This is a genomic window from Mesorhizobium sp. CNPSo 4684 (assembly GCF_057784315.1).
In genome coordinates this window covers 54,924-111,239 of record NZ_JBWLUX010000021.1, presented here as the reverse complement: position 1 = coordinate 111,239, position 56,316 = coordinate 54,924, and the positions used below count along the sequence as shown (strand labels likewise).

The window sequence follows — 56,316 nt, the reverse complement described above, 5'->3', positions numbered from 1 at the left end:
GTTTGAGGAGATCGACCGCGCAAGCCTTGACGTCGTTGATCCCCTGTATCCTGTGATTACTGGGATCAGGGCCACCAAAGAATCCTGATCCGTCACCGAGCTCAGGGAACGGAGTGGAGGCGAGCCTTGTCGGGACGGGATCCGATCAACTGCCGGAAAATCTGACTGGTCATGATCGCCGACTGGCGGATGTCGAAGCATGCTTGCGCACGCCTCACGCTCGCACCAGCCATCGACTTCAGCCTGGCCGAGTTGGACAAAAGGGCGAGCGCCGCCAAGGCCACGCCCTCCCAGTCGCCGGGATATTCCGAAACAATACCGGGCCACTCGGTGGTGCCCACCAGAATTCCGGTCTCGCCTGTGGCGACAATTTCCGGAACGCCGCCGACGCCGATCGCCACGACCGGCACACCCGACGCCATGGCCTCCAGGATGGTGAGCGGCATCGCGTCGGCGCGCGATGTATGCAACAGCAAATCAAGTGCCGGATAAATCCGATGTGGTTCGCGCGCAAGCCCAATCATATGAATGCGCGACTCCAGCCCCGCGCGTCGTATGGTAGCGACGAGATCCTTCTCCATTAAGCCGGTGCCAACCATTGCGAAATGCACGTCGGGACGCCTTTGCAGAATGTACTCGGCTGCCTTGAGGAACTTGTCGGGGCCTTTTTCCCAGGCAAGCCTGCCAACGAAACCAACCAGCAGATCGGCAGGACCGACGTTGATCGTTCGGCGGAACTCCGCCGGCTCAGCGGACATCGGATGATACGTTGCGAGGTCGACGCCGTTGGGAACAAGGCTTACGCGTTCAGGCGCCAAGCCCACAGCAAGTGCCTGTGACCAAGCTTCACGGCACACCACAATGGTGTGGCTCCCGGTTGTGCGCGCCACACTGATTTCCTGCGGATGAAGGCTCATGCCATGCAACGTGGCTACGGTTGGCGTCCCGCAAAGGCGCCCGGCCATTGCCGCGACGGTATGTGCATTCATCAAGTGAGCGTGGAGCAGATCGACGCCAGTTTCGCGGACCAGTGTGCAAATCAGTTCGACTGTCCGCCAAGGCGGATCGTCACGCAGCGGGGCAATATAGACGTCTCTCCCTTCGGACCGTAACAACAAGGTATAAGGGCTCTCAAATGGACACAGGAGAGAGACCTTGAACTCGTTCGATGGCAGGTTTGCAGCCAGGTTGCGCACGTAATTTTCCATGCCGCCTACTATAGCGTTTCCCAAGACCTCTAGTATGTGCGTGCGCTCATCAGTCTGGCCGCCTGGCAACACACGCGGTGTCCGGGCCATCACTTTCCTCCTTGTGCTGGGCGTAGCCTCAGCCAGTCCATTGCAGTCCCCGCCATGATCTCATTTCGGTCCTCGATCGCGACGTCTAGCTGATCGAGCACTGTCGCAACCTCGTCTATTGCCGCGCGAATATGAGCACCAGTGCAAGGCAGGAAGCGATCGCTGCCGAATTGCAGGGAGCGCGGGCCGATCACGTCGATTGCCTTGCGAAATACCTCGTAGCGGTAGATCGGAGGTGGCCCGAATGAGAGGTCGAAGCGAAACTGGCTCGCGGCCGGGTCGACTCCATTTATCCGATCTATAACGCCAACTGCATTGGCTTCGTCACACCATGGCCAGCCCAGATGAGCCAAGGTCACTCGAAGGCCGGGATGATCACGAACTGCTTCGTAGAAAGAGGGGCGGCAAAACCGTCCGGATCGACCGTCAATGAAAATCCCACTGTGGAACAAGATGGGGAAATTGAGCTTTGCAGCGACCGCGTACACACGATGAGCGCACTCGTCATATGGGTACCAACCGGTCGGAACCATCTTCAACGCGCGAATACCAGGAAGTGCAGCTGCCTCCTCAAGATCGTCGACGGATTGTGGATGGAGTGGATTGACAACGGCGAACCCGACCAGCCGATCCGAGTGGCCTTCGATCAGGCCTGACAGGTAGCGGTTGCCAGCGCGCAACGATTCGCGGTCATCAAGGGAATAAGGCGCTGTCAGGAACGGCGCCAGCAAGAAGGCGGCATCGACCCCCGCCTCGTCAAGCGCTTTGAGCACGTCCGCTGTCGTTTCGCGGCCGGACGTATGAAGGTGTGCATCGACAATCATCTGCGTCTCCCCGGCGACAACTTGCGCAGGCGATGGCCGTTCCAGAGATAATAAGAAATCGTGGTTTCTTCGGCGTCCGGTCGGGAAAAACAAAATTATGTCGTCGGCGTGGAACCCGAGCTTCAGACGGAGCTTGATCCACCATAAGCCAACCCTAATACGGATCGTTGCAATGGATCAGAGCGTATCCAACCCCCTGCTTGTGCCATTCGAGCACCCGCTTCTGCTATGTTTCTCCCATTTGCGCTGGGATTTCGTTTTTCAACGCCCCCAGCATTTGATGACGCGCGCCGCAGCCCACTACAACGTTGTCTTCTTCGAAGAGCCTGTGTTCGAGCCCGTCCAGAGACCACTGTTGCGGCGCAGGTCTGTTGCCTGCGGCTTGGAAGTCGTGACGCCCGTCCTCCAGGACCGCCAGTCGCCAATTGATACCGACAAAACCCTCGCCATCTTGTTGGACAGACTGGTTTCCGAGATCGAGCATGACCAGTTGGTAACTTGGTATTACACGCCTATGGCCCTGAAGTTCACGGCCGCGCTGCACGAGGATGTCTGCGTCTACGACTGCATGGATGAACTCTCTGCTTTTAAGAACGCGCCGCCCGAACTCGAGCGGCTCGAGCAGCAACTGTTCATCAAGGCCGACGTCGTGTTCACTGGCGGAATGAGCCTTTATGAGGCCAAGCGCAGCCGGCATCCATCCGTCCATGCCTTTCCAAGCGGCATTGACACGGCACATTTCCATCAGGCGCGCCGCCCCCAGACAGACCCTGCCGACCAGCAATCCATTGCGCATCCGCGCGTGGGCTTCTTCGGTGTCATCGACGAGAGGTTTGATATCGACCTGATGGCTCGAACCGCCGCAGCGATGCCAAACGTCGAGTTCGTCACCATTGGTCCGGTGGTGAAGATCGACCCGGCCACGCTGCCGACCGGCCCAAACATTCATTGGCTGGGCGCCAAGCGGTACGCCGAACTGCCCGAATATATGGCCGGTTGGGATGTGGGATGGATGCCTTTCGCCTTGAACGACGCTACACGGTACATCAGTCCCACGAAGACCCCTGAGTTCCTTGCCGGGGGACTGCCCGTGGTTTCGACAGCCATCGCCGATGTCGTGCAAACCTATGGCCGTCGCGGACTGGTGAAGATCGCTGACGCAAGCTCGATGCCATCAGCCCTCCGGACCGCTCTGCGCAAAGGCCCGGTTGGAATGACGAAGGCGGACGCATTCCTCTCGGGGATGTCGTGGGACTCGACCTGGAAAGCCATGCATGACTTCCTGACACCCGCGAAGATTTCGCGACTTGCCACGTCTAGCCGGCTGGTCGACCATGTTTGACTGGCTCGTGGTCGGCGCAGGCTTCGCAGGAAGCGTTTTGGCAGAACGCCTCGCCAGTCAGCGTGGAGATACAGTGCTGGTCGTCGATCGTCGCGCTCACATCGGCGGCAACGCTTTTGATTGGTATGATGAAGCCGGCATTCTTGTCCATCGCTATGGGCCTCACATCTTCCACACAAATGCAGAAGCCATTGTGGCTTACCTGTCTCAGTTTACCGCGTGGCGTACTTATGAGCACCGCGTTCTGGCCCAGGTAGACGGTCAGCTTGTGCCAATCCCAATCAACCTCGACACAATCAATCGTCTCTATGGCCTAGACCTCACCTCTCAGCAAATGGAGCAGTTTCTGGCGGAACGCAGGGAGAGCGTTGAGGAGATCCGCACCGCCGAGGACGTGGTCGTGGGCACCGTGGGACGGGAACTTTATGAGAAGTTTTTCCAAGGGTACACGCGAAAGCAGTGGGGGGTCGACCCATCGCAGTTGAGCAAATCAGTAACGGCGCGCGTGCCGACACGAACCAATCGCGATGACCGCTATTTCTCCGACAAGTTCCAGAGCATGCCGGCGGGTGGATACGCCCGCATGTTCCAGAACATGCTGGCTCACCCGAATATCAAGGTGATGCTGCAGTCGGACTACCGCCAAGTCCGACACGTCATCCCCCATCGGCGCCTCATCTACACCGGTCCGATCGATGAATTTTTCGATTTCAGGCTGGGGAAATTGCCGTATCGATCTTTGCGCTTCGAGCACGTCACCCTGGACAGGCCACAGTTTCAACCGGTCGCCGTCGTCAACTATCCGCAGACCGAAGCCTTCACAAGGGTCACGGAATACAAGCACATGACGGGCCAGCGGCATCCTCAAACCAGCCTGACCTACGAATACCCGACGAATGAGGGCGATCCATACTATCCGGTTCCACGCCCGGAGAATGAAGTGCTCTACAAGCGATATGAGGCACTCGCTGCTCAGCAGACCGATGCGATTTTCGTCGGGCGGCTGGCAACATACCGGTACTACAATATGGACCAGGTGATTGGTCAGGCGCTGACTGCGTTCAATCGTATTCAGAAAACGGGGGCCTCGGCGCTATCTCTTGCCAAAGGGGCGGCGGGATAGCCGTGGTGGAGGTCTGGGGCGGCATCGAATGCAGCGTGGTTCGTGTAGGCGCCGTGATCCGCGATCAACTCCTCGAAACCGGGCATTCAAAACGCATCGAGGATTTGGATCTCGTTGCTTCTCTTGGTATCAAAACCGTTCGATACCCAGCGCTGTGGGAACACGTCGAGACAGTGGACGGTAAGGATGACTGGAGCTGGCTGGACCAACGGTTTCAACGCATGTGCGAACTCGGCATCAGTCCCCAGGCAGCCCTCATTCACCACGGAAGCGGGCCATCCTGGACGTCCATTCTAGCGTCGGATTTTGCCGAACGCCTCGCGGCGTTTGCTACTCGGCTCGCAGGGCGGTACCCGTGGATAACGACTTTCGCGCCGATCAACGAGCCGATGGCGACCGCTCGCCTCAGCGGCCTTTATGGATTCTGGCACCCGCACCGCGCGGACGAGGCAAGTTGCCTGCGACTCGTCGTTGCCCAATGCCGCGCGATCGCCAAGACAATGTCGGCCATCCGCAAGGTCATCCCCGATGCCAAGCTTATGCAGACAGAGGATTTCGGAAAGATATTTGCGACGAAAGAGCTTGCGTACCAGGCTGATTATGAAAATGACAGGCGATGGCTCTCGCTGGATCTGCTTTGTGGGCGTGTCGGTCCCTACCATCCTTTCCATGAACGCCTCCTAGGGGCTGGTGTCGATCCCGCCCACCTTGAAGAGCTGGAGGCCGCGCCCTGCCCTCCGGACCTTGTTGGAGTTGATTACTACCTCACCAGCGATCGGTTCCTTGATCATCGCGTCCAACGCCATCCTCGGGAACCGGTAGGAGGCAACGGCATCGAACCCTACGTCGATATTGCCGCTTTCCGCGCCGGCTTGCCAGCGAGCGAGCTCGGATTTGCCTCGCGTCTGCGTGAGGTGTGGCGGCGCTATACTCTGCCGGTGGTACTCGGTGAAGTCCACAATGGCTGTACCCGTGAGGAACAGCTGCGGTGGTTCTTGGAGGGATGGGAGGCAGCCTGCGAATGTGTGGCTGAGGGTGTTGATGTACGGGCCATCACGGCATGGTCGATGTTCGGTGCTGTTGACTGGAATTCCCTGATGATGTGCGAGGATGGATACTATGAATGCGGGGTGTTCGACACAAGGGCGGCTACCCCGCGTAGAACGATACTGGCTGATGCCATTTCGGCCCTGGTGAAAACCCGCTCATTCGACCATCCGGTGCTTGCACAGAGCGGCTGGTGGCGAGCGCCGCGAAGGTTGGGGATATCGCCTACGATCCAACTGCAAGGGTTTGACCGGCTGATCTCGATCCTGGGTGAGTGTTGCAGCCGCCGCCGACTTCCAGCCAGCGCGGCCCATCGGACAGCAGCATCGACAGACGCATGGGTTGAGCTCAGTGTGAAGGGCGGCGGACTCGGTTCACCACCTGTCTTGTTTGCGAGATATGGCGACGGCAAAACCTTCTCGCTATCGCTGCCTGATGGTGTAAATCGGGTCGCCGCCTGCAATGCATTCCTCGACCTTGTGGTCGATGGCCTTGCCGGCGATCACGAGCTTGTTGCCGCTGACCGCGACAATCAATATCAAGTCTCCGAAGCCCCGATCGGGCATGCCGCCGCGCTAGCACGCTAACGGTCTCACCCACGCCACTTACCCTCCGGGTCTGGTGAGTCTTACGGCAACTACCTCGAATCTCGCACCATATTGAGATAGGTCGGATCGAATTCAGCGATCTGCTGAAGGCGCCCCCAGTCGATGATCGTCAACGACTGATCCGCCCAAGTGACCGCGCCGAGCTTACGAAGGTCGCCCACGATGCGGTTCATATGAACAACCGATAGTCCCAACACGTCTGCGAGTTCGGCCTGCGTTAGCGGCAAACGGAAACTTAGACCGGTCGTTCGATTCACCACCTTCAACCGGACGTACAGTTCGCAAATCAGGTGGGCCAGATGGGAGATCTTCGACCGTCGGCCCATGGCGACGATCCATTCCCTGTGGATCGCCCCGTCGACAAGCGTGTCCAACCAGAGAAGCCGGGTGAGGTGAGGCGCTGTCTCCGTGATCTTTCGTAGCCGATTATGATCGGCAAAAAGCACACGGCAGGCCGACAAAGCGATAATTCCATGGTCCATGGTTTTGAGCAGGAAAGCATGGAGGTCGACAAAATCGCCCGGCACCTGGAGCGCCGTGAATTGTCGGCCCCCGTCCTCTAGCACTTTGTATCGAGCTGCCAGTCCCTCAACCAGAAGGGTGCTATAACTCGGACGGGATCCCGCAGACACCAGATCCTGGCCAACGGCGAAATCACGTCCGATTGAAATCGTTTCGGCAAGCAAAGCCCGTTCGGCGTCTGAGACAACATCGTGTTGCTCTAGCTGCATAAAAAGAGGTTCAAGCATCTCGTGGTCTTGAGGCTTATTGACGGAGGGCCCCACCGCCTTGGCAGCGTACGCCCTCCATTTCCGAATGAAGTCACGGTAACAGTTTGATGTATTTTCTCCCAAAGCGCCAGCAGCGAAGGAACCTCGATAAGTGGAGGAGATTTACAGGTGACGTTTGCAGCGAGCTCGCAATGAACCGGTATTTCTTCGATGTTTACAACACTGACGGGCAGGTTCTGGATGAGGAAGGCCAACTTTTCGAGACGCCCGATCGCGCGCGAGCGGAGGCCTTGCGCATCCTGCACGACGTCGCGCGCGATGAAATGCCTGACCGTGACCTGGTCAAACTTACCGTGAAGGTTAGGGGTGGCGACGGCGCCCAAATGTTTGAAGCATCGCTCATCTTAACCGCGGGTTGGAGTGCATCGTTATTCGTTCCGCCAAAGTAAGGGCACTGTGGGCGCGCGAATATGGTGTCGGCCGTAGGCGCACGAACAGGCGAGCGGTCATCCGTCAGTCTCGTCGCTTCGTTCACCCTTCTTCTTGTGCGATTCCCACGACACCTTTCACTATGCATTGTCCGACGACCGAGAGAGGCGCGGCTCTCTCATGCTTTTAGAAAACGATCGGCGTTCATGGTCTTCCGTCTTGGCGGAGAGCAAAGCCAATGCTCCAACCGACGTATCTTAGCGGAACTGGTCAAATGTGCATTGGCTGGGCGACTTGTCCGGTCGCCAGCGCAGCAGCTTTGTGCCATGCCGGAAGCGATCACCCGTTACATGATCGAAGCGCACCTCCACGACCAACTCCGGGCGCAGGGGCTCCCATTCGCCACTCCGTTCCGTGCTCCATCGGCTTGGCCCGCCCGGTGCCTTGCCAGTGAAGCCTGGCGGTTCGCGCAATGCTTCCAACCGATGGGTCAGTTCGGTGCGTTCGTCATTGGAGATCGTGGATGTAAAGCCCACATGATCGAGCCTGCCATCCTTGTCATAGAGGCCGAGCAGGAGGGATCCGGCCTCGCGCCTGTCGGCGAGATAGCGGAAGCCTCCTACGACACAGTCAGCCGTCCGCATCCGCTTGACCTTCACCATGGCGCGTTCGCCGGGAAGATACGGCCCATCCAGCCGCTTGGCGATTACGCCGTCGGTATTGCCGCCCGAGTCCTGCAGCCACTTTTTGGCCTGCATAAGATCCAAGGTCGCAGGCGAAAGTTGTATGTCCGCACTGCCTATTGACCGAACCAACCTCTCCAGCGCGGCACGTCTCCCGGAGAGCGGTCGATCGGTGAGAACTTGTCCGGTCGGATCGGCCAGCATATCGAACACCATCAGCTTGGCGGGCGTCTCGACCGCCAGTTTGCGAATCCGGCTTTCGGCCGGATGCAGACGCATCTGCAAGGCGTCAAAGGAATAGTTACCGGTGCGTTCGATTAGAATCTCACCGTCGATGACGAATTGCGCTGCCGGAAGGTTGCACAAGTGATCGACAAGCTCAGGAAAATAGCGGGCGAGCGGCTTTCCGGACTTGGCGCGAATATCTACCGCATTGCCGGCCTTGAACGACAGACACCGAAATCCATCCCACTTAGGCTCATATTGCCAGACACCCTGTTGTACGGGAATGGCGTCCGCACGTTTGGCTTCCATGGGAGCAGTGTCGATCGGCAGGAGAAATGGGGCGGAAGCGCTCATTTTGCTTCCCGCCCTTTGCGCGACTCCCTCCAGAGATGGGAAAGCGGACCGCTGCTACCGTAGACGGGATCCTGCCGCGGTTTCGCGACTTTGGGAATGGCCTTGACCGCCCGGGCATGGTCCTCCTTGCCTTTGCATTCGTCGTAGATCCCGTCCAGCGGATAGGCGCCGACCACCAGAAAGTCGTCTTCGGCATACAGACATTCGTGGCCAGTGCCTGCCGGCAGGACAGCGACGTCCCCCGCCTTCATCGTCAGCGAGCGGCCGCGCTTGCCGCCGAACTGCACCTTGGCCGATCCGCGAGCTACTCCGAGAACTTCGTGAATGCGGGAATGGTAGTGAACATAGTTGTAGATGCCATTCCGCCAGGACTTTTGCCAGCCGTTGCGTGCGAAGAGGTCCTCAAAGATTGCAGCTGGATCATACTTGGCAGGCAGTTTCGCAACGCCATGATACACGACCAAAGGCCAGTAGGGATGATTGGGGATGATGCCATCATCCTTGAAAAGGAACGTGTACGCCTTGCGTGATCGCAGCAGGCGCTCGAGATCGTCGCTTGAGGGCCGCTGCCAGCCTGTCACCTTCTCGACGAACTCTTTTCCGCTTTCGAGTATTGGCATCACGTCTGCCCAGCTGGCGAGTCCACTGGTTGGAGGGGCGCGACCGCAGGGCCGTTGAGTACGGTCCCGTCGGGAGCGAAATGCGAACCGTGACAAGAGCAGTCCCAGCACTGCTCGGTGGAATTCCAGGCCACTTCGCATCCGGAATGCGTGCAGACGGCGGAATGAAGATGCAGCTTTTCAGCCATGTCGCGGCAGGCGGCGATTTTGCGCACGCCGGCGCGAACAATCCCGCCCTGACCAGGCGCCAGCGCGTCCAGCGACTCCAAGTCGCCCGGCAGCAGATAGCCCGCGAGATTTCTGACCGCCGACAGGTTTTCCCGGACATAATTGATCACGCCTGAGGGCGTCTTGCGCGAAGGATCATAGACCCCGGCCCATGGGTTCTCCTTCCCCGAAATCAAATCCTTCAAGAGCATGCCGGAGAGGGCGCCATGCGTCATGCCCTGGCCGGAGTCTCCAGTGACCACATAGACCGAAGAGCTGCCCGGATTTAAACCGATGAAGGCGCAATAGTCGATCGTGTCCAAAACCTGCCCCGACCAGCGCGTGACCTCTTTGGCCAAGCTTGGCACGAGTTGGCGTATCCAGGCCTCGATCGCCTCGAAGCGGATCTCGCCGTCGTCGGCTTCGCCGGATTTGTGATCGACCCCTCCCGCGATCAGATAATCGACCGAACCGGGGCCAGGGTTCAAACGGACATAGTGATAGGGGTCGGCCGTATCCCAGAAAAGCGCGTCCGGCAGATCGCCGCGCGGCAGGGTGAAGGCCATCGCATAAGTGCGATAAGGCGACATCTTCGTGTGGAGCTTGAAGCGGTCGTTGATGGGGGAATTGGTTGCAACGACGGCAGTCGCCGCTTCAACAACGCCACCATTTTCGGTCGAGACGCGCACGCCACCATCAGGCAATTCCTCGACGGCAAGCACCGGGCTATTCGCAAAGATACGACCCCCCTGTTCACGGATGACTCCGGCCAAACCGCGAAGATATCGCAGCGGATGGAACGTCGCCTGATTCGGATAGCGTAGGACCGGTGCGGTCTCGAAACCCTTAAGCGGCACGCCTGTCACCAGCTCGGCCGCTGCCCCTACTCTACGGGCCGCATCCAGCTCCTCCCGTCGCTGATCCCGGGCATCATTGAAGTCGACGCCCATCGCCGGAAAAAGGAATGCGTCCAGCCTGCGGAAATTGCAATCGAGCCCTAACCCAGCGACGTTCTGCTCGATGCGCGCAACCGCTGCCTCTTGGCTTTCCTGGAATAGCTTTGCGGTCTCTTGGCCGCGCAGGTTGATCAGCGCGCTCAGACCGTCGTCGCAAATCGGCGCCAGATGTGCAGTCGTTCGTGATGTCATGCCGCCGGCGATCAATCCTCGATCGAGGACAATCACCTTTTGCCCGATGCTGGCAAGCTCGTAGGCGACTGACAGCCCCGCGACGCCCGATCCGATGATGACGGTGTCGCAGTTTTGCTTTCCGGTGAATCGCGGCGCTTCGGGATAGACGTCGACCTTCATCCATAGCGATCGGGTCTGTTCACCAAGCGCGTTCATGGCAGCCACCGCCGTCACCTGGATGCCTTCTGGTTGACCTTTCGCTCGGCGATTGTCGTCAGCTTCTTGTCGGCCGCCTTTTCCTCGTTGAGGGTGGTATTGAGAAGCCGTGCGACGGCCTCGTTGCCGCGGTCCTGCGCCCAGGCGATCAACGTTCCGTAACGGGTGATCTCGTAGTGTTCGACGGCTTGCGCCGCAGCTATCAAGGCCGCGTCGAGTACTTTTTTCTCGGCAACTTCGCCGGCTATCTCATTTGCTTCCTTGATGATGCCGTCGATCGCAGGGCAGGTCGTTGCCTTGGGCTTTTCGCCGATCAGCTCGAAAGCCTGCTCGAGGCGTTGAACGTGTTTTTCCGTTTCCGCAAGGTGCGTTTTGAAAGTAGCTGCCAGATCGCGATTCGTCGCTTTTTCCGCCATGTCAGGCAGTGCCGTCAAAATCCGCTTCTCCGCATAATAGATATCCTGCAAGACATGCAGGAACAGATCGTCGATGGTCTTGATGTCTTTCGTAAACAATCCCACGGCACGCTCCCGGTTTCCCATCCTTGAAGACACTGTTGACAACGCGCGGATTTGCCAGCTGTTCCGGTCGCTCTGGCTTCCTTGGCGGCGCTTCGGCACGGCGAAGAAGTACGGTCGCTCGCCAGCACCTCATGAATGCCGCCTTCTGGTTCGAATTGTTCCAGAACTTTCAGTCTCAGCTCATGTCAACTGCGCTGCTTGTCGCTTGTCCATTTCTCAAGCGTTTGGGAATAGACCTCGGCGACACAGCCTCGTAGCCGCAGCGTTTGCGGCTCGCGACAAACCACACTGAAAAGAATTCAGCACAGGGTCGTATTCGCTCTGATGTCGAAGGCATGTGCCAACCCTAGACGAGGGCCATCGGCATATAGCGAATGATCACCTTGTCCTGCCGAAAACGTCGTTCGAGTTCCGTGCGGCGCTCATGCCAATTCGCCAGGTCGATTTCCTCCACCATAACCTCGAAGATGACAATGTCGTCGTTATGGGATTCCGCGCCTTGCCGCCATAGACCCTCCGCGGGCGCCTGATAGTAGGCCGTAACTCCTTTGAATCGGCCTGCGAGTTCCTCCTTGACCTGATCGAAATCGTGTCGTGCGAAAGGTTGGCCGGCATTGTCGGCCCGCGGGAGAAGGATTTGGAAAAGGTGCATGTCCGCACTCGCTGAAAAAGCATTCAACGATTGATAAGCTCACGCGTTCCTTGTTGGGAGCGTGTCGCGTCTCGGCCGAGCCTACATCGGGGGTCCTTGTTTTTACCGCCCACTAGCGGTCGCCATGCTGAGTTTGAAACGGGAAGGCGAACCCATGGCGAGCAGCCTCTTGGCTCTAAACAGCCTCCCTCTGCCGTCTTCGGTCAATCGAGCTCTATCCAGGCCGGCGCGTGGTCGCTCGGCTTTTCCCATCCTCGAGTATCGATGTCTACGCCGGCACCTCTCAGCTGGCCGGCAAGCGATGGGCTCACCAGCAGATGATCCATGCGCAGGCCGGAGTTCCGATCGTACCCGCCCCGATAGGAGAAATTCCAATAAGTGTAGATGCCTTTCTCAGGGTGGATGCGCCTGACGGCATCGATCCAGCCCTGCTCGAGCATCGTGGCATAAGCTTCCCGGCTTTCCGGGAAATAGACGGCATCACCTAGCCATCGGCTCGGAACAACTGCGTCAATCGGGGTCGGCACCACGTTATAGTCGCCGCAAAGCACGACGGGCGCGCCTTTTTCGAGCAGCGGCTTGGCATAGCTGATGAGGCGTTCGAACCAGCGCAGCTTGAAGTCGAACTTTGGGCCGGGCGCCGGATTACCATTGGGCAGGTAAAGGCATCCAACGATCAACCCGTTTATCTCGGCCTCGATATAGCGGCTATGCGTATCATCGATGTCCCCGGGCAGGCCGCGCCTTCGTTCCATCGGTTCGGCACCCCGCGCAAGGATAGCCACGCCGTTATAGGATTTCTGACCATGCCAAATCGCGCTGTAACCCGCTGCGCGGATTGCTTCGGCCGGAAACTTTTCGTCGGAAGTTTTCAGTTCCTGCAGGCAGACGATGTCGCAGGGGGTCTCAGCCAACCATCTCAGAAGTACGGGCAACCGACCATTGACGCCGTTCACGTTGAAGGTGGCAATGCGAGTGGCCGGCATTGTTGGCGTGCCTCTATTTCTTGCCCAGCTTATCCTCGACCTTTTTGCGGGTGTTGCCTATCGACCTAACCGCCGACTTCACAGCATCCTTGCTGGCGTCGGTCTTGCCGGCTTCATAGCGCACCTCGTGATCCTGCCTACCGGCAACCTTGGCCCGATCCTGGTTGCGCCCGCGCGTCGTGCCACTGGTGGACATCTCTTCCTCCGAGTTTGCCGCTTCAATGATTCACAACGCGGCCGGACTCTTTAGGTTCATCCGGCAGCGACAAGATACGTGAACTTGGACAGAACGTTTCGGCGCCTTTTTGCGTCGGGAGGAGGCACACAAAAGACTGGCCAAAAGATTTTGGCCTCGTCGGTTTGTTCCAGCTTCCTGCGACATAAGCTTCCGCCGTCGGTGTGGTTCAGCGAGGCTCGGTATCTCGCTCGGCTCAAGGAACCACTTGTTAGTCCGAACCATTCTTCGAGAAGTGCAGTACGTCCGAGGAATAGATGGCGACCGACAAACTCTCAAAGTACAAATCGAAGCGTGATTTCGAACTCACGCAGGAACCGAGCGGAAAGGAAGCGATCAGGCCGTCTAACCGGCGGCGGTTCGTTATCCAGAAACACGACGCGACCCGGCTCCATTATGATCTCAGGCTTGAACTCGACGGCGTCTTCAAATCCTGGGCGGTGACCCGCGGACCTTCGCTTGATTCGCATGACAAGCGCCTTGCGGTGGAAGTCGAAGATCATCCGCTCGACTACGGGGACTTCGAAGGCACGATTCCGAAGGGGCAGTATGGCGGCGGCACGGTGATGCTCTGGGACCGGGGCTATTGGGAACCGGTGGGTAAGAAGAGCCCTGAACAGGCATTGGCGAAAGGCGACTTCAAGTTCACGTTGGAAGGAGAGCGGCTGCACGGCAGCTTCGTTCTGGTCCGGATGGCCAACGACCGGGAGCGAGGCAAGCGTCCGAACTGGCTGCTGATCAAGCATCGCGACGCGTTTTCGGTAGAGGAGGATGGCGGCGCTATTCTGGACAAAAATGCCACCTCGGTGGCTTCCGGCCGCACCATGGAGGAGGTTGCTTCAGGAAAAGGCCGCAAGCCCAAACCTTTCATGCTGCAGGGCGGAAAGGTGGGCGCCAATGCGGTGTGGGATAGCCGTGCCGGTCTGGCCGCTCAGGAGCGCAAGGAGAAAGCTCGCGGCAAGAAAAAGGCGGATGCGACCAGACCGGTCGATCTACCAGAATTCATCGCCCCGCAGCTCTGCGACACTCTGGCGAGGCCCCCATCGGGCGGCGGATGGCTGCACGAAATCAAGTTTGATGGATATCGCATCCAGATGCGCATACTCGACAGCGACGCGACACTGAAGACGCGCAAGGGACTAGACTGGACCGCCAAGTATCCCGCGATCGCACGGGCGGCCAGCGATCTCCCGGACGCAATCATCGATGGCGAGATATGTGCGCTGGATGAGAATGGCGCTCCGGATTTCGCCGCCCTTCAGGCCGCCCTGTCCGAAGGCAAGACTGATGCGCTGGTCTATTTTGCATTTGACCTGCTCTTCGACGGCTCCGAAGACCTGCGTGCGCTGCCGCTTTCGGAACGGAAGGCTCGCTTGCAGCACTTCCTGTCCGATGCGCGAGATGATGCCCGCATACGCTTTGTCGAGCACTTTGAAACCGGCGGCGATGCGGTGCTGCGCTCGGCCTGCCGATTGTCGCTTGAGGGAATCGTGTCGAAGCGTGCCGACGCGCCCTATGTTTCAGGTCGTACCGAGACCTGGGCAAAGTCCAAATGCCGCGCCGGCCACGAGGTTGTCATCGGCGCATATGCCACCACCAACGGGAAGTTCCGATCGCTTCTGGTTGGTGTCAACCGCGGCGATAGGTTCGTCTATGTCGGGCGCGTCGGTACCGGCTACGGCGCCGCGAAGGTGAAGGACCTATTGCCTAAGCTGAAGGCGCTCGAAACGACGAAATCCCCGTTCACGGGCATCGGCGCTCCGAAGAAAGACCTCGGTGTCGTCTGGCTCAAGCCGGAGCTCGTGGCGGAGATCGAATTCGCCGGCTGGACATCCGATGGTCTTGTTCGGCAGGCGGCATTCAAGGGGTTGCGGGCGGACAAGCCGGCCGAGGAGGTCGAGGCCGAGAAGCCGGCCTCGCCGACGACGACGGAGGTATCCCGGCCTGCGACACCGACATGGCCGAAACCTTCTCGGCGTGGCGGCAAGGTCGATGTCATGGGCGTACTGATCTCCAATCCCGAAAAGCCATTGTGGCCCCATGCCAACGACAGCACGCCGGTCACCAAGGAAGACCTCGCCCGCTACTACGAAGCAGTCGGCGCGTGGATGATCAAGCACATCCGCGGCCGGCCGTGCTCGATCATAAGGGCGCCGGATGGGGTCGGCGGCGAGCAGTTCTTCCAGCGCCACGCAATGCCTGGCACCTCCAATCTTCTGGAATTGGTAACGGTATTCGGTGACAGAAAGCCTTATCTGCAGATCGATCGTATCGAAGGGCTCGCTGCAGTGGCCCAGATCGGTGCGGTTGAACTGCATCCCTGGAATTGCGAGCCCCAGCAGCCGGAGGTGCCAGGCCGTCTGGTCTTCGACCTCGACCCTGGTCCAGACGTTCCCTTTTCCATGGTGGTGCAAGCGGCCAGGGAAATGCGCGAGCGGCTTGACGACCTCGGGCTCGTCAGCTTCTGCAAGACGACCGGCGGAAAGGGCCTGCATGTCGTGACGCCGCTCGCTGTCACCAGCCGCACAAAGCTCACCTGGCCGGTGGCCAAGGGTTTTGCGCACGACGTCTGCCTTGCCATGGCGCATAACAACCCTGAGCTCTATCTGACCAAGATGGCGAAGAACCTGCGCCACGGGCGCATCTTCCTCGACTATCTGCGCAATGACCGCATGGCCACGGCGGTTGCGCCGCTCTCGCCGCGCGCGCGGCCCGGAGCGACGGTATCGATGCCGCTGACCTGGACGCAGGTTAGGGCCGATCTCGACCCGAACCGCTACACGCTGCGCACCGTGCCCGGTTTGCTTGCGAAGAGTAAGGCCTGGCAGGATTACGACAAAGGTAATCGTCCTCTGGAGCCAGCCATCAGACGGCTGGGAAGGACGATGAAGCAGGCTGCCTGATGAGATCTGCCGCTCATGTCGAACAACGCGGCATCGGCCTTTACCTCGCGCAGCCTCTGATAGGACGCGTGCCGCAACTTTCCGTCGCCGCGGTTGCGTCGGCTCGCGTTTCCGCGAGCGGCGAGACTGAACTGTTCATTCACGGAGTGCTCGCATTGTGACTACCGGCCCACCGGTCTGGGTGATCGGCGCATCCTAGCGCTTGCCCGGACGGTTCTCCGCCTCGACGGATTTACGCAACGCGTCCATGATGCTGATGACGTTGTTGGGAGTGGCCTTCGACTCAGCGCCCTTGGCCTTTGTCGGACGCTTCGTCTTCTTACGCTTGGCCTCGATGATCTCCAGCAGCTTGCCCTGAACCGGATCTGACACCAGCGTGCTATCCCAATGGCGCGTCTGCTTCTTGATGAACTGTTGGATCAGCGGCATCATCTCTGGGTCGGACATTGTGCCGTCGATGCCCTCGAAGTAGGCCTGTTCGTCGCGAACCTCGTCACCATAGCGCAACGTCCACAAGACGATGCCTTTGCCGCGCGGCTCAAGCATGACGGCGCGTTCCCGACGCGAGATCACCAGTCGTGAGATGCCGACCATGTCCTCCGCTGCCATGGCATCCCGGATGACCGAGAATGCCTCCTCCCCGACTGGATCGTTTGGCGACAGGTAATATGGCGTGTCGAGCCAGATCCATTCGATGGAATCGCGCGGAGAGAAGACCTCGATATCGATGGTCCTGGTGCTGTCGAGGGCGACGTTTTCGAGCTCCTCGTCTTCGAGGATGATGTAGTCGTTCTCGCCGCGCTGATAGCCCTTAACCTCGTCTTCCTCTTTCACCTCCTTGCCGGTGACCGCATCGACGTAATGACTGACGACGCGGTTGTGCGTCTCGCGATTGAGCGTATGGAACCGGACCTTTTCGCTCTCTGAGGTCGCCGGCATCATCTGCACGGGGCAAGTTACCAATGAGAGCTTCAGATAGCCTTTCCAGTATGGGCGGACCGCCATGACAACCTCCGATCAGGCAGCGCGCTTCGTGCTTGCGGCGCGCCCGGGCTGCGGCTTCCGATCACTGGTGGTCTTCGCTGCAGTGCGTTTCGGCTTTTCACTGGCTCCCATTCCGGCGCTTTGTCGCAAGGCTTGCAGCAGGTCGTTCTTCTTCGCGGGCGGCGGCGCCTTCTTCTTGGGCAGAGCCTTGCCCTCGATCTTTGCCTTTACCAGTTCGGCGACCGCCGCTTCATAGCGATCGTCGAAGCTCTTCGCGTCGAAAGCGCCCTTCTTGGAGTTGATGATGTGCTTGGCGAGGTCCAGCATCTCCCCGTCGATCTCCATTTGGGCTATGTCGTCGAAAGCCTCCTTTGCGGAGCGGACCTCATAATCGAAATTCAGCGTCGTGCCGATCAGGCCTTTCCCATGGGGGCGGATCAGAACCGTACGCAGGCGCCGGAACAACACCGTGCGCGCAAGCGCCGCAACTTTCGCCTGTCGCATGCCGTCACGCAGCAGCCTGAAGGCATCGGCGCCCATTTTGTCGGGGATGAGGTAGTAGGGCTTATCGAAATAGACGTCATCGATCTCGTCGCACGGCACAAACGCCTCGATCTTGAGGGTCTTGTCGCTATCGGGAACTGCAGATGCAACCTCTTCGGGCTCAAGGACAACGTAATCGCCATTCTCGATCTCGTATCCCTTGACCTGGTCTTCCCGCTCGACCGGATCGCCTGTCTCGCTGTCGATGAACTCGCGTCGGACTCGGTTGCCGGTAGCGCGGTTGAGCGTGTTGAAGGCGATGCGCTCAGCGGATGAAACTGCCGTATAAAGCGCCACGGCGCAGGCAACTTCTCCGAACTTGACATAACCCTTCCAATTCGCACGCGCGGACACCATCGAACTCAAAACTCCGACACAACCCATACGAGTCATTAAGCGAATCTTGGCCGTGAAGGTTCCGAGTCAAAAACGAATCTAATTTCAATGGGTTGGCGATACGACCGGTGCGCAAATCTGCTTCAACGGCTTCGCTTGCGGTTCTGAAGCCGTTCGCGGGCGGCGTCGACGGGCTGCACATGAGAGCAGATTGTCACTCCTATCGTTACCCGAAGGCCAAAATATTACGTCGCAAGAACTTAGAGATCCTGCGACCAAGCTCTGTCCTCTCGATGGGCATCTCGAAGGTGGCAGTCTGGACAAGAAGAGCCTTTGCACGGTCGATTGCACCGAGAGCGCCATCAACGTCCTCGCCTCGTGCCATTTCGACAGTTACAGATTCCCCGCCCTCCCCCTCAAAAACTACTTGAATAAGAGGCAGGCCTGAGGACGCGGCGGCAGGTCCAATGTTAGTTCCGACGATCTGCATGGGAAGTTCTGCAAGCCGGTTCGATCAGTGATTTCCTTGATCGTGCTCATCCGCATTGCCGAGGGAGTCGCTGGCTACGGTCAATACTGCCAGGAACGCAGCGGCGTATCTGGCAAACCCGAAGGCCTGTGCGACCGCTAGCTTCGCACCGTGCGCATGTTCCGCCACAAACGCGTCGGCTGCGCTCCGAACCTCAGCCCCTGCCTTGCCGAAGAGGTCGCGCTCTTTTGCCGAAGGCTTAAACGCCTTCCCGATAATGTGGCCGATCAACAGGCTTCCCGCAGACCCGGCGAGCACCCTTGCGCGCGTCAGGTTTGTAGTCGCCTTGCCCGCATGGGGTTCGTAACGCATTGACGCTGTGTCCGAATGCGTGGCGCTGCCAACGAGGTCGACAGCGTCGTGACCGATGCCCGCGCGGCCGCGGGCACTCCGCCGGCCCGCGTCGAATATGACAAATGCGCCCAACGCTACCGCTGCGGCGGCGCCGCCGTTATCCTTCACAGCGTCGGACACACCGCCAAGAGCCTTGGCAACTTTCTGCTTGGCGTATCGCGTCGACGCGTCGACCAGATTTCGGGGCTGCAGTCGCCGGCTTATTTCGCTGACCGGCTCAAACAAAGCCTGACGCTCTGTTCGGCTCTGCAGCATGATTTCCCGCATCTCTTCATTGGGTTGAGCCAAAACGCATCCCCTGTTTCAGTGTTGCGATGTCAGTGCGTACCTGATTGACGGTCTCGACCGGTGTGATGGTCCATCCCGCAAGCGCTCGCTTGGCAAGATAGAGCAACAGCACTCCGCCCACCCCCAGCAAAACGCCGACGACCAAACACGCGACCATCGGATTCACGCCGAGGTGGATCATCGCGAGGATCAGGAACTGGACCATGGCGAACGCTGCGAGGACAAACAGCGCCAGTGCGGCGATGCCGCATGCGCCCGACGAGACGATCGTCGACGTCTTGACCTTCATCTCCGCCCTGAGAAGGCGAAGGTCGAGGCGCATCAGCGAAGCGAATTGGCTCAACACTTCGCTGAACACGCTTCCTAAGGATCGGCGATCGGTACCATCATCCATTTGGAGTGCTTCCTCTCAGGACCGATCAGAGCTTCGCATGATGCGGGTGAGAACCACGCCGGCCAGGATGCCGATGCCGAAGAAGGCGGCAGGCTGGCGCTGGGCGAATTTTGTAACGGAGTCCAGCAACTCACCCACGTTGCGATCCCTGATATCTGACGAAATCCGTTCCACACCTTCGGCCGCGCTGCGGACCATGCCAGCAACCTGTGGGGATTGCTTCTCGATGCCGTCGGCTGCTTCTTTGACGGAATGGGCGATATTGGCGATCGCGTCGGCGCCCGCGGTCTTGTTCGTCTCCACCGCTTCTTTGAATGCTCCAGCAGCATCCGATGCCACCGAGCCGGCATAATTTTTCGCGTCAGTGGATACGGAAGCGGCAGCGCTCTTGAGGTGTGTTGCAGTTTCGGCCGCGCTCGACTTCAACTTGCCGATTGCTTCCTTGCTTTTTTCGGTCTGGCGGGTACCGGTCTTGTCCTGCCATTCATTTCCCCCAGAGGGTCCGCTGAGGTCGTTGTTTATGGGCGTGTTCACGTTTTTTCGCTCCTGTTCCTGAAATTGATCTTGTGAATTGAACTTCACCAACGGCACCCAGTTCCTGCTCAAATCGAATATTCCTGGCGCAACACGAGGCCCTTGAAATCAAATGACAACCCTTGGTGAGTCCCTCACTCGCGGCGGTTGCTCCGCAGAAGCTGAAGGCATTTTTGAAACCCGGCGGCTTGGCCCGTTCCCGAGGCGACGATTGCGCTCGCGGACCGAGCGCGAACTTCGAGCCGCCATCATAATCAACCTGTTCAAGGCGGGCGTCAGGAGCGAGACACGAGACCTTGGCCGTCTGACGCGGCACGACGAATGGACGCTTCGTGAGCGCTCCCCTTGAACGCACAGGCGGGCAAGCTCATCGTTTCGTGCCGGCAATTGCCAAGCGGCCTGTTACGCCTACACCTGGGAGTCCAGCATGCCTATCCTTCTGGAACAGACGGGAGAACGGCGAAGGCTGGCTAAAAAGCGCCGATCTTTGTGATAATGAAGGCTACCGCAAGTGCGCGGTGGCGATTGCGAGAGCTTCGAATTGAGAAGCCAAATGGGATGTGCAGATAAGGAAGACCTCACCTCGCGCAGCACTGATCGAATCAGAAAAATTCGTGAGAATTTTGCTGCCGGTCAGTGAGAGAGGCCGCCGATGAGCAGGCAAAAAACCAAATGTGGTCTTGGTCCCCTGTTGTCCAGTCTCGCTGCGGTGGAACGGGTTGTCATAACGCGCGTTGCTCCAAAAGCTTAACAGGGGAACGCAGAATGGACGAGGATCTCTGTATGAAAATCGCGCGAACCGACCTCTCTTTAACCGGTTCGAGCAGCGACATGACTGCCATCATGTCGGGGGTCGCGACTACAGTTGAGGATTTCCTCGTCGGCGCCGAAGACGGTCTGGCCCATCGGCAGAGCTATGATGGAATTTATTGTGAAACCATTAGACGGTCAGAAGCGTCGGGCGCATAGCGAAAACACCCGTCTGTCAGTCTCGTCAATCAGCGCTTGTACGCGCTTCAACAAAGGTTGGTCGATTGTCTAAGAGTTCTGCGCGAACGCTATCTTTGTCGGGATTGCTCTCAAGCGACGCGGGCAAGCTGCGCCCCTTTGTAAGTTCTTGAGAGATGGCAACTGAGCAGCCGCCTTTCGGTCGCATGGCTTCACCCACAAACGTGAAAGCGGGCAAATCCGGACGTTTGCGGAAGGGGCTCCTGTACGTCGCCGTTGCTGTGGTCGCAAGCTTGCTGACGGTGGTCACCATAAATGTAATTCCAGACCAGCGCGTTGTGCAATCGCCCGTGCCCCACCGTTTTTACGCATCGGATCCACAATTCGCCAAGACGATGAGCAGCTTCTCGCAAGGGCACATCTTCAGTTCGAACGCTGTCCAGACCCTCGTCAACGGGGACGAGATTTTTCCTTCTATGCTCCAAGCAGTCCGAGCCGCTCATTCGACGGTCGATATGGAGACCTATATCTACTGGTCTGGGACTGTCGGCTATGAGTTCGCGACGTCTCTTGCCACGAAAGCAAAAGAGGGCGTTGAGGTACGCGTTCTGGTCGACTGGGTCGGAAGTCTTCCGTTCGATGAAGAGCTCATCCGCATCATGACAAGTGCCGGCGTAAAGTTCGAGCGCTATCGACCCATCCATTGGTACACGCTTGATCGCGTAAACAATCGCACCCACCGCAAGTTGCTGATCGTGGACGGACGGGTCGCATTTACCGGTGGCGTAGGCATCGCTGACAATTGGAGAGGAAATGCTCGCAACCCCGATGAGTGGCGCGACACCCACTACCGAATTGAAGGACCGGCCGTATCAGCTTTTCAGGCGGCGTTCGCGGAAAACTGGATGGAGACAACCGGGGAGACGTTGCAGGGTGAGAAGTTCTATCCTCCGCTCCAACCAACGGGAACACTGGGCGCCCAGCTGATCCTGTCCTCGCAGCCGAATGGCTCGGCGGACATGGAACTGATGATGTTGGCAGCAATCGCCGCTGCTGAAGATCACTTGCGTATCGGGATGGCCTATTTCGTACCGGACGACATCGCCCTCGAGCAGATCCTGGACGCTAGGAAACGAGGCGTATCGGTTGATGTTATCGTGCCCAGTTCCATTACCGACGTGCCACTGACCCGAAAGAGTTCGCGGTATTTCTGGGGCACATTGCTTAGAGCAGGTGTTCACATCTTCGAGTTCCAGCCCACGATGTACCATCCCAAACTCTTGATCGTTGACGACGTCTGGGCGAGCTTTGGTTCAGCCAATTTGGACGAGCGTTCCCTGCGTCTTAACGACGAAGCCACGCTGAACGTTTACGGCAAGGATTTTGCTCGGACGCAAATCGATTTGTTCAATCAAGATCTTGAGCGGTGCAGGCAGATCAGCCTAGAAGAATGGCAGACTAGGCCCCTCAGCGAAAAGGTTGCAGACTGGTTTGCCAGTTGGCTGAGGTCGCAGCTTTGACCGGTGCATGGCCCGACTACCCCTCGGCAAGCATCTCGCATAATGCTGCGCTCGCCCCAACGGAGCGAGTCGATTGCGCAAAGAAGTGCTTGTCTTACTCGTGCGACAAACCGCCGGGGGTTGGGACGTTGAGCCTCGCCCATCATGTCCGCAACGAGGTTCCCAATCCCGAGTTAGTTCAGTCACAGATCAGGCTGACGTGTTACTGAAACTCAGCGATCGCGAGGAACTTTGGGCAGACGGCTCCGGTAAGAGGGTTCCTGAGTAAAGTCCGGGTGGCAATGCTCCTGCGGTCACGTGTCCTCCCCCCGGTGTTAAAAGACCCGCAGAAAGACGCCGACATGCCGAGCCAGAAATTAGCTGGTTCGCTGCCGCCCCAGGCGTCACAATCTGCAAGGCGCGGCCTAATGGTCGCGGCGAAACAACCATCCGCGACCCGGCAGAGTTGCAGTCTTGCCGCCGGCTGGGCAAGCTCAAACCGGCTGCAGACGAATATCCAACGCTTGAGATCGCTTTCGCGGACAGCTCTCGTCGGTTGGAAATTTCCACGTCTCGCGAGCACGCACGGTCTCGTAACGACCCTGAACGGTATGAAGGCACCTAAAAAAGCGGGTGGCGATCCGAAAATCGCCACCCATTTCCTCGACATGAATATACCGGAACGTTTCCCCTGCGGCGCTACTTCGGCTTTTGAGATAGAACAGGCTGCATCACGCTATTTCGATAGGCGTCACCCAGGGCGCGCCGCCGAGCCAAAGCGGCAGAAAATTCAAGAAACAGACTTTGCAGTTGTTTGTAGATACGCATGGCAATCTCCCTAAAATGCGCAAGGCCTCGAAGCTACGGCGGGCCATTGAAGAATGGTCAAGCCGCCCCCTGGCTGGCTGCGCGTTCGTTCACGCCCGCCTCCCCGAGCGCCGTGAGGGCATCGTCAGTAGCCTTTTCCTCTTCGAGGGTCGCATCGAGCAGCTCGATCACATCCTCCTTACCTAAGGCGGCCGCCCAGGCGATCAGAGTTCCATACCTGGCGATTTCGTAGTGCTCTACCGCCTGCGCGGCCCCGACCAGGCCAGCATCCAACGAGGGCGAACCTCTATATTCCTCAAGGATTTCGGACCCTTCCTCGAGGATGCCATCAATGGCGGGGCAGGTTTTGCCGCGTGCTGGAACGCCGAGAAGTTCGAAGACTTCCTCCAAGCGCTCAACCTGCCCCTCCGTCTCTGCAAGATGTTTCTGGAAGGCGGCTGAGACTTGCTCGTCATTTGCTCCTTTGGCCATCTTTGGCAGAGCTTTCAGAATTTTCTTTTCGGCGTAATAGATGTCTTTTAGTCCGTCCAGGAGAAGGTCCTCCAAGTCCTTATTGTTGCCATTGGCTTTTTTTGGCGTGGCCATGTGCAGTCTCCTTTGTTCACAAACGCCCACAATGAGCGATTCCGAAACTTCGAAAAATGCGCCGAGTTCCGTGAGGAAGGAGATTTCAAGTCGCACCTGGTCCCTCCGGGAAACCCGACGCTTTGTGACCGCTAGAGACCGGACGGCGGCCGTGGCCCCGCCGATCACTCAGACTTGCGATTTTCGGTTTTGGGCGCGCGACCGTGCAGCCTGAGCCACCTCAAGCCCAGCCTTCGCTTGCGCTCGGCGTCATTATGTAGTGGCGGCCAGTCGTCCTCTCGCCTTTTATCGAGAGCGTTGGAACAATTCGGGCGCAATGAATTTTAAGGCGCTGATATTTGGGAGCGCCAAAATGAGGTTCGTAGCGATCATGGACCCGACCCACCAATGGCCGGTCTTCGACGCAGCAGCCGCGTTGCTCGATCCGCCTGCGGCAGCACAGGTTCAGAGCTGAGACAATTGTTTGCGCAAATCGCAAGCTCCGATCGGAGATGCAAGGTGCCCATTCGGAACCTCGCGCCTGAAATGGCGTTTTAGCTGCTGAGCAACTACGGAGGCGAAGGCCATGGATTGGAACCGCGTTGAAGGAAACTGGAAGCAGGTAAAGGGTAAGGTCAAGGAACAGTGGGGCAAACTCACCGACGACGATCTCGATCGCATTGCAGGCAAGCGCGATCAGCTTGAAGGCAAGATCCAGGAGAGATATGGCATCGAGAAGGACCGGGTCCGGCGAGACGTCGACGACTGGTATTCGAGGCAAGGTTGGTAGGTTCTCGCAGGGGCGCTTCGGCGCCCAGATTTTTTGCCCCGGGCAGAGCCGACGCTCGGCGCGCCCTGGATCATCCCGGCGTCCGATCTGCAGTGGATGGGAAGCCGTTCAACTCCGCTGCATGAAGTCAAACGCTACCAGCACGTGGCAGCGGGCTCGTTTTCGCCGCCCACAGCACTAGGTTCCTCATTCAGGCAAAAGGGGTTCCCAATGCGAGTGGCACGCGAAGCTTGGTCTCTTGGCAAGGATAGCATCCTCGGGTTCATCAACGATAATGCACTTAGCCACGGCGCGGCGATGGCGTTTTATGCTGTTACATCCTTGGCCCCCATTTTGTTGATCGTTGTTGCGATTGCCGGTCTTGTCTTCGGGCATGACGCAGCTCAAGTCGCCTTGTCAGCCGAAATTGCAGGCGTGATGGGTACGCAAACCGGAGATCTTCTGCGCACAACCATTGAAAGCGCTTCTCATAGAACATCGGGCACTCTTGGCACGCTGGTAGGCATCGTCACGCTCTTTGTCACAGCCTCAGGTGTTTTTGGCGAAATGCAGCTTTCGCTTAACAAGATCTGGAAGATTGATCCTCCCGCCATGTCCTTGTCGCGACTGGTCCGAGCGCGGGCCGCCAGCCTTGGCTTGGTTGCAGCGTTGGGATTTTTACTGCTTGTCTCATTGGCGGCGAGCACTGCGATTTCCGCGCTTGGCGCTGTTATCAATGACCATCTGCCGTTCGGCACATTCATCCTCGCCTTGATAAACGGCATTGTTTCATTCGTCCTGATTTCCGCTCTGTTTGCCGCGATCTTCAAAATTCTGCCGGACCGGTCTCTCGAGTGGCGCGATGTCGGAATTGGTGCGGTGGTGACCGCTTTGCTCTTCACCGTCGGCAAGTCCCTTATCGGCTGGTACATCGGAACCAGTGCAACCGCATCCTCCTACGGGGCGGCCGGCGCGCTACTGGTCGTACTGCTCTGGGTTTACTATTCGTCGGAGATCTTCTTGCTCGGCGCCGAATTCACGCGAGCCTATTCGGTGCGTCTCGGCAGTCGGTCCGACCTTCGACCGATAGGTGCGCAGAAAGCTTTGCCGAAGCAGGTATCAGATGTCGGAACAATTACCCAACGCGAGATACAGGCCTGGATTGTGATCACTGGCTTGCTGACCATCGTCGCGACAAGGTTATTGCGATCGCGGCGATCTTAGCTGCATTCCCACCAATTCTGTTTCCCTTGGAACGCAACCCGGGCATGGGCATTGCCTAGGAACAGGAGGTTCCTATGCCAAAATTTCGTTTTGAGACGACCGCGTCTGGCCAGACCACAGCTTTCGAGGAAGAACTCGCCAGCGCGGACATGGCCAGTCCGAGAGCTATCGAAAAGGCACGCGCAGCAATCGTGGAGGACCCTGGCACCGAGCAATCGGGATCAATTACCAGGGTCTATGATGAAGCCGGATATCTGGTTGCCACGGTCAATTTTTCCGATGTCTTGCCCGTCAATCCGGACGCCGCTGCAGATGGGATTAGCGATGCGCCTATCGAGGAGTCGGGCGTGATGCGATCTGACTGACCGCGGCGCATACTAGCTTTGCAAGTGGATCTCACGCGATCGAGGCGCCCTTCTGTCGATGGCGAGAGAACATGAAACCGATCTATCGGTTGGGGTGGTCCGTAGCCAAAGCTTTGAAGAGCAGCAAACATGCCAGAAGCGAAACGACGCTGCCTAGAACGTCGTCTGCGGTTAGGCCAGAAAAATAGACGAAATCGAACGCCAGCACCATGGGCCCACAGCCAATAATTATTCAGATCACAGCCGAATTAACCCTTAGAGGGCGCTAATGTTCCGGCCTGGACCTGCTTCGTAGCACGCTGCTCCGAGAGCTTGGTTTGATCGACTGTCAGTGCCTGCTCAGCGCGGACGCCTCAGATCGTCGAAGGTCAAGGAACATATTAGCCATCTTGAATGTTTGAATGCTTATGGACAGGCGAAACCTACTCTCAGCGGATCAATTACGAGCAGCACGATCCCTGCTGAACTGGTCGCGCGTGCGACTTGGCGCAAAGGCCAATCTTAGCGAAATGACGATCAGCGATTTTGAGAATGGCGTTAGGAAGCCGCGTCCCCATAACATAGCTGCCATGCGCCAGGCGTTTGAGGACGCTGGAATTGTCTTCACTGTCGAAGGCACTCCATCGCTAGCCCACCCTGAGAGTGACAGCGGTCTCGCCACTGACAATAGAATGTGGCGCCGACGGCAGAGAAAAGCATAAGGCAGCGGCTGCGTTGCTGAAGAAGAGCCTCGGCAGAAAGGGCTTCGACAGCCAAGAATCGCGTCACGCCAAAACGCATACCGGCGCGGGCTGAAGCGAGCGAGGTATTATCTGTGATCAGACTGGCGCGGGAGCAATGCCGTCCAGCAAGGGGACTGCCAGACTGGCCACGAATCCGCCTGGGTGCGAAGTCGAATGTCAGCGAAGGAACGGTCCCAGATTTCGAAACGGGGAGGGTCTCCCCACTCTCGACAAGCTCTTCGCAAATCGGGCGTTGGAGGTGGCAGGCGTCGCCTCGATGGGTGATGGCGAGACTGCCGATGGCGTCCTTGGGGTTCAGCTCACTACTCAACCAGCGCCCGGAATTTCGGATGGGGAAACCGGCATCATCGAAAACAGCGTGAGATCAGGCCCTTGGCTGGTTCACAAGCATTGGTAATCGCTGCCATCTTCAAGCGTCCAGGCTACGATCGACGACACTCATGGCCGCGTCTTGTTTTCCTGTCTCGTCGTGGAGCGAGGTGGGTTCTGACCCTCCGACTGGTGGGTCTTGTCATCGACGTCGTTCACAGGACGCGTCAGTCCCGTCCCACCCTTCGGCTTCTGGTTGCCAGCCGCGTTCTGGGAGAACGCGTCGGAAGGATCCGGACCGGTCCTGGCCGGATATTTGGTCGCTCCGGTTTCGCGATGGTTGTTGTCGTCGGGCATTTCGATCCCTTCTTGCTTATTGATCGATAACCCTATCAGACGCCAAGGGGTTCCGCTGCTGATGGAACATTCCTTCTGGGAGGTCGCTGGCCAGCAAAGGGAGATGGCGAAAATGGGAGCGTCAAGAATTTTAGCAAGGCAATCATCAAGGAGCCCGAAAACCCCAGCGCCGAGATCAAGCGCAAAAATTCGACCGACAAGGAATGCCGGGCAAGCTCCCGTTGCACCCAGGACGGCTGGAACCCTCGACCGGAAGGACAAGCACTTCCGCCGATCCGTTCCTCAAACAGGCGCAGCGATGCACGACCGGCAAGCGGCAAGACACCGCGCTCGGCCGACTGACTGGCCCGGAGAATAGCAATGTCGCCCAGAGCCGTCTGACGGCCCACCGCGAGACGCACTCACCGCGACGCCGGACCTGCGTGAACCTGATCCCGATTTTCTTTCCGAAGAGCTGCCCGACCCCAGCCCAGGTGCGGGAAGTGGGGGGGGTTCGGCTTTGCCCGGGCCTGGCGGCCGTCGCACTGGGCTGGCACATCGCGGCGACGGAGAGAAATTCCTATGATTGTGTGCTTTACACCGATGAACAGCGAAAGGACTGGACCGCATGCCTATGAGGTGCCTTCGTTCGCCCGCTCATTTTTTAGCGAGTGCTACTATAAAAAGCTTTAGCTCTGGAGCTTTTGTCCAGCCGCCGCGTTAACGATCTGATTTCAGGGCGGTTTCGGGGCCATCAGTTGAGCGCGAAAACAGCGAATCCCGTTGTCGGGCCATCAAAGCCAAGGCTAATTCAGGTGCTCGGGCCTGGTCTCATTACAGGCGCATCCGATGACGATCCCAGTGGCATTGCCACCTACTCCCAGGCCGGGGCCCAATTCGGCTTCGGCCTTTCCTGGACGATGCTATTCAGTTATCCCCTAATGTCTGTCGTGCAGGAAATCAGTGCCCGCATAGGCCGCACGACGGGACGAGGCATCGCCGGCAATATGCGACAGTATTACCCGAACTGGCTGCTCCAGTCGGTCGTAGCGCTACTCTTGATCGCTAACACCATCAACATCGGCGCTGATCTCGGCGCGATGGGCGATTCGCTGAAGCTTATCATTGGCGGTCCGACGCTGCTTTACGTCGTCTTGTTCGCGGCTATATCCATCGGGCTCCAGGTTTTTATGAAATACAAGCGCTACGTCGCGGTCCTTAAATGGCTGACGCTGTCGCTATTTGCCTATTTCGGTACGGTCATGGTCGTCCATGTCCCTTGGGGCCAAGTCGCGAAAGGCCTATTTATCCCCCAGCTGTTTTCGGGCGCGTCATTCTGGACGTCGGTGGTCGCGATCTTCGGAACTACGATCAGTCCATACTTGTTCTTCTGGCAGGCGTCCCAAGAGGTGGAGGACCAGAAAGCCAAGCCCAGGCGCAAGCCGCTCAAGAGAGCGCCAGAGCAGGCGGAGAATGCAATAGAGCGCATTCGTCTCGATACCTATATCGGAATGGGATTTTCCAATCTGGTTGCCCTCGCGATCATGATTACTGCCGGCGCCACGCTTCATGCCAAGGGTGTCACTGATATTCAATCCACTAGCCAGGCGGCCGATGCGCTTCGTCCGGTCGCCGGTGAATTTGCTTTCGCAATTTTCGCCCTCGGTGTTATCGGCACAGGGTTGCTTGCCATTCCGGTCTTGGCAGGTTCGGCAGGCTATGCCCTGGGTGAGGCACGGAAGTGGCCAGTGGGGCTCGAGCGTGCGCCGCTGGCCGCTAAGGCGTTCTACGCAACAATTGCGATCGCCACGCTGATCGGCGCATCTCTCAACTTTACACCGATCAATCCTATCAAGGCACTTTACTGGAGCGCGGTGGTAAACGGCGTAGTCGCAGTACCGGTTATGGCGGTGATGATGCTCATGACAGGACGAAGCGACGTGATGGGCAAAATAACCGTGCCGCCGCTGATGCGTCTAATCGGTTGGATGGCGACAGTCATAATGGCGGCGGCAGCAGCAGTCATGATCTTCCAGGTGTTCGCCTAACTGCAAGAGCAATGAAGGTGTCGTACCCTGCTGAAACGCCGCTTGTAGATAAGGCTTAACCCTTTCGCCGTGCTCCTAGACCGCCTGGATGCCCTAAATTGCAGTGAGCCGACACTTATCGGCCAGCCCTTTCCTTAGTCTTAGGCGCATGAAAACTTTTGCAAAATGGCAATGATGATGGGGAAATGAGCCTTTCCGCAAAAAAAGCTCGCTGACTCCGTCGGCGGGCTTTTCTTCGCTGACAGATATTGCCGTATTCAGCTAGATCGCCCATGGCGCGCTCGCCGATGCATCAAAGGGCGGGCGAGAGCCTTCAGTTGTTTTCCCAAAAATCCAACAGCTTCGCCTAGCGAAGTTTCTCTTCGCGCGAAGGAGGCCCGCGCCACCCAGATAGGCGCAGGCCCGATCAGCTCGCGGGCCGGTCGGCAGCGGGAACCCAAACGCTGCAATCACTCAACCTCGTGGTTTGGCGCAAATTCCCCGCGCAAACGAAAAACCCGGTCGTCGCTTCCTACAGCAGTCGTCGTTGCAAGGGCTGAAGCCGGCGGCGTATCACTGGATCGGCTTGAGCCGCATAGCGCGCTCGACGTCTCGGCTGGCGCTGACGATCCTCCCCTCATCGTTTCGAGATCTTTGTCGCTGCCGTCGAGGTCCGGCTCGGGAGTGTCGGACGGGTGGCGTCGGCTCCGTATCGTATCGAGGCTGGGGCGACATAGGCCTCAGTCGGGCGCGGAGGTCATGCGGCCCTCGCCGCAATCGGAACCAAATGGGTGAAGCAGTGTTCCCTAATGGAAGGGACAGCTACCAAGGATGCCAAGCGATGGCTGAAATCTTCAGCTTTGAAATTGGTCAAGGCCCGCCAGCGCGTGCAGAGAGCCGAGCCGTCCCTTGTCCGCGCCAACGAATTGCTCGGCGAGCGCTCCAGCGTCGCCAAAGCGTTACCGATGCAAAACAGCGATTGACGACGTGGAATGCTGAGGAGACAGCACCATGACCATGATGTTTGCACCGTTGGAAATGGGCGCCGAGAAGCGCAGCGCTCTTTACCACGCCGCCCGTTTATCGATGCTGCACGACCGAGTGTTGAAGCGCTTCGACAAGGTCGATGACGCGGCCGACAAGGCGTTGGCAGCGGCCGAGTTGTTCGCTGCGATTCTTCGGCCTTGCCGAAAGTCGCGTGACGCTTGGAATGTGAGCACTGACAGGTGAAGTGGGCCATTCGCCCGTCGTCTGCCGCCGCACGTGGCGCGTGCCACCGGCAGGCCCTGTGCCTTCGCTCTCTGCCCGGCATCGGTTCTGATCTCTGGGGCAGGAGCGGTGTTTCCAGTACTCAGAGACTTGGGGCTCGCTCCCTTGCTGAGGCTTGGGAACTGGATCTCAACGCCGTGAGTCTGCGCCGCTTGAGATTATGCACACCCTCGGAACGTAAGGCGGTTGCTTCCGTTGATCGAGATGACGTTGGCAGACACCGACGGTCAATCAACTAGGCAACAGAAGGAGTTCCACAATGATCCAGAAGATACTGGCTACATCGGCGACAGCCGCTCTTATGTCGATCCTGTTCTACGCGCCCGGCGTCCATGCAAATACTCCCGCTATCCAGAACGCGATTGTTGCTCCCGTTTCGGACGGCAAACTTGTCTCGAAGATCATGGGAGCCGGGGTTTATGACAGCACCGCTGATGACGCGACGAAGATCGGCGACGTTAAGGACATCATCCTGGACAAGGACGGCAAGGCCAGACTCGTCGTCATTGGCGTAGGCGGTTTCCTCGGCGTGGGCGAAAAGAATGTTGCCTACGATTTCAGCAAGCTCGAATGGATCAACAAAAAAGGCGACCGCTGGCTGGTGGCAAAGACGACCAAGGAAGAACTTCAAGCCCAGCCCAGTTTCGACACCGAGGCTTACGACGCGGCGTCCGCCTCCACCACGGTCCAGCCCACGCCCGACGGCCAAACCGCTCCTGCGAAGACGGATAAAACCGCAACCGCTTCAATTGACAAGTCCTCGTTGACCGAGATGCCGTCAGACAAAATCAGCGCGGCAAATCTAATTGGAACCAATGTGTATGGTGCAGATGATGCGAAGGTAGGCGATATCGCCGACGTCATTCTGACCGGCGACAAGAAGGTCGACACCATCATCGTCGATGTAGGTGGCTTTCTAGGCATTGGCGAAAAAAAGGTGGCCATCGGTATGGAGAACCTCAAGTTCATGACCGACAAGAACGGTAACCGCTACCTCTATACGAACTTCACCAAGGAGCAGTTGACGGCCCAGCCTGCCTACGACAAGGCCACCTACGCTCAAAATCGCGACAAACAGCGCGTCATCATCAACAAATGACAATCGCGAAATGCGCCCTCGTCCCATTCCGTGAGCGGGGGCGCTTTGGCTACCAAGGCAGGAGCGAGTTTGAAATTAGCCGACGAAATCCATCACAACTCTGAAGATATAAGTGACCTCGTTCTGTCCGACGTCGTTGCTGCCCTTCATCGACGCGCAAAGGTCAGCCACGAGTTCGATATCCCCTACATTGCTGGATACAGCAAGGATGCCGCGACGATTACATCGATCGGCATCTGCCGTACACAATCAGATGGCGAGGCAAGAACGTACGCCTCGAGCCGTTTCTCGTCTGCCACGAAATTGTTGAGAAAGCTCTGCTGGACGAGCTCGGGCTTCATTACCTGCACGCGCATCAAATCGCCATGCGCGTCGAAAGGGACGCCGTCAGAAGTGCTGGAGTGACCTGGCGGCACTATCAAAGCGTTATAAAGAGGCATGAAAAGGCAATTGATGAGGAGCGACTTCGCAGCGTGCCGGCAGATCTAGATCTCACGCCGTATAAGGATCTAAAGGATTATCCGTTGCTCCATCGGCTGATCGGAAGTTCGTTGAACCGGATCGCCACCTGAGACCTCGGGATGCAGGCGACGCCGTCAAATTTTCTGCGGCGCGTTGCGATGATATTAGACGTGTGAATCCGCGAGCTGCCGCATGGGAACAGTGTTCTGCTTCGACCTCAAAGTTTAACGAGGCCCGGGAGACAAGGTCGCCCCCGTCATCACGTACTTTGACCACCAGCTTATGACGATCCTCACCTTCCTGCGCTAGGCCTTTGCCGCAGCGAAGGAAAGAGCGTTGTGGTTGAGGTATCTCGGAAGGAATATCCGAGCGGTTGGATTCTCACCGATCTGATCGTCAGCCTCATGCCCGACAAAAGGCGCTGGAATTGTCCCGGATCTTGGGTCGTCAGATTCGACCAAGCACTCAAGACGGCCGACGGCAACCTTGTGCTTGCCATCCCGTCAGTGCGGGGCAAGGGGGGCAAGCGTCAGAGACATAACTAGGGCTATCATAGTCACCCGACCTCGCCGCCGGCGCGGTTTCCGCGCGCTGTTTGGTTAAGCGCGGCGGGTTTAGGTTCCGGCACTATCGACCCAATGGCTCCCTGGTGAAGGAGATGAGTTCGGCCTCGTCTGTCACGCCCGCCATGTAATTTGCGATGATCCGAGACACGATGGCGTTGCGGGCTTCCTGAGATTGACCCTCGAGCTTGAGTTGCTCGAAGGCGCGCCCCAGAAGATCAAGTTCGGATGGCCGCAAAACCCCGCCTTCAGCCGCGCCGGTGCGTGGACGATATCAGACGTGTGAATCCGGAGAGCTGCTGGTGCGGGAACGGTGCTCTGCTTCGACCTCAAAGTTTAACGAGACCTGTAAGACAAGTGTGCCGCCGTCATCACGTACCTTGATCATCAACCTATGACGATCGCCATCCGGCAGGCTGTCCTTGATCATTTCAACGAGAGCGCGGATGGCCTCTTCTTTTACTCGGTCGAAGGTCTCACAGTCGGTACCCTGATCATCTGGGTAGACCGTGCCGTTCTCATCGACGTCGAAATAATATAGGGTCATTCGCCCAAAAACTCGCACCTATTATTTTGGTTCCCCTTGAGCGACAATCTGCGGCTGAAACTCGATTTCGCCAACGAGCCTTCTGTATTCGGCTTCCGGTTCCCCATAGCCACCGTTTGCGAGGTGAATCAGACCCTCCCGGTCGCGAATGATCACTTCACCACGCCGGGACTGTATCAGCCCGCGCCCCTCAATCACTTGCAGTGCTACCGTGACGGCAGGGCGCCTCACACCAAGCATCACGGCCAGGTACTGATGGGTGATGACAAGGCGATTGCCGACAACGCGGTCGTCACACATTAGCAGCCATCGTGCTAAGCGTTCCTCGATTTTGCATCGCGCGTTGATCAGAGCGGTGTAAGTGGCTTGAATATGAAAGGCGTGGACATAGCGCATCAGAAACGGCCGCAGGGTGTCGCTCGTAGCTAAGGCCGAATTGAACTGCGAGGCGTCGATCACCAGCGCCTCGCTTTGGATCTGTATGAAGCAATCATGCGGGGCACGGTCATCGCCCATGACGAGAGCCGAGCCGGTCATGCCCTCAAAACCGATGACACCGACTTCTGCATTGGCTCCCCACTCTTTCTTTGCCACGACCGAGGCAAGACCGCTGCGAGGGAAATACACAAACTCGATCGTATGTCCGGCCCTTTCGAGCGGGGTGTGTAGGTCTAGGAAGGTCTGGCGGAGGTGCGGCTTGAGACGATCCAGGTCAGCGGGATCTAAACGCCGCAGAAGTGCGTTTTTTTGGGTTTCAAGATGTAGATGCATAGCGCTCCCTCCCAACGAGACACGCGTGACGATGTTCAGGAATAGCGGCAGTTGGCAGAGTCTGTCTGCCTTCGGTACGAAACCGCACAATTGGGATGCTACGGACCTTCCCAAAAATCCAGCAGCTTCGCATGGCGAAGTTCCTCTTCGCCCTTCAGTGTCTTTACCCGACCAGCAAGGCCCGGCTTCAGCCATTCGGCCTTGTCCCTCTTCGGCGGTGGCGGCGCAGGCCGATGACAGCTTGTGGTGCGTGGAAGTCGGAAAGGCCGGCCTCATTGATCATTATGGCCTCGCCTTCGAGGATGAAGCTTTCGGCCTCGATTGCCGCGGCCTCTCGTGGATCCATCCGTCGCATAGCTCCGCCTCCATCGGCCGAATAAACTTGAGGCGCATGCACCCATACCCATTCAATTAGTTTTAGCTAAAATGGTTCCCAATCTGGAAACCAAAATTACCTTGCGACGTTGTGGGGCTCACAACGATCGGGAGGTCGGGCCGTGGGCAACTTTCTACCGCTGTCCATCAAGCTGGTGGACGGCAAAACCATGAGTGTGTCGTCGATCTGCGAGGCCGAGGTTGCGCTTCAAGGTCAATGGCGAAACAAGGCGGCGGCACCTTACAAGGACGCGTGCCGGCTAATCGCCGCAGCCAAAGACGGCAGTTGCAACCCAGCTATCGCTTTTGCGGCGTTCAAGGCCGCCGCTATCGACCAGCGTCTATCGCGGCCCGCAGCCAAGAGTGCTGCACTCAAAATGCTGGATGACGTGAGCGGAGACTTACAGACATGACGAAGCTGTCAGATCTAGGCCCGCCAAGCCCTGGCAAGCGGCACGGCGCGACGCCGGCCGACGAGCGCGGCCATTTCTACAACTGCCCACACTGTGGCCAGTTGGTCGACCAGCGCGATGCTCGCCAGGTGTTCTATCATGAAGGCCCTGGGCACGAGCCGCTTGAGCCCGACCCCGAAGGAAAGGTCATCGAATTCCGGCGCCGGAAAGATTAGCCCGGACCAATGCCGGGAACCTTTGGTCCGCGTCCAAGTTCGTCGCCCATGCCGCGTTATTTTTTCGATTTCTGGGAAGATGGAAACCTGATCGCTGACGATGAGGGTACCGATGTGCCGGATTTCGAAACGGCAAAAGATGAAGCTGTCGTCGACCTTGCGGAATTGATGAAGGAGATTTTGCCGGCTGGCGGATCTCACGAGCTGAAGCTCATCTTGCGCGATGAGAACGGTGAACAGTTGCTGGAACTTGCGATAAATTACCAGGAGAAGATCTCGAAAATCATTGCCGTTGGGCCCACTGATCGCCATGGGCCAAAGTCGAACGGTGACGATCGTTTCTACGGTTGCTCTGTTTGCGGCCAAGAGGTCGACCGGCGCGACAAGCGTCAGGTGATGTGGCACGAGCAGCCGGATCACGAGCCGCTGGAATTGGATCAGTGAAATGGCCAAACCTAAGCCGAAAACCAGCAGCGGATCGCACATAGGACCGTAACCTTACGACCCTGGCTTATTCATGGAAAGGCACGGGCTGTCTAAGGATGCGGGCAGTTCTCATTAACGGGAACCCACTAGGAACAGTGCAGCATTCAGATTTCGTCGGCGGCAAAAGTCTCAGGCAGGGAGCAATTTTTCGTGAGCGAGGCCCGCGCCGCTTATCGAAAGGGAGGCGCGGGCCCGACCGTCTTGCGGACCGGCCGGCAACGGAAGGAGTATGACGTCGCACCGTTGCGCTCATCTAACTTCGCCGGTTCTTTGCAGTTCCCTTCAGCAAACAAAAAAGCCCGCCAGGAGGGTGGGATTCAATTTCACGCTGACGAAGGTTTGAAGGTCTCGTTCTAGAGTAAAAGCTCACATTGCGGACAAGACAAAAAAGCCCGCCGGTTTGGGCCCGGCGGGCAAGGGTCTGGGTGGACACTGGGGGATCAGTGCAGCACTAGATTCCGAATGCGTTGAGATGTTCCAGGCCGTCAATAATGTTGCATCGCATCTCGGCTCGCTTGGATGTCAAGGTCGTGGACAGCGTAGGCTCTCTTGGAACCGCGCTCGTCGCCCCAAGTATTCGGAGGGCGACGAATTGCGCTTCTCTATCGGGCGACCTTGCATCGCTACGAGGACCTCGTGCCCCATGCCCTTGATGTCGTGTCGGCTTTCAGCAACCGGTATCAAGGGCGATCGAAGACACCGCCTCCGACACACCCGCGCGGGAAATCCTCCGACAGTCGTTCGACATTCTGGTCTCACGATCGTTCAGTGCCTAGCTTGTCGGCCGGACCCCGATCGGCCAGCGTTTCGGATCAGGCGCTTTGCGATCAATATCCCTCTGGGCATTGGGCAATGTAGACCCGGCCGTTACGATCGCGATACCTGCATTGGCCAGCTTCGCTAGCATGACCAATTACGGCACCGGCTAAGGCCCCCGCTGCTCCGCCCACCACGGCGCCCTTGACCGGATCGCCAGCGACCGCGGCACCAACAGCAGCACCGCCCAGGCCACCAACTGCCGCGCCTTGTTCGGTGCGAGAGCAGGCTGCCAGCGGAACTAGCATCATCAACATGATTACAGCATTTTTCATTGTGCTCTCCTTCGATTTCGGCCAGCGTTCTGTAAATAGATCTTTCATCGCAGGCCGAAAAAAACTAAGTATAGCGATCACGATTACAACCGCTCCGACCAGCCATATGATGCTGTTTATGATCCATCTCCTGGAGAATGGCGAATTTTAACCTCAAGAACAGCGTTTTCTGCGGGAGTTTGTTGGTGTTCCAGCCCTCAGCAAACGCGTCCAATTCCGTTAAGTTCCCTTATGGGGCTACGGTCTTATTAGCGTAAGACGAAAGGCTGAATGCTGCCCAAAGACTACTGCCGATGCGCATCATGGAGAGAGCGAGCGCGCTTGCCGGCGTGACAAAATCGTGGCTCCCTGCGAATGTGAAGGATCGTTGATGCGAGAAGCCTTGGATCCGCGTCTAGGTGAGCATTCCGGCAGCAACTTTCAGACCGTTGGCGATTGCTCATATCCGAATTTGGGTACACTCTCGACGTCGGCCGCGAGTTCTTTCGAAATCATCTGGAGCGGTTCTGCATCGCATCGACGACCAACGTCGAACACGCTGCTGACTTCTTGGCTGATCTCTTCAGCTGATGCCCTCTTTCCCGCCGCCTTAATAGCCTGATTGGCTGGCTGTACTGGATGATACCGTCGGCCGGCCCGACCAGTTCCCATCGCCTTGCGATCGATCGCCGGCAGCGTGCGCAGATCTGGCCGTTCCTGTGCAGGATGTCGAACGCGACGAACGCGAGCAGTTCGGCGTTCCAGGCGATGCGCGAGTGATCTCATGGAAGTTAAGCCGACCGTCCGTCCCGGGCGCGATCATCTCGCCGTCAAGGATGAGCGCCTTGGCCGGCTGCTTCTCCAGCGCGGCGACAATCGGCCAGTAGCGCCTCGACCAGTCGTGGCCGGCCTTGGTGAAGGCACGGCCGCCGGCCCAATCCAGCACCCGCTGGGTGCGAAAGCCGTTATATTTAATCTCGTGCAGCCAGGCGTCGCTGATCGGGGCAACCTCGAGGGTTCCTGCGGCTTGATGAACCCCAGCCGTTCACCATCGCTTCCCATGCAAGCACACTCCCACCCGCCGCCATTAAATAGAAAAAGCTAAAATAGTTCCAAAACCGGAAATCGGCTTTTTGGTGCAACAAACACGTCAACCGGACGTTGCGGAGATCGCAGGAGGAATCGATATGGCCGACGACAAAAGCAAGCGGGATTCTAGCGATCGGGACCGTGTTTCAGCCGATGACGATTATGAGGTTCAGTATTTCGCCGAAGAGGCCGGGATCACGCCCCAGCAGGTGAAGGACCTGATCGCCAAGCACGGGAACAATCGGGCGACGCTGGAGCGGGAAGCGAAGGCAATGGGGAAGCGATAGGTAGGCAGCATGCCAGAATACCAAGTGGAAGAGTGGCATGGAGGCGAGCTTGTCTCGTCTCAAGCCACAGACGCCGATGATCCGATATCAGCGGTAGAGAAAGTCACTGGTCAGCGGGTGTCGCCTCGAGTTCTTCAGGATCACTGGTTTCGTGTGGTCGATGAGGATGCGAGAAGCACGCACGAATTCAGTCTTGAGGATGGCGTGCCTGGGGACTTTGTCAAATGACAAGAATTGCGGACCTGGGACCACCCAAGCCCGGCAAGCCCCACGAGCCGAAGGCAGGCCACGACCATTTTCACACATGCCCGATCTGCGGCCAGCAGGTCCACCGGCGCGAGTTCCGGCAGATAATGTGGCACGAGCAGCCGGATCACGAGCCGCTTGAATTGAACAACTAGGAGCGGGGCGGTTTGCCGAAGACCCTCAACCATGCCGTCGACCTCGATCAGCAAGTTCGACTATGACCCAAACACCAGGGTTCTCTCGGTCTGGTTTCTAGCCAGTGGGAAGCACTACGAGTTCTTGGACGTACCGGTCGAGGCCTTTGCCGCGTTTCAATCTGCGTTTGCTAAGGGCCGCTATTTCAACAACCACATACGTAACAACTACGCATTCCGGCTCGCGGAGGGGAAGGCAGGAAGCTCATCGGGCGATTGACATAAATGGCAAGAGAAAGGCCGACCTGCTGGCTCGCGCCGCGGGCATGAAAACGGCTCGCATCCCTGCAAAAGGCCCCGCAGACCAAGGCGAAGACCATTGTAACTTGGAGGGTGAGTGGGGACTGCACCGCTGGGGGCGATGCGGGCCCGGCCAAGGGTTAGGGCCCTCGGCCAGCTGGGTCAAAAAGCCGGCCAAGATCCTTTCAATGGCAGCCGCAGCAGCTAGATAGTGCCAGTCCGTATGATCCATTCCAGCAAGTTGGAATCTACGTCATCGCTATCGGTATAGTCTCGGATCAACAGCGCAGCCTCATCACGCCATCGGTCCTGTGGGATGTTCTTTTCGATGACGCATTTTACGAAGGCGCCGCGCAATACATTGCAGTCGGAAGCCGATATCCTTGGCTGGGTCATGATGCCAACCTCTAATCCCGGGGCGAAAGCGCAACGAACTCCAACCACCGATGTCCACGTAGCCGATGATCTTCGGGGATTTAATGCGCTTAGAGGTGGCTTCAAGCAGGACTCACTGTACGTCCTTAACGAATCGTTGCCCATCGTTCGGAGAGCGCAAATCGCCGGAATTTACCCCCGCAGATCAACATGCCGCGGCATGCGAAGTTCCTGCTTCTCGCGAAAAAGCCCGCTGCCGGACCTTGAGGGGTTAGACGGCAGCGGGCTCCCGATCGTCCACGGATCTGCAGCGGAGGAGAAAGCCATTTCTTTCCACTGCCTCATGCGAACATTGCCGCTTGCCCTTGGTTCCCGGCTTAAGGAAAAAAGCCCGCAGGCGCGAGCCAGCGGGCTTGTCTTTTGAGGTCGGCCTATTTGCCAAACTGCATAGCCATTTTGCAGAAATCTGCGTGCGACTTCGCGCCGGCTTCGTCGGCACCCTCCTTCACGATTGCGGTCCGGTCATCCGCCCTCATGGCCGTCCAAGCAGCTTTCTTGGGATCTTTGGTCGCCAGCAAGGACCCGATGAAAGAACGCGCCGGGTCAGCCAAACTGTCTCATCGGGAGTCAGTTCCGGCCATCAACAAAAAAGCCCGCCGGCACGAGCTGGCGGACTTGGCATTTCTCACCGATGGAGGCTGCCCGCCTCCAAACACCTCAAGCTTGCGTCGGCGGCGGGGGGATCTGTGAGGCTGGTGGTGATGCTGTCACTGCGGAGAGCCGGTCCTTTTTGTTCAGCACCGGCTTTTCATATGCTTTCTTCTTTTTCCCCTCATCCTCACGAATGACGTAGAGCGCCCAACTTTGTCAAGGAGTTGGAAACCTCGAAGCCTGGTGAGCCTAAAACAAAAAGCCCGCCGGCCGAGCCAGCGGGCAGTTTGGTCTGGAGTAGCCGGAATCAACCGGCGCGAGTCAACGAACGTTGAAGATGTCGGTTGCAACCTCGCTCTCATCGCTCCCGGGGGTCCAGAGAGGACGAGTTGTTGCCTGAGCCGTGCGGTACTGAAACATCGCCGCACCATAAAAGGATGCGCGCTCACGGTAAATGAAACATTAAAGTCAACGCTAAAAAAGGTTGTGCTTAAAAGGGCCCGCCCGGATGCGGAAACGGGCGGGCAAGTCTTCTGGGGTGCACTGGGGATTATCCGACATAGCTCAACGACTGGCGGTGGGGTTGGTTTCCACTCGCCCATTCAACCCCGCTCATTTCTTCTTTTTTGGTTCGTTCCAGGCTTAGGGGCTTGATGCCCGTCGCGGACTCTACCGCACGGGAAGCGCTTCTCGGCGCTGAAACAAACGAAACACATCGCGTTCGGCGTGGAAAAACGCCTGAAACAGGGATGGTTTAAATCCTGTGGCACCGCTGCATCCCGCGGCGACAATCATGGAGTGTTGCAATGTCGAGAATGCGAGCAGCTTACGACGCTTTTCGGAATTACCGGGTTCACCGTATGGCGGAACGGGCGCTTTCGGCAATGGACGATGCCCTCCTGAGGGACATCGGGATCAGCCGCTCAGAGATTGGCTCGGTGGTCCGCGGCTTGGAACCGCAGCCCAGGAGACAAGGCGGGCTGAAACCATGAAGCTTTCATTCACCCTCCAGCTACTGGCCTGTGCGAGCGGGGCCGTCCTTCTGGCGGCTCCCGCCGCCAATGCCCAAGGCTCGGGTCTTCCCCACCGCCTAGCCAGAACGGCGGCAGCGGTTGGAGACGATACGACAAGCGTCGAGCTGTTCGAAAACCTCGGTAGCCAATTCCTATCCTCTCACCACCGCCGGCTTGCTAACGCATGAATTGTAGCGGCTGCGGGACCAATCTCAGATCCCCGGTGTCGAGCAAGCAGGCTTGGCCAAGACGCCGACCTTCAGCGCCGAAACATGATAGTGGGAGCTCAGCGCAACGCAGCTGAATTCAGAGTTTGAGCGGGGTTATTCCCTGGAACCACAAAGTCGCCATACGCCGCAAGGACTGAGGCGCTGGTCCAGCCAGGCGGCGGCGCGCTCAAGAGTAGAGGTAACCAATGCCGCGGATCGTCCTGATCACCTCCGGCTTGGAGGGATCAACCTCAATTTTCTTCCGCAGACGCGAAACGCGAATGTCGATGCTTCGATCGAAAGGGTCCCATCCGCGGTCATGGGCGAATTCGAGCAGTTGATCGCGGTGGAGTACTCGTCCGCGATGTTCGCTGAATACTTTCAAAAGTCGGAACTCCATCGGGGTGATCGCTATCTCGAACCCCTCGGCGTTGTACAATTTGTGTGCGCCCGGGTCGAAGCGGCACTTGCCGAACTGGACCTGGTGGCCCGGAGGGCTCGCTCCCTGCGCAGCCCTTTCGCTCGCCGACGTTCTGCGCAGCACGGCTTTCACCCGCGCCAGCAGCTCCCGCAGGTCGACCGGCTTCGCGACATAGTCATCGGCGCCAATCTCCAATCCAACAACGCGGTCGACGATTTCCGCCGATCCGGTCAGCATGATAATGGCAACGTCTGAGTGCTCTCGTAGATATCGCGCCAGCGAGAGGCCATCCTCGCCTGGCATTCGGATATCCAGTATGACCACATCGACGTGTTGGCTATCAACCAGTTCGCGCAGGGCAGGCCCCGCGTTGGCCGGCGTCACCGCATAGCCATGATGCTCCAGATATTCCGCCACCGTGTCGCGGATATCCGGTTCGTCATCGCAGACAACTACATGTGCGAGCGTCGTCAAATTGACCACCCGGGCAACTAGCGGATCGGAAAAAGTTGCCCCTGGAGTGACGTGCAAATCAACGGATCTGTCAAGTATTGTTGTTCACCAGTTTCGAGACAAACGAGCGAAGTTCGTTCGGCTTGATCGGTTTCTCAAGATAGGGCCGTTTCGCGGCGCGCAGGAACATCTGCGCGCCCGGACTGATCGTGTCGCCCGTCAGGAACGCCAACCTGTCGAGCGCGGCCGGATGGAGCTTGGCAATCTGGTTGAACAATCCCCGCCCATCCATGTTCGGCATTTTCAGATCGCTCAGGATCACCGCGAAAGTCCGGTTCTGGAGGTGCAGCAGCGCTTCTTCGCCGGATCTGGCCATCGTGACCTTGAAACCATCTCGTCTGAGCACCTCAGCAACCAGCTGCCCCACTTCCTCTTCGTCCTCCACCACCAGACAAGCAATGCCGGCTGAAGTTGGGAGCTCGTCGTCGGAAGTTTCGGCTCGTCCGTCGACATGGTCCGAAGCAGGCAGCGAAAGTATGAAGGTCGAGCCACCCCCTTCAGGGGATTCAACCTCGATGGTTCCTCCATGGGATTGAACGATCCGATCACAAAAGGAGAGCCCGATCCCAGTCCCTGCCCCAATCTCCTTCGTCGTGAAGAACGGCTCGAAAATGCGGGGAAGTATCTCCTTGGGAATTCCCGGACCCGTGTCGGCAATGCAGACGACTATGTTGCCGGTCTTGGGATGAAGCCGTGTTGAGACCGTGATTGCCCGACGCCCTTCCCAGCCGTGCAGCGCCTGTTCTGCATTGACGAGCAAATTGATCAGCACCTGGCTAAGCTGATCGGCATCTGCCCAGATCGAGGGAAGACCAGGTTCAAGATGAACTGAAAGCCGGATGTCGGACGATCGTATCGAATAGCTCGCCACTTCCACCGCTTCCGAAATAACGTCATCGATCGCAACGTTTGAGGTTCGCGTCGGCTGCTGTCTGGCCATAGCCAGGAAAGTCTTGACGATCCTGGCGCAGCGTTCGGCTGCCTTGCTCATCTTGTCGGCGCGTTCCACGACCTTGGCGTCGGTAGCCGTCTCCCTCAGCAGCGACGACAGGCCGAGCACCACCGAGAGCGGATTATTCAGCTCATGTGCAACCCCCGCCAGCAATCCACCGAGCGCCGCCATTTTTTCGTTCTGGTGCAGCGTTTCGCGCTGTCGCTCCAATTCTTGTTGCATCTCGAATCGGTCGGTGAGATCGTAGGTGTGGGAGACAATCACCCTTTCACCACGGTAATCGATCAGTCGAGACGAGATCGAGCACCAGCAGGTTCCACCGTCCTTGCGTTTGAGCTCGGTTTCGAAATCGTCGACCAACCCGGTCGCGAGCAACCGCTCAACGTATCGCATCCGCTCTGAAGGATCGACGTAGTAGTCAACAGCGCTGGTGACGTCGCCGAGCAGCTCAACGGTGGCGGGGCTGCGATAGAGCAGCTTCCCGTCGTGCGCGCGGGTCATCTGGATATTGACGGGGCAGGCTTCGAGGACTCTACGGACCAGTTCATCCGCTTCCTTGGCGGCCTCCTCGGCGCGCTTGCGCTCTGTAATGTCGACACGGGTGACCACGAAGCCGCCTTCGCGGGTCGGACAGTTCGAGACGAAAAACCAGGCCCCGTCCGTATGACGGAATTCCTGTTGCCGGAACTCCCGGCGGTCCCTTGCCCTCTCGGCAAGCCAGTCGTCGATCTTGTCCCGTGGAACCGGAAACTGGTTGCGCTCCGCGGTCACGCGGAGGAACTCGAACCAGTTCACCCCGGGAACGAGCACATCCGCGCTTATCGCGTGCATCTGGCGGTACCTGCTGTTGGCCAGCACCAGGCAATCGTTCTTGTCGTAGAGGGCAAACCCTTCGGCCAGAGATTCGATGGCGTCGATGAGCCGCTCGTTTGCCTTGCGCGTTTCTTCCTGGGCGGTGATCATGTCGGTGATATTCGTCGTGTTCGACACTATCACCTGCCTTTCCTGGAAATCGATCAGGCGAGCGGAAATCGAAGCCCAGAATATCTTGTTCTCCCTGTCGTATTGCTGGACCCGAAAATCATCGATCCTGCCCTTTTCGATCAGGGTGCGCTCCAATATTGCGCTACAGTGTGGATCGACATAGTAGTCGGTTATTTGAGGGCGATCGCCGTAAAGATCTCTGGTGGCAGGATTGCGGTAGAGCGTTTCTCCGTCGAACGTGGTCATGCGTATCGGCGAAGGGCAGGCATCGAGCACCTTTTGCAGCACTGCCGTGGCGTCGCGCTCGGCTGCCTCGGCCTTCTTGCGCTCGGTGATGTCGGCGCGCGTTACGACGAAGCCGCCAAGATCGGTGGGATGTATCGATACCGAGTGCCATTTGCCGTCGGAGAGGTGGACCTCGAAAGGGGAGTGGAACTCGATCCGACTTTGAATCTGCTCGTCGAGCCACTTGTCCTCGCGCCCAACCGCATCGCGGTATACGCCGCGCCTGGCGGATTCGCGAAGCAGTTCGTTCCATTCCACGCCCGGTTCAACGACATCCCGCACCGGCTGGTTCAACTCGCGGTAAAGGCTGTTGCACATGACCAGGCGGTGATCTTCGTCGTACAGAGCAAATCCCTCGGAGAGTGACTCAACGGCGTCTGCGAGCATCTCCCGCGCAGCAGCGACTTCGCCGTCACGCTTCTTCTGCTTGGTCACATCGGCGATGCCGGCGAGAACCACTCGCCGGTCCTGGAACTCGACGATCCTGAGATTGCCGGTGGCCCAGAACTCTTGGCCGTCGGGTCTTTTAAGAAGCACCTCGCAATTTTCGACGACACCCTTTTGCATGAGCTCCCGATTGATTTCCCGGTATTTCTCGGGATCGACAAAGTAGTCGTCGAGCCGCACCGTCTCGCGTTGCGCCTTTTTGCTCCATCCAAGTAGCCGTTCGGCAGCCTTGCTCTGGTAGATGAGTTCCCCCGAACTTGCGTCGTTCATCCAGACCGGCAATGGATGATGCTTGATCAGGAAGCCGAACAGGTCTTCGCGCTGCTTCCGTGCCGTGATGTCCAATACCCCGATGATGAGTGAGTGGCGCCCGCCATAGATGCCGCGACGGCAGTTGGTAGAGCACCAAAGGGCCGATCCGCTTGTGTTTCTAAGCTGGATTTCGCGATCGCGCACGATCTCGTTGTTGCTGGCGAGAGAACTGATTTCATCGAATTCGCCAGTATTCACAAAATGATCCGTCAGGAATTGCGGATCATGCGGAGTCCATTTTCGCCCAAGCAGGTTCGACGCATCGAGGCTTTCGTACAGGATCTCCCCGCTTGCCGCGTCTACCACCCAAACGGGCAACGGATGACTGTCGGTGATGCAGCGGAATATCTCCGCGCCTTCCTGGTGCGCAATCTGCGCTCGTTTCATCTCGGTAATGTCGACGCTTACCAGCGCCGTGCCGCCCTCCAGCCGAAGATGTGCCGTGAGCAACTTCCACCGCCCATCCAATGTCTCAGCTTCAACTGGACCCTCGTCGATTTGCATCCATCGCGTCGCGGCGCTTTCAGCGAACTCGTTGCCCGGCTCAATGGCGCGGCCGTCGAAACTTTTCAGATGGAGGAGAGCTTCGGCGACTGCGGCAATGGCGTCTATGGGCTGCCTCTGGTCCAGGTCGAGCCGCTGGCCTCCAAATATCTCCGGATTGCTACCAACGAGGATATTGTTGGCGTCAAAGAGGGCATAGCCTGTATGTGTGGAGGTAATTTGATTGTCAGGCCGCATGGTCGATCCTTTGGTGGCGTGATCCCGAGGGAGGATATTAGACCCTCTTTGTTTCAGCACACATTCAGGCGCTGCGTGATTTGTTTCAAATGTTTCGGCGCGTGCGAGTCTTCGCCCGCGCTGACGTGAAACGAAACTCGCTCCACAAAAAACGGTCGAAACACGAATGGCCCAGTACAGTTGCGGGTGTCGATGCCGCCTGTAGTGACAGATGGTGGCCGCAGCCTGATGTCGTCGTTTTGTTCGGTTTGCTCGTTGCGGCGAAGATCAGCCGATAGCTTCGAGAGGATGCCAAGGCGGCCATGCGGACGCTCATGTGGCTATGCCATCCATGCAAGGACCGACCGCAACAGTCACGTGCGAGATCATCCTTGGCGCTGAGGAACTCCAGCGCAGACTTGTCTAGCTCGTGGACCGCAATGCCTATCGCTCTTCGCTTGTGTGTCAGTTACCCGATACAAAACGTTCGAAACAGAAACACTTGAGCCCATCTCTCTGACATTCAGCCGAAACCGGGCCGGTGTTTACCGTGCGTCCGACAACAACGGCGAAACGGTTCAGACCATGTATGGCCAGTCATTCCAGAATCCTCAGTTAGCGGCGATCGGTTCCGGCTTGGGAATGCATCCAAATGCTGCGGGTCGGGGCTTTCTGAAAGTCGAAACAGCCTCGATTGAGTATAAGGAGTGCGGCAGCGGGGCTACTGTGGTGCTCGTGCCCGGCTCGTGCAGCACCGGAGCCGCCTGGCGTTCAGTGGTTTCGCATTTGGGCGATGGCTTCCGCTGTGTGACGACCAGCCTGCTCGGCTATGGTGAAACGGACGAACGCCGGACGATAGCCGACGCGTCGATCGATCATGAATGCCATGTCGTCGAACAGGTTATCAAACGGGCTGGCGGCCGCGTCCACCTGGTTGGTCACTCATTTGGAGGGCTGGTGGCTCTCGCGGTCGCTCTTCGAGGCCACGCCGCACTGGCGAGCCTAACCATCCTCGAAGCGCCGGCAGTCGGCTTACTGCGCGGCGCTACGGAGGTCCCGGCACCTTCGATTCATGGCCCCATCGGGTTCAGTCGCATGCCGTTGAAACGACTGAGGTCAACATGCTTGACTGGGCGGGCGCCTACACATTCACGCCTTCCAACGCTGCTCTGTCAGCCCTTGCCGTGCCTACCGAGATCATCGTGGGCGCAATGAGCCGTCGGGCCGTGCAGCGGGCAAACGAGGCGGTGATGCACCGCATTCCAGGCGCTGTCATGTGGGAGATCGAGGGTGCCGCGCACTTCATGATTGCCACTCATCCCGCGCAGGTTGCTAAGATCATATCGGCTCGTGTTGATGACGCTGACCGGCGTGCAGCCACGAATGGTAAGCCAAAGATCAGCCGGCGGTAAGGACTTGCTCCGCCAACCGCTGCTATCCCCTCAATAGTCATTTCAACGAACCGAGTGCACCGGATCCGAGCCGTCATGTCTTCACGCGACCCAAGCCTCCTGTCCACCGTTGCTGTCGTAGACGTCGCAGCTCTGACTGCTGGCGGAGATGCCGGCCAGGCTTCATCGCGACAGGCTGCGGCTTCTGACCTGGGTGGCTACCTGTGGGGGCTCGGCGCCGCCGCGATCTGGAGCGGCTGGTGGACCGTCACCCGCTTCGGTGTGGCCGACGGACTTTCTGCAGCTGATCTGGCGGCGGTTCGGTTCGGCATCGCTGGCCTCGTGCTGCTCCCGCTTGCCTGGCGCTCCCGACAGACGGTCACTCGTGTTGCGCCATTGTTATTGCTCTTCATGGCGCTCGGCGCTGGTGCTCCCTATGCCTTGGTCGCCGGCACCGGCGTCATGCTGAGTTCGGCCGGAGTGGGTGGTGCGATCACCGTCGGACTGCTGCCGGTATTCACCTTGATCTTGTCCATGCTGATTCTGCGAGAGCGGGCGAATAAGCGAATGGCTACCGGCATAGGATGCATCCTCGTCGGGGCGGCATCCGTCGCGGCTGGGGCATGGGACGCTGGCGGAAACAGATGGGGCCTCCTGTTCTTTGTCGCCGGCGCGCTCCTGTGGGCGGGCTATACGGTGTCGATGCGGCGGGCTGGCTTGCCACCGCAGATGGCCGCTTCGGTGGTCTGCGTCGCATCGCTTGTGTTCTATGTCCCGGTCTGGAGCTTCACGGGCGGCCCTGAGCGACTGCTAGCGGCTGTTCCTGGCAACCTGCTGTTCCAGGTGCTCTACCAATCACTGCTTTCGGCGATCGGTGCGCTCTACTGCTTCGGCCGGGCGGTCGAGCGCCTCGGCGCGACGGGTGGCTCAGTTTTTGCCGCGGTCGTTCCGGCATTTTCAATGGTGATCGCCGTCGTTCTGCTCGGGGAGTCTCCGAGCACCATCGAAATCATCGGTTCGGCGCTGCTTTCAATTGGAGCAGTCGCTTCGGCGCGAAGTCGTCCCCCCCAAAGGCTGACTTGCTCAACATTCCCTCTTGAAAGGATCTATGATGTCCATCCATGACTCGATACTCGACACCATCGGCAACACCCCGATTGTGCGGCTCCGCTGCCTGTCGCCGGAAGGCTTCGAACTATTCGCCAAACTTGAGGCATTCAACCCGCTTGGCTCGGTCAAAGACCGGTTGGCGCTGGGTGTGATCGAAGCCGCCGAGCGCGACGGCCTTCTTAAGCCCGGCCAGACAGTGATTGAGGCGACAAGCGGCAATACGGGAATCGGCCTCGCGATGGTCTGCGCCCGCAAGGGCTATCCTCTGGTGATCGTGATGGCCGAAAGCTTCTCCGTGGAGCGCCGAAGGCTGATGCGCTTCCTTGGCGCGCGTGTGGTGCTGACGCCGGCCTCGGAGAAGGGCACGGGCATGGTCGCGAAGGCACGCGAACTCGCGGCAGCGCATGGCTGGTTCTGGACCCGTCAGTTCGAGAACGAGGCAAACGCGGACGTCCATAGCCGAACCACTGCGCAGGAGATCCTGCGTGATTTTGGTGGAAGCGGACCGGACTACTTCGTGACCGGCGCTGGCACCGGCGGCACGTTGAAGGGCGTGGCGCGTGTGCTGCGGTCAGAAAGCCCTGCCACCCGAATCGTCGTCGCGGAACCCGAGAATGCACCGATGCTGGCTAGCGGCGTCCCTCAGAGCCACCTGGATGACGGGACGCCTGCCGAAAGCCATCCGCTATTTCGCCCGCATCCGGTGCAGGGCTGGTCTCCCGACTTCATTCCCCGCCTGACCGGCGATGCGATCGAAAGTGGATTTATCAATGCTATCCAGCCCGTGAGTGGCGCGGAATCATTGCGCCTCGCTCGCGAGCTCGCGCGGCAGGAGGGCATCTTTTGCGGCATCTCCGGTGGTGCGACCCTGGCTGCGGCGCTCGAGATCACCAAGATCGCTCAGAAGGGTAGCCGGATCCTGTTCATGGTTCCCGATACCGGCGAGCGCTATCTCTCGACCCCGCTATTCGAGGCGATCGGGCAAGACATGGACGCCGAGGAACTGGCGATTTCAAACTCCACGCCGCTGGGTCGTTTCGGCGCTCAGCCGGCAAAGCCGGCAGCGGCAACGCTTGCGCCTGCCGAACCGGCGCCTGCCCGGGCTCGCGACTTCGTAGCAGACACGATCGCCGACCCGAAGCAGCCGGTGGTGATGTTCGCACTTGAGTGGTGCGAATTCTGCTGGGCAGTTCGCCGGTTTCTCAAAGACATGGGTGTCCCGTTCCGCTCGGTGGATCTCGATGCAGTTGCCATGCAAAAGAGCGGCCTTGGTGGCGAAATCCGCAAGGAGCTACTGGCTCGCACCGGCCAACCAACGATCCCGCAGATCTTCGTCGGAGGCGTACATGTCGGAGGTGCCGTCGATGTCCTGGCAAAACACGACAGCGGCGAACTCGAGCCGCTGCTGCGCGCGGCTGGCGTTGTTCCGGCTGGCAAAACGGAACTGGTTGGGCGCAGCTATCTGCCCAAGTGGCTGGCGACTCGCCAGGCAGCTTAGACTTCTTCGAACGGTGCGGCGTCTGTCAGTATAGCCGTAAGGGCACAAGTGTGACCTGTCCGACAGCCACGACGAGCGTGATCCTGCGTCATACCCATTGGATCTCGGCGACCGGCGAAGTGCGCCCGCCGAGATTCGAGCGTCGACGACTTCTGCTAGTGCGTTTCACCGTTTCACGGAAACGGCGAACCGCTCTATCTCTTTGTTTTCACGCAATTCCGGACGGAAAACCGCTCACACTTTTCCTGGAATTGCTCCAATGAACTCGGCTCGGAGATTTTCCGACGCCAGTGCTGGGACTCCAGAGCAAGCCTGGTTGGATCGGGGTGCCGTCAACACCGTCATCGGTCCGCCTTGCCGATGGTTCGGTTCTGCCGACGTGGTGGCGATCAGACTCAAGCTCATCGTCCAAGCATTGGTACGTGAGGGAGGCGGCCGCAGGCGCCTTCGCCGTTGAACGCAGCGCTCCATGCGCTCAATATGTCACGACGACCCACCGCCTTACACGCGCGTTGCGGGAGGCGGTGTGAGGTAGGTCGTTGACACCGGCGGGAGATGTCGCAGGCGGAACCGATTACCCGCGCCCCGAGTTCCGGGTTGACGTCTGATAGACCACCGACGTCCAGCCTTGCTGGAAGCGAGGTGACAATGATCAGCCCGAGCGCACCGCCGAGCGGCCGCCCATCATCTTGGCGGCCAGCAGAATTCCCCGTCGACTCGCGCCGACTCCGGGGCAATACTTTTTTGGTGAGAAATCGCTCATGCTTGACTTGCCGAAGACCATAGATGCGGACGTCGTCATTGAGATCGACAGGATGCTCAATGACCGTTCGAAAATCGCGCCGGTGCCCGTCCACCAACTGCCAGAAATGATTCGAACGAGGGTCGTCACAAGGCTTTCTGCCCGTCCCCTCGCCCCCATCGCTGCGCGTCTCGCCAAGCGGTGCGGCCAAGACGCTGTGGCGAAGGGGCTTACGGTCAAGTCGATTGAAGACAATGTCGGCGGCCTTACCGACTTCATGGCCGAGGGGGTAGAGCTACGCGGCAGAGAAAAATAGCGAATCCGGCTGGCGCGAGTGACGACCGGGTCGACGATGCGCGCGGCGGCCGCACGCCGAAGCAGGTCGAAGCAGCCTGCCAAGCTTTTCTCGCCGCGAACAGGCTGGATTGATCGTTCTGCCGAGCCCGTGGTGGCGACCCGCTGCTTAGCTATCCTGAAAAGCGCAACATTTACCACAAATCTTTGCCTGCCTGCTCAGACGCACACAATGAGGTTGACTGTCGAGGAACAAGTCCCGGACTTAGAGGTTGGTCCCCTTGAGAGAAGGCATGATTCACCATGGGCGACGACAGGACAACGTGAGCGTGTGGCCGGGAATGAAACACTGGCGGAGTTCATTGCCAGGGAGACCGGGATCACCGAGAATCAGGTGCGCGAGCTTATTCGCCTGATCGGCACCGACCGCAATTCTCTGCTCCGTGAGGCGCGGCAGTTGCTCCGCCAACGCCTGAGTTAGGCTTCGCAAGACCCGCTCTAAAGCGCCCTCAGCTATCCTGTCATCTTCTGTTGCTGGGTGGCAGTCATGGCTTTGAGGAGCCGGACCACTTCTGCCGACTCGGTGGGCTTCAACACTGTAGTTCCGTGTGAGAATGCTCCATGGCTGGCCTCGACGCTAAGGCCCGTATAGACTACAAAGGGTACGCTCAAGTCTGCCAGCGTCTTAGCCGCCTCATGGCACTCGCCATCCGACAGACTGACGTCAAGAACGGCGGCTGCGGGCGTGTGTTCGTTCAGAAACAGATTCGCTTCGGAACAGGACCTCACCACCGCCACCGTGAAACCTGCCTCGGAAAGCGCGCACTCCAGGTCCAAAGCGATCAAGGCTTCGTCGTCAGCGACCAAGACCAAAGGACTTTCCATGCTCAGCACGTTCACAAATTTAGCATATGGGAGACGAGTCGTTGACGTCCGAACTTGGCCATCAAAGTTAACTGCGATTGCGGTTGGCAATATGGGTCGCGCAACGCTCAAAAAAACACCGATCGTGGAACGAAGTTGATACGAGCCGCGTTGTTGGCGGTTAAGCTATTGAGGACCGGGGATGGATGAACTACGGCAGGCGAATGTTGTCGCCTTCAAGAACCCGGGAATTTCCGGTCACGACAGGCTGAATTTCGATTATCAGGATTTTTTCGAGAATGGCGCCGTCGCGCTTCACCTGGTGAGCGCTGACGGCATTATTCTGCAAGCCAACAAGGCTGAGCTCGACCTCCTCGGTTATCAGGCCGAGAACTATGTCGGCCGCCACATTGCGGACTTCTATCCGGACCGGGACGTCATAGAGGACATTCTGGAACGCCTCTCCAGGGGCGAGCGGATCGCGAGATACCCGGCGCGCTTGAGAGCGCGCGACGGATCCATCAAGCATGTCGAAATTACTTCGAGCGGCCATTTCTGCGACGGCAAGCTGATCAACACGAGATGCTTTACGGTTGATGTAACCGACCTTGAGCGGACACGGACGCAGCTCAGGCAGCACGACAGTACCTATCGCCAGATTCTTGAGAGCCTCCCCGTGGCGATCTATACGACTGACCAGGACGGCACCATTACCTACTACAATCGCGCGGCTGCCGATCTGGCAGGCAGGGAGCCCTCCGTCGGCAAAGACAAATGGTGTGTGACGTTCAAGCTGTTCACTGCCGACGGCCAGGAACTGCCGCACGACGAGTGCCCGATGGCTATCGCGCTCAAGGAAAACCGGCCGGTTCGTAATCAGGAGGCGGTAGCGCAGCGTCCGGACGGATCCTTCTTTCCGTTCCTACCCTACCCCACGCCGCTGCAGGACGAGCAAGGCAACCTCATTGGTGCGGTCAACATGCTGCTCGACCTGACGGACCGCCAGCGTGCCGAAGAAGCCAGGCAGCACTTGTCGGCGATCGTGGAGTCCTCGTTCGACGCAATCGTCAGCAAGGATCTCAACACCATCATCAAGAGCTGGAACCATGGCGCTGAACGACTGTTCGGCTACACCGCCGACGAAGCGATCGGTCAGTCGGTGACCATGCTGATCCCGGATAACCACCAGGACGAAGAACCCCGAATTCTCCAACGCATTCGCCGTGGCGAACGCGTCGAACCGTTCGAAACGACCCGCCAGCGCAAGGATGGCAGCCTGGTTCCGGTTTCGCTGACGATATCGCCCGTGCGTAACGCAACTGGGCAGATCGTCGGCGCTTCGAAGATTGCACGGGACATCACGTCGGCGAGGGAAAACGAGCACCGCATCCGCATGCTGATGCGCGAGGTCAACCATCGGGTGAAAAATCAGTATTCGGTCATCCTGTCGATGATCCGGGAGACCAACAAGCGATCGGAGACGCCCAAGCAGTTTGAATCCCAGGTGCGCGAGCGCATCATGGCACTGTCGCGATCCCACGACCTGCTGGTGTCGGCCGACTGGAAGGGCGCCACAATCCGTGACCTGTTGGCGGCGCAAGCCGAGTCCTTTCCTCGGGGTGACGTTATCGAGATGTCAGGCCCATCCTTGGTCCTTAGTCCCAATGCGGTGCAGTATCTCGGGATCGCCTTCCATGAACTGGCGACCAACTCGACCAAATACGGAGTGCTCTCGGGCGACGAGGGCCGGATTTCGGTCACGTGGGGCATCAACGGTTCCGGTGCTTCGAAGCTGTTTCACCTCACCTGGGCCGAAACCGATGGGCCGGAAGTCCAGAATATCGGACAGGGCGGCTTTGGAACTGTGGTCCTGAAGCGGGTGGCGCCCGCGGCGGTTGGAGGGCAGGGAAATCTCGAGTACGGGCCGCATGGGGTCATCTGGAGCTTGGAAGCCCCGTTAGCGGCCGTGGAAGCGTCCGTTGCAAATGGGAGCTAAAGGTCGGGGGTTTCAAGGCCTCTGACGCCTTTGCATGATCTGTAGCCCCAGCCGCGCATCAGCCGGTATCCTCAATCCACTCGGCGATTCAAGCCGCGAGCCTGAAATCGGTTCCCGGAACATTTTAGCTCAAATCCATGTTTCACTGGCTATGAAGATCGAAGCCGACGAATGCCGGCTGCGCTGACGCTCATCCGGCGCACAATCGAGGATCACTGCCCGCCTGGTGTGCTGCCGAGCGAGGAAGCGGCGAACGGTCTCTATGGGCTGGGGCTCATGGATGAAGGCCGAAGCACTGGCGGCTGCCATCGTCGCAACGATCGACCAGATGCAATTGCGCGTGATGACGAAACCGCCGTCCCCGAGTATCAAATAGAGGCCGCCACAGGGAAGCGCGCCAGCGCGCGTTAGCCTTGCCCGCTGTCTTACGCCGCCGAAGCGCCTCGCGCCTCCTGACGTCCGCTTGGGGCATCATCAAATGCCAAGGGCTTTCCACCCTTTTGTTGCGTCATTCGTTCATTTGGTTGTGTTCCGCCTGTACTAGCGGGCGGGTATATCTCCCATCAGCCGGCGTCGCCATCTTGATGCCCCTGCCGGTTAGGCCCTACTGGCCTACCCGCCCCAAGTGCCGGGCCGCTGCTTCCGATAAGTGCCTCAAGTTCACCAAGCGTAATTTCAATCTGGTATCGGTATTTCGAATCATCCGAGTAAATGCCCTCGGCTTCAATCGTTATCACCGGGCCGCCTGTTCCAGGTTTGACATCGCCATCAATCAACGGTCGATCGAAGATGGTTCGAGAAGTTCCTTCCCGTTTGGCAGGCCTGACTAGCATCCGCATTTGCTTTACCCCGTTCCGTCGTTTCGCGATGAAGTGGCGGCCCCTCACCCCCCAACACGTTCTGCTCCACGCAACTGCGGTGCCAAGTGACTGATCCAATATGGGTCACTCGGCATCAACGGCTCGACGAACTTCAAACGCATACATTGACCCACACCCGGCGGATTCAATTAGCATGCGCTGAATTAGTTCCGGAACATTTTAATCGACTGGAAATTGTTCGTTAGCAATGACGAACCTATCAGACCCCGGCCCGCCCATCCCGGTCAAGCAACGCGGCGTCAAGCCGATGGAACGGCTTGCAGAAAAACTCACTCTTCGCGCGAAGGAACAAGCACTCACACAAGCGAACGAGCGGGAAGCCTGCGACACCAAATCGCCGAAGCCTACAAAAGCCTGGCTGAAATGTCTGAAAGACTCAAGGGCGCCGATCTCGCGAACGGGCGCCTGAAAATGTATAGGCAATTTCTCTTGCCCAATCTGTTGGGTGGAACGCGGTACAGTCAGGATGCTCCATCCCGAAGAGGAGCCGAACCCCGCGTATCGCTGCAAAGCATGCGGTTTCAACGAACTGAATGATCATTGACAGAAAAGCACGTCGTCATGCGCGAAAAAAGCCCGTCAGGAGAGACTCGCGGGCTTTGATATTTACGCTGACGAGGGGTTTGAATTCTCGTCGTAGGATAAAGCTCACATTATGGGCAACTAGTCCTTACGGCCAAAACCGGCCATGCTGGTGGACAGCTCTTCGCGGATGATGATCGGATAGATCAGGCGCGGCGCGCCGTTCCAGATCGGAAAGCCATTGCCCAGCCGCTCGATGTCGCCGGCATGGGCAAAGTCGAACCGCCGGACCATGTCGGGGATTGTCGATTTGACGAAAACGCGACCACACATTTGGCAGCAGCTCAATGATGACTATAGCGAACATGGGAACGAAATGAGAACAAGTCAACCTCCAGGCGACGGGCGCGGGTTCGAAGGATAATAGAGATACTGGGGCATGGCTGGGGTCGTCTGATACTACCGGTAGCGCGACATGATCGGATGCCAGCACGCCTCATAGCCGGTATGGGGTGTACCTGCTTGAACGCTAGCGGCTCTTCGCCTTCGGCGTTACCTTAAAGATGTTCCTATGAACGGCCGCAGCGCCCTCCCCGCCTGCCGCACAACTGCAGCCAATGTCCGGCCTTGTCAGTACCGGCAAACCCGAACGCGTTCCAGCACCCGGTGGTGATGGCGCCAGTGCCTCACCCACTTCACGTGGCAATGACGATGATGCCGGTAGTAGTAGCGATGCGGGTAGCGGGCCACGTAGCCAGGATAATAATCGGGATAGCGGGGGCCGTAATAGCGGCCGCCATAGTCGTAAAACGGGCCGCCGCCGTAGAAGGGGGCACCGCCGAACGGGCCGAAGCCGCCGAACGGACCAAAAAAGCCGATGCCATGTGCATCCGCAGGCAAGACCGTGGCTGCGGCGGAGGAGATGGCAATCACCGAAGCAAGTAAGAGTTTTCGCATAGCAACCTCCCAGAGGGGCCGATCACCCGATAAACGCCCGCAGGAGCCGTATGTTCCCGATCGCTAATATACTCTGCGCGCCGCGCTTGACAGCGCCTCGGCGAAAGTCCTGGCGCGAAGTTTGCTTGAGAGGGCTTGGCGGGGG

Annotated in this window: 57 protein-coding genes (1 of these 57 cut by a window edge); 28 read left to right on the top strand and 29 right to left on the bottom strand. The window is 58.5% G+C overall.

Annotated features, from left to right (window positions below):
* Positions 1-88 carry the end of a methyltransferase domain-containing protein gene (locus tag AC04SG_RS20625; RefSeq protein ID WP_488552555.1) on the top strand. 533 nt of this gene lie to the left of the window's left edge, so only the last 88 of its 621 coding nucleotides appear in the window; its start codon lies beyond the left edge, outside the window; its stop codon occupies positions 86-88.
* 13 nt (positions 89-101) lie between these two features.
* On the opposite strand, the gene AC04SG_RS20620 is transcribed toward AC04SG_RS20625, so the two are convergent.
* Together AC04SG_RS20620 and AC04SG_RS20615 are read right to left on the bottom strand one after the other, a co-directional pair.
* On the bottom strand, positions 102-1,208 hold the full coding sequence (locus AC04SG_RS20620; RefSeq protein WP_488552554.1) for a glycosyltransferase family 4 protein: 1,107 nt from the start codon (positions 1,206-1,208) through the stop codon (positions 102-104).
* An 89-nt stretch (positions 1,209-1,297) separates the two neighbouring features.
* A complete protein-coding gene (locus AC04SG_RS20615) occupies positions 1,298-2,122 on the bottom strand; it encodes an amidohydrolase family protein (protein WP_488552553.1) in 825 nt (274 codons plus the stop codon).
* A 172-nt stretch (positions 2,123-2,294) separates the two neighbouring features.
* On the opposite strand from AC04SG_RS20615, the gene AC04SG_RS20610 reads away from it, so the two are divergent.
* Genes AC04SG_RS20610 through AC04SG_RS20600 form a run of 3 tightly spaced genes read left to right on the top strand, consistent with a single transcriptional unit; the run spans position 2,295 to position 6,221 of the window.
* Positions 2,295-3,464: a glycosyltransferase gene (locus AC04SG_RS20610; RefSeq protein WP_488552552.1), complete on the top strand. Its 1,170-nt coding sequence runs from the start codon at positions 2,295-2,297 to the stop codon at positions 3,462-3,464.
* The gene (glf, locus tag AC04SG_RS20605) at positions 3,457-4,587 is read left to right on the top strand and encodes a UDP-galactopyranose mutase (protein WP_488552551.1); all 1,131 of its coding nucleotides are present in this window, start codon (positions 3,457-3,459) and stop codon (positions 4,585-4,587) included. The genes AC04SG_RS20610 and glf overlap by 8 nt, the downstream gene beginning before the upstream one ends.
* Positions 4,588-4,592: 5 nt before the next feature.
* On the top strand, positions 4,593-6,221 hold the full coding sequence (locus AC04SG_RS20600) for a glycoside hydrolase family 1 protein (protein ID WP_488552550.1): 1,629 nt from the start codon (positions 4,593-4,595) through the stop codon (positions 6,219-6,221).
* 50 nt (positions 6,222-6,271) lie between these two features.
* Here AC04SG_RS20600 and AC04SG_RS20595 read toward each other — a convergent pair whose 3' ends face one another.
* Positions 6,272-6,991 carry a Crp/Fnr family transcriptional regulator gene (locus AC04SG_RS20595; RefSeq protein ID WP_488552549.1) on the bottom strand — a complete coding sequence of 240 codons (720 nt, stop codon included), beginning with the start codon at positions 6,989-6,991 and terminating at the stop codon, positions 6,272-6,274.
* 173 nt (positions 6,992-7,164) lie between these two features.
* Between AC04SG_RS20595 and AC04SG_RS20590 the strand changes: the two genes are divergently transcribed.
* On the top strand, positions 7,165-7,422 hold the full coding sequence (locus AC04SG_RS20590; protein ID WP_488552548.1) for a DUF6894 family protein: 258 nt from the start codon (positions 7,165-7,167) through the stop codon (positions 7,420-7,422).
* A gap of 237 nt (positions 7,423-7,659) precedes the next feature.
* On the opposite strand, the gene AC04SG_RS20585 is transcribed toward AC04SG_RS20590, so the two are convergent.
* The 4 genes from AC04SG_RS20585 to AC04SG_RS20570 are packed head-to-tail and all read right to left on the bottom strand — an operon-like array spanning position 7,660 to position 11,358.
* Positions 7,660-8,664, bottom strand: a complete 1,005-nt coding sequence (locus tag AC04SG_RS20585) for an ATP-dependent DNA ligase (RefSeq protein ID WP_488552547.1) — start codon at positions 8,662-8,664, stop codon at positions 7,660-7,662.
* Complete coding sequence (locus AC04SG_RS20580; RefSeq protein WP_488552546.1) at positions 8,661-9,284, bottom strand: cupin domain-containing protein; 624 nt, start codon at positions 9,282-9,284, stop codon at positions 8,661-8,663. The genes AC04SG_RS20585 and AC04SG_RS20580 overlap by 4 nt, the downstream gene beginning before the upstream one ends.
* On the bottom strand, positions 9,284-10,837 hold the full coding sequence (locus tag AC04SG_RS20575; RefSeq protein ID WP_488552545.1) for an FAD-dependent oxidoreductase: 1,554 nt from the start codon (positions 10,835-10,837) through the stop codon (positions 9,284-9,286). The genes AC04SG_RS20580 and AC04SG_RS20575 overlap by 1 nt, the downstream gene beginning before the upstream one ends.
* Positions 10,838-10,851: 14 nt before the next feature.
* Positions 10,852-11,358: a YciE/YciF ferroxidase family protein gene (locus AC04SG_RS20570; RefSeq protein ID WP_488552560.1), complete on the bottom strand. Its 507-nt coding sequence runs from the start codon at positions 11,356-11,358 to the stop codon at positions 10,852-10,854.
* Between the two features lie 23 nt (positions 11,359-11,381).
* Here AC04SG_RS20570 and AC04SG_RS20565 point away from each other — a divergent pair, with 23 nt between their 5' ends.
* Positions 11,382-11,615, top strand: a complete 234-nt coding sequence (locus AC04SG_RS20565; protein ID WP_488552544.1) for a DUF6766 family protein — start codon at positions 11,382-11,384, stop codon at positions 11,613-11,615.
* A gap of 89 nt (positions 11,616-11,704) precedes the next feature.
* Here AC04SG_RS20565 and AC04SG_RS20560 read toward each other — a convergent pair whose 3' ends face one another.
* The 3 genes from AC04SG_RS20560 to AC04SG_RS20550 form a co-directional block, all read right to left on the bottom strand.
* Positions 11,705-12,037 (bottom strand): hypothetical protein, encoded by a 333-nt coding sequence (locus AC04SG_RS20560; RefSeq protein WP_488552543.1) that lies wholly within the window; start codon positions 12,035-12,037, stop codon positions 11,705-11,707.
* Between the two features lie 176 nt (positions 12,038-12,213).
* The gene (xth, locus tag AC04SG_RS20555) at positions 12,214-12,996 is read right to left on the bottom strand and encodes an exodeoxyribonuclease III (RefSeq protein ID WP_488552542.1); all 783 of its coding nucleotides are present in this window, start codon (positions 12,994-12,996) and stop codon (positions 12,214-12,216) included.
* A gap of 13 nt (positions 12,997-13,009) precedes the next feature.
* The gene (locus AC04SG_RS20550) at positions 13,010-13,192 is read right to left on the bottom strand and encodes a DUF3606 domain-containing protein (RefSeq protein WP_488552541.1); all 183 of its coding nucleotides are present in this window, start codon (positions 13,190-13,192) and stop codon (positions 13,010-13,012) included.
* Positions 13,193-13,488: 296 nt separating this feature from the next.
* On the opposite strand from AC04SG_RS20550, the gene ligD reads away from it, so the two are divergent.
* Positions 13,489-16,134: a DNA ligase D gene (gene ligD, locus AC04SG_RS20545; protein WP_488552540.1), complete on the top strand. Its 2,646-nt coding sequence runs from the start codon at positions 13,489-13,491 to the stop codon at positions 16,132-16,134.
* Between the two features lie 195 nt (positions 16,135-16,329).
* Here ligD and ku (AC04SG_RS20540) read toward each other — a convergent pair whose 3' ends face one another.
* The 5 genes from ku (AC04SG_RS20540) to AC04SG_RS20520 form a co-directional block, all read right to left on the bottom strand.
* Positions 16,330-17,139, bottom strand: coding sequence for a non-homologous end joining protein Ku (ku, locus tag AC04SG_RS20540; protein WP_488552539.1), 810 nt, complete (start codon positions 17,137-17,139; stop codon positions 16,330-16,332).
* Between the two features lie 12 nt (positions 17,140-17,151).
* Positions 17,152-18,018, bottom strand: a complete 867-nt coding sequence (gene ku, locus AC04SG_RS20535; RefSeq protein ID WP_488552538.1) for a non-homologous end joining protein Ku — start codon at positions 18,016-18,018, stop codon at positions 17,152-17,154.
* Between the two features lie 493 nt (positions 18,019-18,511).
* Positions 18,512-19,168 (bottom strand): hypothetical protein, encoded by a 657-nt coding sequence (locus tag AC04SG_RS20530; RefSeq protein ID WP_488552537.1) that lies wholly within the window; start codon positions 19,166-19,168, stop codon positions 18,512-18,514.
* Positions 19,152-19,562 carry a phage holin family protein gene (locus tag AC04SG_RS20525; RefSeq protein ID WP_352590568.1) on the bottom strand — a complete coding sequence of 137 codons (411 nt, stop codon included), beginning with the start codon at positions 19,560-19,562 and terminating at the stop codon, positions 19,152-19,154. Before AC04SG_RS20525 ends, AC04SG_RS20530 begins: the two co-directional genes overlap by 17 nt.
* Positions 19,563-19,577: 15 nt before the next feature.
* Entirely contained in the window at positions 19,578-20,168 is a 591-nt protein-coding gene (locus tag AC04SG_RS20520; protein WP_488552536.1) for a hypothetical protein, read from the bottom strand.
* Positions 20,169-20,861: 693 nt separating this feature from the next.
* On the opposite strand from AC04SG_RS20520, the gene AC04SG_RS20515 reads away from it, so the two are divergent.
* A complete protein-coding gene (locus tag AC04SG_RS20515; RefSeq protein WP_488552535.1) occupies positions 20,862-21,065 on the top strand; it encodes a hypothetical protein in 204 nt (67 codons plus the stop codon).
* Between the two features lie 185 nt (positions 21,066-21,250).
* Positions 21,251-22,564, top strand: a complete 1,314-nt coding sequence (locus AC04SG_RS20510; protein ID WP_488552534.1) for a phospholipase D-like domain-containing protein — start codon at positions 21,251-21,253, stop codon at positions 22,562-22,564.
* A gap of 678 nt (positions 22,565-23,242) precedes the next feature.
* On the opposite strand, the gene AC04SG_RS20505 is transcribed toward AC04SG_RS20510, so the two are convergent.
* Together AC04SG_RS20505 and AC04SG_RS20500 are read right to left on the bottom strand one after the other, a co-directional pair.
* Positions 23,243-23,371, bottom strand: a complete 129-nt coding sequence (locus AC04SG_RS20505; protein ID WP_281401918.1) for a hypothetical protein — start codon at positions 23,369-23,371, stop codon at positions 23,243-23,245.
* Between the two features lie 57 nt (positions 23,372-23,428).
* Positions 23,429-23,956 (bottom strand): YciE/YciF ferroxidase family protein, encoded by a 528-nt coding sequence (locus AC04SG_RS20500; protein ID WP_488552559.1) that lies wholly within the window; start codon positions 23,954-23,956, stop codon positions 23,429-23,431.
* Positions 23,957-24,521: 565 nt separating this feature from the next.
* Here AC04SG_RS20500 and AC04SG_RS20495 point away from each other — a divergent pair.
* From AC04SG_RS20495 to AC04SG_RS20480, 4 genes are all read left to right on the top strand, one after another.
* On the top strand, positions 24,522-24,725 hold the full coding sequence (locus tag AC04SG_RS20495; RefSeq protein WP_023768098.1) for a CsbD family protein: 204 nt from the start codon (positions 24,522-24,524) through the stop codon (positions 24,723-24,725).
* A gap of 210 nt (positions 24,726-24,935) precedes the next feature.
* Positions 24,936-25,928: a YihY/virulence factor BrkB family protein gene (locus AC04SG_RS20490; protein WP_488552533.1), complete on the top strand. Its 993-nt coding sequence runs from the start codon at positions 24,936-24,938 to the stop codon at positions 25,926-25,928.
* A gap of 74 nt (positions 25,929-26,002) precedes the next feature.
* Positions 26,003-26,293, top strand: a complete 291-nt coding sequence (locus AC04SG_RS20485; protein ID WP_488552532.1) for a hypothetical protein — start codon at positions 26,003-26,005, stop codon at positions 26,291-26,293.
* 401 nt (positions 26,294-26,694) lie between these two features.
* Entirely contained in the window at positions 26,695-26,994 is a 300-nt protein-coding gene (locus AC04SG_RS20480; RefSeq protein ID WP_488552531.1) for a helix-turn-helix domain-containing protein, read from the top strand.
* A gap of 480 nt (positions 26,995-27,474) precedes the next feature.
* Here AC04SG_RS20480 and AC04SG_RS20475 read toward each other — a convergent pair whose 3' ends face one another.
* Positions 27,475-27,702 (bottom strand): hypothetical protein, encoded by a 228-nt coding sequence (locus AC04SG_RS20475; protein ID WP_488552530.1) that lies wholly within the window; start codon positions 27,700-27,702, stop codon positions 27,475-27,477.
* Between the two features lie 737 nt (positions 27,703-28,439).
* Here AC04SG_RS20475 and AC04SG_RS20470 point away from each other — a divergent pair.
* The 4 genes from AC04SG_RS20470 (at position 28,440) to AC04SG_RS20455 (ending at position 32,481) form a co-directional block, all read left to right on the top strand.
* Positions 28,440-29,729: an NRAMP family divalent metal transporter gene (locus AC04SG_RS20470; protein WP_488552529.1), complete on the top strand. Its 1,290-nt coding sequence runs from the start codon at positions 28,440-28,442 to the stop codon at positions 29,727-29,729.
* 990 nt (positions 29,730-30,719) lie between these two features.
* Positions 30,720-30,938, top strand: a complete 219-nt coding sequence (locus AC04SG_RS20465; protein ID WP_488552528.1) for a hypothetical protein — start codon at positions 30,720-30,722, stop codon at positions 30,936-30,938.
* A gap of 298 nt (positions 30,939-31,236) precedes the next feature.
* Positions 31,237-32,076, top strand: coding sequence for a PRC-barrel domain-containing protein (locus tag AC04SG_RS20460; protein ID WP_488552527.1), 840 nt, complete (start codon positions 31,237-31,239; stop codon positions 32,074-32,076).
* A gap of 69 nt (positions 32,077-32,145) precedes the next feature.
* Positions 32,146-32,481 carry a hypothetical protein gene (locus AC04SG_RS20455; RefSeq protein ID WP_488552526.1) on the top strand — a complete coding sequence of 112 codons (336 nt, stop codon included), beginning with the start codon at positions 32,146-32,148 and terminating at the stop codon, positions 32,479-32,481.
* 894 nt (positions 32,482-33,375) lie between these two features.
* On the opposite strand, the gene AC04SG_RS20450 is transcribed toward AC04SG_RS20455, so the two are convergent.
* From AC04SG_RS20450 to AC04SG_RS20440, 3 genes are all read right to left on the bottom strand, one after another.
* A complete protein-coding gene (locus tag AC04SG_RS20450) occupies positions 33,376-33,648 on the bottom strand; it encodes a DUF6894 family protein (protein WP_488552525.1) in 273 nt (90 codons plus the stop codon).
* Between the two features lie 21 nt (positions 33,649-33,669).
* Complete coding sequence (locus tag AC04SG_RS20445) at positions 33,670-34,419, bottom strand: Crp/Fnr family transcriptional regulator (RefSeq protein WP_488552524.1); 750 nt, start codon at positions 34,417-34,419, stop codon at positions 33,670-33,672.
* A gap of 187 nt (positions 34,420-34,606) precedes the next feature.
* On the bottom strand, positions 34,607-34,765 hold the full coding sequence (locus AC04SG_RS20440; protein WP_488552523.1) for a hypothetical protein: 159 nt from the start codon (positions 34,763-34,765) through the stop codon (positions 34,607-34,609).
* Positions 34,766-34,916: 151 nt separating this feature from the next.
* Between AC04SG_RS20440 and AC04SG_RS20435 the strand changes: the two genes are divergently transcribed.
* Positions 34,917-35,207: a DUF982 domain-containing protein gene (locus AC04SG_RS20435; RefSeq protein ID WP_488552522.1), complete on the top strand. Its 291-nt coding sequence runs from the start codon at positions 34,917-34,919 to the stop codon at positions 35,205-35,207.
* A 14-nt stretch (positions 35,208-35,221) separates the two neighbouring features.
* Here AC04SG_RS20435 and AC04SG_RS20430 read toward each other — a convergent pair whose 3' ends face one another.
* The 3 genes from AC04SG_RS20430 to AC04SG_RS20420 form a co-directional block, all read right to left on the bottom strand.
* Entirely contained in the window at positions 35,222-35,908 is a 687-nt protein-coding gene (locus tag AC04SG_RS20430) for a hypothetical protein (protein WP_488552521.1), read from the bottom strand.
* A gap of 827 nt (positions 35,909-36,735) precedes the next feature.
* Complete coding sequence (locus tag AC04SG_RS20425; protein WP_436258464.1) at positions 36,736-36,999, bottom strand: YMGG-like glycine zipper-containing protein; 264 nt, start codon at positions 36,997-36,999, stop codon at positions 36,736-36,738.
* A gap of 589 nt (positions 37,000-37,588) precedes the next feature.
* Positions 37,589-37,924 carry a hypothetical protein gene (locus tag AC04SG_RS20420; RefSeq protein WP_488552520.1) on the bottom strand — a complete coding sequence of 112 codons (336 nt, stop codon included), beginning with the start codon at positions 37,922-37,924 and terminating at the stop codon, positions 37,589-37,591.
* A 241-nt stretch (positions 37,925-38,165) separates the two neighbouring features.
* Here AC04SG_RS20420 and AC04SG_RS20415 point away from each other — a divergent pair, with 241 nt between their 5' ends.
* From AC04SG_RS20415 to AC04SG_RS20405, 3 genes are all read left to right on the top strand, one after another.
* Positions 38,166-38,354: a DUF3606 domain-containing protein gene (locus tag AC04SG_RS20415; protein WP_488552519.1), complete on the top strand. Its 189-nt coding sequence runs from the start codon at positions 38,166-38,168 to the stop codon at positions 38,352-38,354.
* 432 nt (positions 38,355-38,786) lie between these two features.
* Positions 38,787-39,014: a KTSC domain-containing protein gene (locus tag AC04SG_RS20410; protein ID WP_352590521.1), complete on the top strand. Its 228-nt coding sequence runs from the start codon at positions 38,787-38,789 to the stop codon at positions 39,012-39,014.
* 1,852 nt (positions 39,015-40,866) lie between these two features.
* A complete protein-coding gene (locus tag AC04SG_RS20405; protein ID WP_488552518.1) occupies positions 40,867-41,052 on the top strand; it encodes a DUF1127 domain-containing protein in 186 nt (61 codons plus the stop codon).
* 417 nt (positions 41,053-41,469) lie between these two features.
* On the opposite strand, the gene AC04SG_RS20400 is transcribed toward AC04SG_RS20405, so the two are convergent.
* Entirely contained in the window at positions 41,470-42,186 is a 717-nt protein-coding gene (locus AC04SG_RS20400) for a response regulator (protein WP_488552558.1), read from the bottom strand.
* A 61-nt stretch (positions 42,187-42,247) separates the two neighbouring features.
* Complete coding sequence (locus AC04SG_RS20395; RefSeq protein WP_488552517.1) at positions 42,248-45,937, bottom strand: PAS-domain containing protein; 3,690 nt, start codon at positions 45,935-45,937, stop codon at positions 42,248-42,250.
* Positions 45,938-46,501: 564 nt separating this feature from the next.
* On the opposite strand from AC04SG_RS20395, the gene AC04SG_RS20390 reads away from it, so the two are divergent.
* From AC04SG_RS20390 to AC04SG_RS20365, 6 genes are all read left to right on the top strand, one after another.
* On the top strand, positions 46,502-47,131 hold the full coding sequence (locus tag AC04SG_RS20390) for an alpha/beta fold hydrolase (protein ID WP_488552516.1): 630 nt from the start codon (positions 46,502-46,504) through the stop codon (positions 47,129-47,131).
* Positions 47,038-47,328: an alpha/beta fold hydrolase gene (locus AC04SG_RS20385; protein WP_488552561.1), complete on the top strand. Its 291-nt coding sequence runs from the start codon at positions 47,038-47,040 to the stop codon at positions 47,326-47,328. Before AC04SG_RS20390 ends, AC04SG_RS20385 begins: the two co-directional genes overlap by 94 nt.
* 75 nt (positions 47,329-47,403) lie before the next feature.
* On the top strand, positions 47,404-48,432 hold the full coding sequence (locus AC04SG_RS20380) for a DMT family transporter (RefSeq protein ID WP_488552515.1): 1,029 nt from the start codon (positions 47,404-47,406) through the stop codon (positions 48,430-48,432).
* Positions 48,419-49,915 (top strand): pyridoxal-phosphate dependent enzyme, encoded by a 1,497-nt coding sequence (locus tag AC04SG_RS20375; RefSeq protein WP_488552514.1) that lies wholly within the window; start codon positions 48,419-48,421, stop codon positions 49,913-49,915. Before AC04SG_RS20380 ends, AC04SG_RS20375 begins: the two co-directional genes overlap by 14 nt.
* 761 nt (positions 49,916-50,676) lie before the next feature.
* Positions 50,677-50,973, top strand: coding sequence for a hypothetical protein (locus AC04SG_RS20370; protein WP_488552513.1), 297 nt, complete (start codon positions 50,677-50,679; stop codon positions 50,971-50,973).
* 309 nt (positions 50,974-51,282) lie between these two features.
* The gene (locus AC04SG_RS20365) at positions 51,283-51,432 is read left to right on the top strand and encodes a hypothetical protein (RefSeq protein ID WP_488552512.1); all 150 of its coding nucleotides are present in this window, start codon (positions 51,283-51,285) and stop codon (positions 51,430-51,432) included.
* Between the two features lie 32 nt (positions 51,433-51,464).
* On the opposite strand, the gene AC04SG_RS20360 is transcribed toward AC04SG_RS20365, so the two are convergent.
* The gene (locus tag AC04SG_RS20360) at positions 51,465-51,818 is read right to left on the bottom strand and encodes a response regulator (protein WP_488552511.1); all 354 of its coding nucleotides are present in this window, start codon (positions 51,816-51,818) and stop codon (positions 51,465-51,467) included.
* A gap of 199 nt (positions 51,819-52,017) precedes the next feature.
* Here AC04SG_RS20360 and AC04SG_RS20355 point away from each other — a divergent pair, with 199 nt between their 5' ends.
* Complete coding sequence (locus tag AC04SG_RS20355; RefSeq protein ID WP_488552510.1) at positions 52,018-53,811, top strand: PAS domain S-box protein; 1,794 nt, start codon at positions 52,018-52,020, stop codon at positions 53,809-53,811.
* A gap of 1,544 nt (positions 53,812-55,355) precedes the next feature.
* Here the strand turns inward: AC04SG_RS20355 and AC04SG_RS20350 are convergent.
* Together AC04SG_RS20350 and AC04SG_RS20345 are read right to left on the bottom strand one after the other, a co-directional pair.
* Positions 55,356-55,547 carry a hypothetical protein gene (locus AC04SG_RS20350; protein ID WP_488552509.1) on the bottom strand — a complete coding sequence of 64 codons (192 nt, stop codon included), beginning with the start codon at positions 55,545-55,547 and terminating at the stop codon, positions 55,356-55,358.
* A gap of 297 nt (positions 55,548-55,844) precedes the next feature.
* Positions 55,845-56,171 carry a hypothetical protein gene (locus AC04SG_RS20345; RefSeq protein WP_488552508.1) on the bottom strand — a complete coding sequence of 109 codons (327 nt, stop codon included), beginning with the start codon at positions 56,169-56,171 and terminating at the stop codon, positions 55,845-55,847.
* Between the last annotated feature and the right edge of the window lie 145 nt (positions 56,172-56,316).

Coding starts and splice junctions, on each gene's coding strand:
- AC04SG_RS20620 (WP_488552554.1), bottom strand. CDS start 1,208: ATGGAAAATTACGTGCGCAACCTGGCTGCAAACCTGCCATCGAACGAG.
- AC04SG_RS20615 (WP_488552553.1), bottom strand. CDS start 2,122: ATGATTGTCGATGCACACCTTCATACGTCCGGCCGCGAAACGACAGCG.
- AC04SG_RS20610 (WP_488552552.1), top strand. CDS start 2,295: ATGGATCAGAGCGTATCCAACCCCCTGCTTGTGCCATTCGAGCACCCG.
- glf (WP_488552551.1), top strand. CDS start 3,457: ATGTTTGACTGGCTCGTGGTCGGCGCAGGCTTCGCAGGAAGCGTTTTG.
- AC04SG_RS20595 (WP_488552549.1), bottom strand. CDS start 6,991: ATGCTTGAACCTCTTTTTATGCAGCTAGAGCAACACGATGTTGTCTCA.
- AC04SG_RS20590 (WP_488552548.1), top strand. CDS start 7,165: ATGAACCGGTATTTCTTCGATGTTTACAACACTGACGGGCAGGTTCTG.
- AC04SG_RS20585 (WP_488552547.1), bottom strand. CDS start 8,664: ATGAGCGCTTCCGCCCCATTTCTCCTGCCGATCGACACTGCTCCCATG.
- AC04SG_RS20580 (WP_488552546.1), bottom strand. CDS start 9,284: ATGCCAATACTCGAAAGCGGAAAAGAGTTCGTCGAGAAGGTGACAGGC.
- AC04SG_RS20575 (WP_488552545.1), bottom strand. CDS start 10,837: ATGAACGCGCTTGGTGAACAGACCCGATCGCTATGGATGAAGGTCGAC.
- xth (WP_488552542.1), bottom strand. CDS start 12,996: ATGCCGGCCACTCGCATTGCCACCTTCAACGTGAACGGCGTCAATGGT.
- AC04SG_RS20550 (WP_488552541.1), bottom strand. CDS start 13,192: ATGTCCACCAGTGGCACGACGCGCGGGCGCAACCAGGATCGGGCCAAG.
- ligD (WP_488552540.1), top strand. CDS start 13,489: ATGGCGACCGACAAACTCTCAAAGTACAAATCGAAGCGTGATTTCGAA.
- ku (WP_488552539.1), bottom strand. CDS start 17,139: ATGGCGGTCCGCCCATACTGGAAAGGCTATCTGAAGCTCTCATTGGTA.
- ku (WP_488552538.1), bottom strand. CDS start 18,018: ATGGTGTCCGCGCGTGCGAATTGGAAGGGTTATGTCAAGTTCGGAGAA.
- AC04SG_RS20525 (WP_352590568.1), bottom strand. CDS start 19,562: ATGGATGATGGTACCGATCGCCGATCCTTAGGAAGCGTGTTCAGCGAA.
- AC04SG_RS20515 (WP_488552535.1), top strand. CDS start 20,862: ATGGACGAGGATCTCTGTATGAAAATCGCGCGAACCGACCTCTCTTTA.
- AC04SG_RS20510 (WP_488552534.1), top strand. CDS start 21,251: ATGGCTTCACCCACAAACGTGAAAGCGGGCAAATCCGGACGTTTGCGG.
- AC04SG_RS20505 (WP_281401918.1), bottom strand. CDS start 23,371: ATGCGTATCTACAAACAACTGCAAAGTCTGTTTCTTGAATTTTCTGCC.
- AC04SG_RS20500 (WP_488552559.1), bottom strand. CDS start 23,956: ATGGCCACGCCAAAAAAAGCCAATGGCAACAATAAGGACTTGGAGGAC.
- AC04SG_RS20495 (WP_023768098.1), top strand. CDS start 24,522: ATGGATTGGAACCGCGTTGAAGGAAACTGGAAGCAGGTAAAGGGTAAG.
- AC04SG_RS20490 (WP_488552533.1), top strand. CDS start 24,936: ATGCGAGTGGCACGCGAAGCTTGGTCTCTTGGCAAGGATAGCATCCTC.
- AC04SG_RS20485 (WP_488552532.1), top strand. CDS start 26,003: ATGCCAAAATTTCGTTTTGAGACGACCGCGTCTGGCCAGACCACAGCT.
- AC04SG_RS20480 (WP_488552531.1), top strand. CDS start 26,695: ATGCTTATGGACAGGCGAAACCTACTCTCAGCGGATCAATTACGAGCA.
- AC04SG_RS20475 (WP_488552530.1), bottom strand. CDS start 27,702: ATGCCCGACGACAACAACCATCGCGAAACCGGAGCGACCAAATATCCG.
- AC04SG_RS20465 (WP_488552528.1), top strand. CDS start 30,720: ATGACCATGATGTTTGCACCGTTGGAAATGGGCGCCGAGAAGCGCAGC.
- AC04SG_RS20460 (WP_488552527.1), top strand. CDS start 31,237: ATGATCCAGAAGATACTGGCTACATCGGCGACAGCCGCTCTTATGTCG.
- AC04SG_RS20450 (WP_488552525.1), bottom strand. CDS start 33,648: ATGACCCTATATTATTTCGACGTCGATGAGAACGGCACGGTCTACCCA.
- AC04SG_RS20445 (WP_488552524.1), bottom strand. CDS start 34,419: ATGCATCTACATCTTGAAACCCAAAAAAACGCACTTCTGCGGCGTTTA.
- AC04SG_RS20440 (WP_488552523.1), bottom strand. CDS start 34,765: ATGGATCCACGAGAGGCCGCGGCAATCGAGGCCGAAAGCTTCATCCTC.
- AC04SG_RS20430 (WP_488552521.1), bottom strand. CDS start 35,908: ATGTGCGATCCGCTGCTGGTTTTCGGCTTAGGTTTGGCCATTTCACTG.
- AC04SG_RS20425 (WP_436258464.1), bottom strand. CDS start 36,999: ATGAAAAATGCTGTAATCATGTTGATGATGCTAGTTCCGCTGGCAGCC.
- AC04SG_RS20415 (WP_488552519.1), top strand. CDS start 38,166: ATGGCCGACGACAAAAGCAAGCGGGATTCTAGCGATCGGGACCGTGTT.
- AC04SG_RS20410 (WP_352590521.1), top strand. CDS start 38,787: ATGCCGTCGACCTCGATCAGCAAGTTCGACTATGACCCAAACACCAGG.
- AC04SG_RS20405 (WP_488552518.1), top strand. CDS start 40,867: ATGTCGAGAATGCGAGCAGCTTACGACGCTTTTCGGAATTACCGGGTT.
- AC04SG_RS20395 (WP_488552517.1), bottom strand. CDS start 45,937: ATGCGGCCTGACAATCAAATTACCTCCACACATACAGGCTATGCCCTC.
- AC04SG_RS20390 (WP_488552516.1), top strand. CDS start 46,502: ATGTATGGCCAGTCATTCCAGAATCCTCAGTTAGCGGCGATCGGTTCC.
- AC04SG_RS20385 (WP_488552561.1), top strand. CDS start 47,038: ATGCTTGACTGGGCGGGCGCCTACACATTCACGCCTTCCAACGCTGCT.
- AC04SG_RS20380 (WP_488552515.1), top strand. CDS start 47,404: ATGTCTTCACGCGACCCAAGCCTCCTGTCCACCGTTGCTGTCGTAGAC.
- AC04SG_RS20375 (WP_488552514.1), top strand. CDS start 48,419: ATGTCCATCCATGACTCGATACTCGACACCATCGGCAACACCCCGATT.
- AC04SG_RS20370 (WP_488552513.1), top strand. CDS start 50,677: ATGCTTGACTTGCCGAAGACCATAGATGCGGACGTCGTCATTGAGATC.
- AC04SG_RS20355 (WP_488552510.1), top strand. CDS start 52,018: ATGGATGAACTACGGCAGGCGAATGTTGTCGCCTTCAAGAACCCGGGA.
- AC04SG_RS20350 (WP_488552509.1), bottom strand. CDS start 55,547: ATGTGTGGTCGCGTTTTCGTCAAATCGACAATCCCCGACATGGTCCGG.
- AC04SG_RS20345 (WP_488552508.1), bottom strand. CDS start 56,171: ATGCGAAAACTCTTACTTGCTTCGGTGATTGCCATCTCCTCCGCCGCA.